The sequence below is a fragment of the Holosporales bacterium genome (assembly GCA_031263535.1).
Lineage (GTDB): Bacteria > Pseudomonadota > Alphaproteobacteria > UBA3830 > JAIRWN01 > JAIRWN01.
Window position 1 is genome coordinate 1 of the sequence record JAISFO010000024.1, and the last position, 57671, is coordinate 57671.

General features: G+C 44.2%; 57 protein-coding genes, 4 tRNA genes and 3 pseudogenes. 22 read left to right on the top strand and 42 right to left on the bottom strand.

Translation table 11 applies throughout. The annotated features are described in order from the left end of the window. The first annotated feature begins 67 nt into the window (after positions 1-67). Both LBL30_02540 and LBL30_02545 read left to right on the top strand, forming a co-directional pair. Positions 68-751: an ERF family protein gene (locus LBL30_02540; GenBank protein ID MDR1031980.1), complete on the top strand. Its 684-nt coding sequence runs from the start codon at positions 68-70 to the stop codon at positions 749-751. Between the two features lie 573 nt (positions 752-1324). Further along, positions 1325-1579 (top strand): hypothetical protein, encoded by a 255-nt coding sequence (locus LBL30_02545; GenBank protein ID MDR1031981.1) that lies wholly within the window; start codon positions 1325-1327, stop codon positions 1577-1579. A 1393-nt stretch (positions 1580-2972) separates the two neighbouring features. On the opposite strand, the gene LBL30_02550 is transcribed toward LBL30_02545, so the two are convergent. From LBL30_02550 to mlaD, 11 genes and pseudogenes are all read right to left on the bottom strand, one after another. Continuing rightward, positions 2973-4136, bottom strand: a complete 1164-nt coding sequence (locus LBL30_02550) for a hypothetical protein (GenBank protein ID MDR1031982.1) — start codon at positions 4134-4136, stop codon at positions 2973-2975. Next, on the bottom strand, positions 4090-5970 hold the full coding sequence (locus LBL30_02555; GenBank protein MDR1031983.1) for a DUF927 domain-containing protein: 1881 nt from the start codon (positions 5968-5970) through the stop codon (positions 4090-4092). The genes LBL30_02550 and LBL30_02555 overlap by 47 nt, the downstream gene beginning before the upstream one ends. Continuing rightward, positions 5957-6238 (bottom strand): hypothetical protein, encoded by a 282-nt coding sequence (locus LBL30_02560; protein ID MDR1031984.1) that lies wholly within the window; start codon positions 6236-6238, stop codon positions 5957-5959. Before LBL30_02560 ends, LBL30_02555 begins: the two co-directional genes overlap by 14 nt. A 252-nt stretch (positions 6239-6490) precedes the next feature. Further along, positions 6491-7291, bottom strand: a complete 801-nt coding sequence (locus LBL30_02565) for a hypothetical protein (protein MDR1031985.1) — start codon at positions 7289-7291, stop codon at positions 6491-6493. 100 nt (positions 7292-7391) lie between these two features. Continuing rightward, positions 7392-7467 (bottom strand) — tRNA-Phe (locus tag LBL30_02570). Positions 7468-7589: 122 nt separating this feature from the next. Next, complete coding sequence (locus LBL30_02575) at positions 7590-7901, bottom strand: 2Fe-2S iron-sulfur cluster binding domain-containing protein (GenBank protein ID MDR1031986.1); 312 nt, start codon at positions 7899-7901, stop codon at positions 7590-7592. 11 nt (positions 7902-7912) lie between these two features. Continuing rightward, positions 7913-8242 (bottom strand): iron-sulfur cluster assembly accessory protein, encoded by a 330-nt coding sequence (locus tag LBL30_02580; protein MDR1031987.1) that lies wholly within the window; start codon positions 8240-8242, stop codon positions 7913-7915. Between the two features lie 57 nt (positions 8243-8299). Next, positions 8300-8674: pseudogene (locus tag LBL30_02585) on the bottom strand (iron-sulfur cluster assembly scaffold protein). Positions 8675-8689: 15 nt separating this feature from the next. Beyond that, positions 8690-9976 (bottom strand): UDP-N-acetylglucosamine 1-carboxyvinyltransferase, encoded by a 1287-nt coding sequence (murA, locus tag LBL30_02590; protein ID MDR1031988.1) that lies wholly within the window; start codon positions 9974-9976, stop codon positions 8690-8692. Positions 9977-10093: 117 nt separating this feature from the next. Next, a complete protein-coding gene (locus tag LBL30_02595; protein ID MDR1031989.1) occupies positions 10094-10567 on the bottom strand; it encodes a DUF2155 domain-containing protein in 474 nt (157 codons plus the stop codon). Further along, a complete protein-coding gene (mlaD, locus tag LBL30_02600) occupies positions 10539-11006 on the bottom strand; it encodes an outer membrane lipid asymmetry maintenance protein MlaD (GenBank protein MDR1031990.1) in 468 nt (155 codons plus the stop codon). The genes LBL30_02595 and mlaD overlap by 29 nt, the downstream gene beginning before the upstream one ends. Positions 11007-11156: 150 nt before the next feature. Here mlaD and LBL30_02605 point away from each other — a divergent pair, with 150 nt between their 5' ends. From LBL30_02605 to LBL30_02650, 10 genes are all read left to right on the top strand, one after another. Next, complete coding sequence (locus LBL30_02605) at positions 11157-11471, top strand: AtpZ/AtpI family protein (GenBank protein ID MDR1031991.1); 315 nt, start codon at positions 11157-11159, stop codon at positions 11469-11471. A gap of 41 nt (positions 11472-11512) precedes the next feature. Next, positions 11513-12232 (top strand): F0F1 ATP synthase subunit A, encoded by a 720-nt coding sequence (locus LBL30_02610; protein ID MDR1031992.1) that lies wholly within the window; start codon positions 11513-11515, stop codon positions 12230-12232. A gap of 32 nt (positions 12233-12264) precedes the next feature. Beyond that, the gene (locus tag LBL30_02615; protein ID MDR1031993.1) at positions 12265-12489 is read left to right on the top strand and encodes a F0F1 ATP synthase subunit C; all 225 of its coding nucleotides are present in this window, start codon (positions 12265-12267) and stop codon (positions 12487-12489) included. Positions 12490-12516: 27 nt separating this feature from the next. Beyond that, positions 12517-12978 carry a hypothetical protein gene (locus LBL30_02620; GenBank protein MDR1031994.1) on the top strand — a complete coding sequence of 154 codons (462 nt, stop codon included), beginning with the start codon at positions 12517-12519 and terminating at the stop codon, positions 12976-12978. Between the two features lie 3 nt (positions 12979-12981). Then, complete coding sequence (locus LBL30_02625) at positions 12982-13476, top strand: ATP synthase F0 subunit B (protein ID MDR1031995.1); 495 nt, start codon at positions 12982-12984, stop codon at positions 13474-13476. Next, on the top strand, positions 13463-14209 hold the full coding sequence (locus tag LBL30_02630; protein ID MDR1031996.1) for a hypothetical protein: 747 nt from the start codon (positions 13463-13465) through the stop codon (positions 14207-14209). Before LBL30_02625 ends, LBL30_02630 begins: the two co-directional genes overlap by 14 nt. Next, on the top strand, positions 14209-15108 hold the full coding sequence (lipA, locus tag LBL30_02635) for a lipoyl synthase (protein MDR1031997.1): 900 nt from the start codon (positions 14209-14211) through the stop codon (positions 15106-15108). Before LBL30_02630 ends, lipA begins: the two co-directional genes overlap by 1 nt. A 91-nt stretch (positions 15109-15199) precedes the next feature. Continuing rightward, positions 15200-15275 (top strand) — tRNA-Glu (locus tag LBL30_02640). A 432-nt stretch (positions 15276-15707) separates the two neighbouring features. Beyond that, the gene (locus tag LBL30_02645) at positions 15708-16589 is read left to right on the top strand and encodes a leucine-rich repeat domain-containing protein (protein MDR1031998.1); all 882 of its coding nucleotides are present in this window, start codon (positions 15708-15710) and stop codon (positions 16587-16589) included. A 290-nt stretch (positions 16590-16879) separates the two neighbouring features. Next, positions 16880-17659, top strand: a complete 780-nt coding sequence (locus LBL30_02650; GenBank protein MDR1031999.1) for a response regulator transcription factor — start codon at positions 16880-16882, stop codon at positions 17657-17659. Positions 17660-17715: 56 nt separating this feature from the next. Here the strand turns inward: LBL30_02650 and LBL30_02655 are convergent, their stop codons facing one another. Further along, positions 17716-17982 (bottom strand): TIGR02300 family protein, encoded by a 267-nt coding sequence (locus tag LBL30_02655; protein ID MDR1032000.1) that lies wholly within the window; start codon positions 17980-17982, stop codon positions 17716-17718. A 141-nt stretch (positions 17983-18123) separates the two neighbouring features. Between LBL30_02655 and murB the strand changes: the two genes are divergently transcribed. From murB to LBL30_02670, 3 genes and pseudogenes are all read left to right on the top strand, one after another. Continuing rightward, positions 18124-19029: a UDP-N-acetylmuramate dehydrogenase gene (gene murB / locus LBL30_02660; protein ID MDR1032001.1), complete on the top strand. Its 906-nt coding sequence runs from the start codon at positions 18124-18126 to the stop codon at positions 19027-19029. Positions 19030-19213: 184 nt separating this feature from the next. Further along, on the top strand, positions 19214-21298 hold the full coding sequence (pnp, locus tag LBL30_02665) for a polyribonucleotide nucleotidyltransferase (GenBank protein MDR1032002.1): 2085 nt from the start codon (positions 19214-19216) through the stop codon (positions 21296-21298). Between the two features lie 8 nt (positions 21299-21306). After that, positions 21307-22480: pseudogene (locus LBL30_02670) on the top strand (glycoside hydrolase family 5 protein). Between the two features lie 193 nt (positions 22481-22673). Here the strand turns inward: LBL30_02670 and LBL30_02675 are convergent. The 17 genes and pseudogenes from LBL30_02675 to LBL30_02755 form a co-directional block, all read right to left on the bottom strand. Beyond that, complete coding sequence (locus tag LBL30_02675) at positions 22674-23216, bottom strand: hypothetical protein (GenBank protein MDR1032003.1); 543 nt, start codon at positions 23214-23216, stop codon at positions 22674-22676. A gap of 29 nt (positions 23217-23245) precedes the next feature. After that, positions 23246-23320, bottom strand: a tRNA-Gly gene (locus LBL30_02680). A gap of 182 nt (positions 23321-23502) precedes the next feature. Continuing rightward, positions 23503-23760 carry a type II toxin-antitoxin system RelE/ParE family toxin gene (locus LBL30_02685; GenBank protein MDR1032004.1) on the bottom strand — a complete coding sequence of 86 codons (258 nt, stop codon included), beginning with the start codon at positions 23758-23760 and terminating at the stop codon, positions 23503-23505. Next, entirely contained in the window at positions 23744-23989 is a 246-nt protein-coding gene (locus LBL30_02690) for a hypothetical protein (GenBank protein MDR1032005.1), read from the bottom strand. Before LBL30_02690 ends, LBL30_02685 begins: the two co-directional genes overlap by 17 nt. A 213-nt stretch (positions 23990-24202) precedes the next feature. After that, positions 24203-25063, bottom strand: coding sequence for a ParB/RepB/Spo0J family partition protein (locus LBL30_02695; GenBank protein MDR1032006.1), 861 nt, complete (start codon positions 25061-25063; stop codon positions 24203-24205). Beyond that, complete coding sequence (locus LBL30_02700; GenBank protein ID MDR1032007.1) at positions 25032-25841, bottom strand: ParA family protein; 810 nt, start codon at positions 25839-25841, stop codon at positions 25032-25034. The genes LBL30_02695 and LBL30_02700 overlap by 32 nt, the downstream gene beginning before the upstream one ends. Further along, positions 25825-26430: a 16S rRNA (guanine(527)-N(7))-methyltransferase RsmG gene (gene rsmG / locus LBL30_02705; protein ID MDR1032008.1), complete on the bottom strand. Its 606-nt coding sequence runs from the start codon at positions 26428-26430 to the stop codon at positions 25825-25827. The genes LBL30_02700 and rsmG overlap by 17 nt, the downstream gene beginning before the upstream one ends. 103 nt (positions 26431-26533) lie before the next feature. Beyond that, positions 26534-27823: a porin gene (locus LBL30_02710; GenBank protein MDR1032009.1), complete on the bottom strand. Its 1290-nt coding sequence runs from the start codon at positions 27821-27823 to the stop codon at positions 26534-26536. A gap of 103 nt (positions 27824-27926) precedes the next feature. After that, positions 27927-29276: a hypothetical protein gene (locus LBL30_02715; GenBank protein MDR1032010.1), complete on the bottom strand. Its 1350-nt coding sequence runs from the start codon at positions 29274-29276 to the stop codon at positions 27927-27929. 217 nt (positions 29277-29493) lie between these two features. Further along, positions 29494-31281, bottom strand: a pseudogene (gene ftsH, locus LBL30_02720) (ATP-dependent zinc metalloprotease FtsH). A gap of 24 nt (positions 31282-31305) precedes the next feature. Next, entirely contained in the window at positions 31306-32664 is a 1359-nt protein-coding gene (ftsZ, locus tag LBL30_02725; protein MDR1032011.1) for a cell division protein FtsZ, read from the bottom strand. Positions 32665-32852: 188 nt separating this feature from the next. Continuing rightward, positions 32853-33854: a DNA-processing protein DprA gene (gene dprA, locus LBL30_02730; protein ID MDR1032012.1), complete on the bottom strand. Its 1002-nt coding sequence runs from the start codon at positions 33852-33854 to the stop codon at positions 32853-32855. 143 nt (positions 33855-33997) lie between these two features. Then, positions 33998-34630, bottom strand: a complete 633-nt coding sequence (gene plsY, locus LBL30_02735; GenBank protein MDR1032013.1) for a glycerol-3-phosphate 1-O-acyltransferase PlsY — start codon at positions 34628-34630, stop codon at positions 33998-34000. Next, positions 34630-35352: a 23S rRNA (guanosine(2251)-2'-O)-methyltransferase RlmB gene (gene rlmB, locus LBL30_02740; protein MDR1032014.1), complete on the bottom strand. Its 723-nt coding sequence runs from the start codon at positions 35350-35352 to the stop codon at positions 34630-34632. Before rlmB ends, plsY begins: the two co-directional genes overlap by 1 nt. After that, positions 35342-36385, bottom strand: coding sequence for a hypothetical protein (locus LBL30_02745; GenBank protein ID MDR1032015.1), 1044 nt, complete (start codon positions 36383-36385; stop codon positions 35342-35344). Before LBL30_02745 ends, rlmB begins: the two co-directional genes overlap by 11 nt. Positions 36386-36470: 85 nt before the next feature. Continuing rightward, positions 36471-37319, bottom strand: a complete 849-nt coding sequence (locus LBL30_02750; protein MDR1032016.1) for a bifunctional 5,10-methylenetetrahydrofolate dehydrogenase/5,10-methenyltetrahydrofolate cyclohydrolase — start codon at positions 37317-37319, stop codon at positions 36471-36473. Positions 37320-37331: 12 nt separating this feature from the next. Further along, positions 37332-37562: an exodeoxyribonuclease VII small subunit gene (locus tag LBL30_02755; protein MDR1032017.1), complete on the bottom strand. Its 231-nt coding sequence runs from the start codon at positions 37560-37562 to the stop codon at positions 37332-37334. A 58-nt stretch (positions 37563-37620) separates the two neighbouring features. Here LBL30_02755 and LBL30_02760 point away from each other — a divergent pair, with 58 nt between their 5' ends. Continuing rightward, complete coding sequence (locus LBL30_02760; GenBank protein ID MDR1032018.1) at positions 37621-38361, top strand: hypothetical protein; 741 nt, start codon at positions 37621-37623, stop codon at positions 38359-38361. A 119-nt stretch (positions 38362-38480) separates the two neighbouring features. Here the strand turns inward: LBL30_02760 and LBL30_02765 are convergent, their stop codons facing one another. Genes LBL30_02765 through dapA form a run of 3 tightly spaced genes read right to left on the bottom strand, consistent with a single transcriptional unit; the run spans position 38481 to position 41351 of the window. After that, a complete protein-coding gene (locus LBL30_02765) occupies positions 38481-39971 on the bottom strand; it encodes a YifB family Mg chelatase-like AAA ATPase (protein ID MDR1032019.1) in 1491 nt (496 codons plus the stop codon). 40 nt (positions 39972-40011) lie between these two features. Then, positions 40012-40476 (bottom strand): SsrA-binding protein SmpB, encoded by a 465-nt coding sequence (gene smpB / locus LBL30_02770; protein ID MDR1032020.1) that lies wholly within the window; start codon positions 40474-40476, stop codon positions 40012-40014. Further along, the gene (gene dapA / locus LBL30_02775) at positions 40461-41351 is read right to left on the bottom strand and encodes a 4-hydroxy-tetrahydrodipicolinate synthase (GenBank protein MDR1032021.1); all 891 of its coding nucleotides are present in this window, start codon (positions 41349-41351) and stop codon (positions 40461-40463) included. Before dapA ends, smpB begins: the two co-directional genes overlap by 16 nt. 36 nt (positions 41352-41387) lie before the next feature. Here dapA and LBL30_02780 point away from each other — a divergent pair, with 36 nt between their 5' ends. Beyond that, positions 41388-42401 (top strand): threonylcarbamoyl-AMP synthase, encoded by a 1014-nt coding sequence (locus LBL30_02780; protein ID MDR1032022.1) that lies wholly within the window; start codon positions 41388-41390, stop codon positions 42399-42401. A 42-nt stretch (positions 42402-42443) separates the two neighbouring features. Here LBL30_02780 and LBL30_02785 read toward each other — a convergent pair whose 3' ends face one another. The 3 genes from LBL30_02785 to LBL30_02795 form a co-directional block, all read right to left on the bottom strand. After that, a complete protein-coding gene (locus LBL30_02785; protein MDR1032023.1) occupies positions 42444-43250 on the bottom strand; it encodes an inositol monophosphatase in 807 nt (268 codons plus the stop codon). Between the two features lie 15 nt (positions 43251-43265). Continuing rightward, positions 43266-43829, bottom strand: a complete 564-nt coding sequence (gene efp / locus LBL30_02790) for an elongation factor P (protein MDR1032024.1) — start codon at positions 43827-43829, stop codon at positions 43266-43268. Positions 43830-43854: 25 nt separating this feature from the next. Then, a tRNA-Arg gene (locus tag LBL30_02795) sits at positions 43855-43931 on the bottom strand. A 132-nt stretch (positions 43932-44063) separates the two neighbouring features. Between LBL30_02795 and LBL30_02800 the strand changes: the two genes are divergently transcribed. The 5 genes from LBL30_02800 to LBL30_02820 are packed head-to-tail and all read left to right on the top strand — an operon-like array spanning position 44064 to position 48912. Next, the gene (locus LBL30_02800) at positions 44064-44915 is read left to right on the top strand and encodes a glycosyltransferase family 2 protein (protein ID MDR1032025.1); all 852 of its coding nucleotides are present in this window, start codon (positions 44064-44066) and stop codon (positions 44913-44915) included. A gap of 45 nt (positions 44916-44960) precedes the next feature. Further along, positions 44961-45725, top strand: a complete 765-nt coding sequence (locus LBL30_02805; protein MDR1032026.1) for a class I SAM-dependent methyltransferase — start codon at positions 44961-44963, stop codon at positions 45723-45725. A 51-nt stretch (positions 45726-45776) separates the two neighbouring features. Continuing rightward, a complete protein-coding gene (locus LBL30_02810; protein ID MDR1032027.1) occupies positions 45777-47057 on the top strand; it encodes a nucleotide sugar dehydrogenase in 1281 nt (426 codons plus the stop codon). Between the two features lie 5 nt (positions 47058-47062). After that, a complete protein-coding gene (locus LBL30_02815; GenBank protein MDR1032028.1) occupies positions 47063-48067 on the top strand; it encodes an NAD-dependent epimerase/dehydratase family protein in 1005 nt (334 codons plus the stop codon). Between the two features lie 2 nt (positions 48068-48069). Next, positions 48070-48912: a class I SAM-dependent methyltransferase gene (locus tag LBL30_02820; GenBank protein ID MDR1032029.1), complete on the top strand. Its 843-nt coding sequence runs from the start codon at positions 48070-48072 to the stop codon at positions 48910-48912. Between the two features lie 7 nt (positions 48913-48919). Here the strand turns inward: LBL30_02820 and prfA are convergent, their stop codons facing one another. From prfA to LBL30_02855, 7 genes are all read right to left on the bottom strand, one after another. Continuing rightward, positions 48920-49990 (bottom strand): peptide chain release factor 1, encoded by a 1071-nt coding sequence (gene prfA, locus LBL30_02825; GenBank protein ID MDR1032030.1) that lies wholly within the window; start codon positions 49988-49990, stop codon positions 48920-48922. Beyond that, positions 49990-51255: a histidine--tRNA ligase gene (gene hisS / locus LBL30_02830; GenBank protein MDR1032031.1), complete on the bottom strand. Its 1266-nt coding sequence runs from the start codon at positions 51253-51255 to the stop codon at positions 49990-49992. Before hisS ends, prfA begins: the two co-directional genes overlap by 1 nt. Then, positions 51256-52215, bottom strand: a complete 960-nt coding sequence (gene lpxK, locus LBL30_02835; GenBank protein ID MDR1032032.1) for a tetraacyldisaccharide 4'-kinase — start codon at positions 52213-52215, stop codon at positions 51256-51258. 75 nt (positions 52216-52290) lie between these two features. Next, a complete protein-coding gene (locus LBL30_02840; GenBank protein ID MDR1032033.1) occupies positions 52291-53580 on the bottom strand; it encodes a PQQ-binding-like beta-propeller repeat protein in 1290 nt (429 codons plus the stop codon). 10 nt (positions 53581-53590) lie between these two features. Further along, entirely contained in the window at positions 53591-55258 is a 1668-nt protein-coding gene (gene yidC, locus LBL30_02845) for a membrane protein insertase YidC (GenBank protein ID MDR1032034.1), read from the bottom strand. A 9-nt stretch (positions 55259-55267) separates the two neighbouring features. Next, positions 55268-56956 carry an energy-dependent translational throttle protein EttA gene (gene ettA, locus LBL30_02850; protein ID MDR1032035.1) on the bottom strand — a complete coding sequence of 563 codons (1689 nt, stop codon included), beginning with the start codon at positions 56954-56956 and terminating at the stop codon, positions 55268-55270. A 76-nt stretch (positions 56957-57032) separates the two neighbouring features. Then, entirely contained in the window at positions 57033-57530 is a 498-nt protein-coding gene (locus tag LBL30_02855; GenBank protein MDR1032036.1) for a glycine zipper 2TM domain-containing protein, read from the bottom strand. Positions 57531-57671 lie beyond the last annotated feature (141 nt).

The following is a 57671-nucleotide window of genomic DNA, read 5'->3' on the forward strand; positions in this document are numbered from 1 at the left end:
TCTTGTTGAACTAGAAGGTGTTCTTACCGGATGGTGGGCTGGCAGAGAGTTTGGCAGTAAGTGATGGATGTTTGGGGGGGGGGGAGAGATGAATATTCGAGAGAAGATACAGCAGGCTAGGCTTGAGATACAGGGGCTTAATCTAAAGAAGAGTGGTCGTAATGCATTTGCTGGCTTTGAGTACTATGAGCTCAAGGATTTTCTGCCTGAGGTGAACAAAGTGTTTCATGCATTGAAGCTCTACGACAGCTTCTCAATAACTGACTGTGAAGCTTGCTTGAAGGTCTTTGATCTGGAATCTGAGAACGAGGTGGAGGCGTTTTCCATCAACATCAACGAGGTAAGAGCTCATTTGTTTAACTTATCAGCTAAGGGGAATGCTTTGCAGAACATTGGCTGTATGAACACGTATCTCAAGCGGTATCTGTATCTGAATATGCTGAACTTGGTGGAAGGCGACGAGGTAGATACTGCTGCTGAGAGAGTCTCAGTATCGAGAGACCGCAATACCAAGCAGATTCGCCTGGAGAAGCCAGTAAAGACAGGAGACAAGGTATTTGCAAACAACCCCAAGGTAGAGAGCTATATTAGCAAGGCTGAATCCATTCACAGCCCTGATGAAATGAATAGTTTCATTGATAGCCTGAAGGATGAGAAGCTGGCTTCGACGGAGAAGCGCGCTATCTGGAATCCGATCGCAGAAACAGCCAAGCTGCAAGGATGGCAGTTGGTTAATGGGGCTTATGTATGAAGGAGGGGGGGGGGGGCAAATTGCCCCCTCCTTATTGGTAACAGAATGTTACTGATTTAAATTGGCAAATTGAACTGTATACAAATTGTGTATGGTTGAAATTAACCGCAGCAGTACGAAACATCATATAATTATGCTGGCTAGCTTGCTAGTAGTACGGAAAAGTCGTATAGCTGACCTATTATCTTTTAGTCGGCATTATATAATGCTCTTATTTCTGAAGAGTAGGTTAAACAACGTTTCTAGCCATACTTAAAGCTATTTTTCTACCTTAAGAAAGACTAAAGCTAGCCAATATTAAATCGTTTTCTTATAACCAACAGTTACAAGCTGATTTAATAAAATTAATAATTGCTTGCGCGTGATCAAAGAGATATTGGAACAATTTGAGGAAGCCAAGAAGATTTTAGCGGAAATGGGTGCTACTAAAATCAGGATTGCATCTAGAAAGCAAGTGTTGCCTGCGGTGAGTGTGTTTTTACAGAAATCTCGTGAGAAGGTTAGAGTAAAGGCTGCGATAAGGGTAATCTGATGGAAAGCAAGGGTTAGACAACGACGGAAGTGGAAGAGGCTGTGAAGCGAATGGATATGGAAGAGCTGGATAGGCAGATAGCTGAGCGCAATAAAGTGTATCGGGAAATTGTGATGACGGTAGACGAGATATATTGCTCTGCGGAAATGAAGCTCGCGATTGCGGATATTGTGTTTGAAAAGCATATTAAGAGGGCTGCGGAATTCAATCAGTATCCGAGCAAATTGAGTTTGGAGGTTGGTTGTTTTAAGAAGGCCGAGCAACAACTTTTGAAGATGCTGAAGAGAGACGTATAACGCAACTGATTGAGTTAGAACTGTATATTTTTTTTAGGTCCTTTTAGGGCAAGCAGTGAGATTGTTAGTCATGTTGCTAAAGCATTATAGATTTGCAATCTTATTGCTATGGAGCAGCAGCTCAAAGGTGGGGAAAAATCTTCTTAGAGGACTTAAAAGAGGTTAGGTGGGGAATTGTTATATGCACCAGCATAATAGTAGGTCTATATCCTTTATTTTCTTTCTTATGATCGGAAACTTCGTCTAGCCACAAAATACTTAAATTATTGTATCTGTAGAGCTAGGCTCTTCAATTATCTTACAGCCTCTTCTTCATATAAGGTTTATTGCTGCTAGGCTGGGGAGTATTGATAAAGGCGAAGAATTGGATTAACTTGCTAATGTATGTATGTCGTTAGTAGGATTACACTCCCAAAAAAGAGAAAATAACGGGAAAAGCCGACCATTTGACGGTACATTGGCCGCCAGCAAAGCCAATTCCAGAAAGGGTGTGGTAGCAATATGGCCGGGATGGCCGGAAATAAAAAGCAAGTAGAAAAAAATGAGAATAATAACACTCTAAAAGAGACTAATAGACAATAAATATAGAAATAATATATATAATATATAGTATATGTATAATATGTATATACTATATTTTATTATTATTTTATCTTTTCTTTTTTTCGATTGTATTTTTTCTTTATTGATTCTCAAAAAACCGGCCATTCCGGCCATTTTCTTCGGAAATTCATAGTGCAGAGCCATTTTTTGGTGGCCGTTCGCATTTTTCTGACCGACCAGACCGGCCAGCCTCAACTAAAATAAACTGTTTGGCTCTGCAGCGTCATTTTTAACGATTAACTTTAAAACCACTCACTTATCTTACAATCTAACTTTAAAAATTAGCTAAACCTCTTTAATAATCGAACATAATCGACCATATAGTTAGACCAATTGTCTTCGATGATTAAAACCATGAAAGCAGTAACTATCACTCCACGCCCATTTAAATGCGATTGTGATATAGTTTGGTTATAGAGCGCCATTAATCAACAATCACTTGTGCATCTCTGTCAGACAAGCCCTACAAGACGAATCTGTCTTCACCCCACCAGCACTCTAAGTTTGAGTTCTAGCCACCTCATTTTAAACTAGCGTGACATAAAACAGGTGAAACTATTAGTTATTAATAAGTTTAAGGAGCATTTCTCTTGCTTTCTCAACACCGTGGATTAGGTAGTAGTCATTAGCATCATTTGGCGGTTTATGAGTTGGATCATTTTTTAACTTACGAAATTTCTCCGTATCTTCTGGGGTGAACGATATGATTTTTTTAATCATGTTTCGGCATTTAATTGAGCCTTTAAGACCTGCATTATCGGTATCATTAATGATGACAAATCTCGTACTTTTATCGATGTATTTTCCTTCTTGAATATAGCTTTAGTAAGTTTTGGTACACTTTATTGAGGTTTGTACTTGAGAAGCAGCATAGAGTTTTATAGCTAATTAGTTTGTTGATAGTCAGGGCGGTAGCTGGTCCTTCACATAATACTATATTCTCCGTTTTACCTTCTAAGGGAAAGAACAAGCCTTCTACTTTTATTAGTGGTAAGAACCATTTATCTTTACCATCCTTATTTTTATAAGGTGTGATGTATTGGATGGATTTCAATTCATAGTTTAGGTTTGAAGCAGAGATGATAAAACTTCCTTTTGGTATGCAAATAGATTTTTTGTCAGGCGATAGGTAGTGGATGTATTCGTGTTTAGATGTCTGACCAATAGGTTGGTTTTTAAAATCAGCCAGGTCTAATCCCTTCCCAGCCAGGTATTTATTCGGTTCGTTTATTGGTGAGTACATGGCTAAGTTCAGTATTTCTTTAGCTCGTCTGAGGATGTCTTCTTTTGCCTTTAACAGTATCTCCTGCGCCTGAGTTTCTTGTTGGCGTTGGTCTGGTTCAGAGCAGGCTTGCCTAGTGTAATTTTTATTACGCGCAATCTGTTTTATTGTTGACTGATTGTTGGAATTGTTTGGATCAGGCTCAGATACGAGTGTCTCTAACATTAATGGATTCTCATCAACTGACACAGTTGGTACAGTCTCCACTGGGGAGTCGGTTGGTATTGAATTGTCTCTCACTGGTGAAGTAGGGCGTTTAACTGAACAGTTTCTTTTAAGCTCGATATCGATACTAAAGTCCCTGGCTAACACTTCACAGGCTCCGTGGAAGTTACAGTTTTTTAGCTTTCGTATGAATGTGATTATGTCATAACCTTCTTCATCGCAGGCAAAGCATCTGAAATAGCCATTGGTAATTCTCATTGATGGATTTTGGTCATCATGAAATTGGCAATTAGTCATGTAATATGAACCATGCCTAATGATTTTTGATGTGATGTATTTCTCTGCTACTTCTTTGGCTGTGATTCTATCTTTCAGCCTGCGTGCTATTTCGCGTAGCTGATTTTTTGAGTAGGGCTGTTTGTTAGTCTTGCCCATGGCTTGTGTAATTATCTGGTAAGCTCTAATCTTTTGATTTTTTAAAATTCGCGGTGTAGTAGCTTCCCTCAACTCCGTTCAAAGTAACCCTATCTGTGAATCTTAAGTCTGGTCCTCTCTTAGCGACTTTTAACGTTCCTTCGGCGGCTAAGTCTCTTAGCGTCTTCTTATAACTCTGTCCAGGTAAGAACTCCTTTTCGAGGTAGTCGCGAATAATGTGGTAAGTGTCGACTGTATCACCGATCTTAGCTTCCCCCCTAAAAGCTATCGTCCTGCGATTACTCAGTGTGAACGTTCTATCAGTTAGCTGGACTATTAGGTGGGCATTTGTGCTTAACGCGGCGTGGAGTTTTTCACTTGTGGTCGCTTCGGGAAACTCATCTTGTTCTTTTCTACATTTCACTATGTTGTCGAATAGTTTAAATATATTCTTACTTACGGACTCGCAGTTCAGTTTTACAACGCCCTCCTCAATTAATATTTCTGCACAGGCATTAGTTTCAATGAATGGAATTGCTTGGCGACGTAAGGTTGAACACTCATCATTTAGGTTAAAAATCTTATAAAATTTTTCACTTACTTGTTCACATTTATCCCTAAACACTTGTTCTAATTTATCGCCATACTTTTCGAGAAGAATTGTTATGGCGTGTTTACTAATACTCCCATGATATTTGCTGATATTATTTTCTATCCGCTTGATAAAATCTTCGTGAGACTTGAAGCCATGTAAGTTTGGGAAGATCAGGTCTTCGCCTCCCCGGTTAACGTGGAGGTCAATAAACCGCGCATTTTGCCTCTCCATTGGAGATAATTTGATTTCGGCTAGTTTTTCTTCAAGAGTCTTTTCACTTGAGCTAAGGATATTGGCAGTCCAGCTTACTTGCTCATCAAGAGTGCCATCTCGCTTGCACCTAACTTTTCCTTTACCAGTGAATAGTGAGTAGGCTAAGTTTTTAAATTCTTTTGCGTCGATTAGTGCGTTTTCATCTAGGATTAAGATGGAGTTATTGTGATGAGCAATCATTTGTTGGAGAGCTAAGCCAGTAGAATTCCAAAACTGGCGAAAATCTTCTGGATTTCCCCACGCTGAGGCTGCTATTTCTAGTGACGTTGTTTTTCCTGTACCAGACGGGCCCACTAGACTAATCGTATATGATTGGTTTTTGAGCTGGTCTTTTTTGAACAAGCCGCTCATTGAGTAGAAAGTTACAAACTCAGGAATAGGATTACCTTCAATGTATTTTATTACATGGTCACTGTATTCATCTGCCGTTCCGCTAAGCGCATAGCCATAAGTTTCAGTAGTATCTTCTAACCTATATATAGTATTAGCATCTGGTGATAATGAACCTTTTGGTAAAGATGAGATTGAATATGCGGGTGTAATGAAGACCTGATTATCGCCATCTTTATGCCAGCCAGTACTAAGTAGGGTTTTTATTAATCCTGGTGGGGTAGCATCGATTAAGTATTCTTGTATTAATCTAAAATCAGCTGTTGGAGAGACGCCATGAGAGGCTAAGTATTCTGCTACGTCAGTTTTAGTTTTCTTTTTAACTAGAAGTGAACACTGAACATTGAGATATTTAAAGTTGCCTAATATATCAATAAATTCTATTTGAAGTAATCTTAAGCCTTTTTTGTCGATGACATTATGAGTACACTTTAGATAAGTTGGACAAGCTGTTTCTTTACCAACTAATAAAGCGCCGCTATTATCATAGAAATACTTATCATTATAAGTATTGCCCCACTTGGTGAGATAAGCTTTTCCAGGACCGAATAGCTTTTCTTTTATGTCCTCAAAAGTGTTATCAGTATAATCAATGTTATCCAGCTCAAGTTGATTCCTTATGACTTGATTTATATGCGAAGGATACTTACCTTCATCAACCTCTGTCATTGGCCGCCTCTCTAGCTGATGCATTTGGTGTGATAGTTACAGGCTCGTTGCTGTATTTAAGATGCCTACTCTCTAGCCACCCAGGTACATTTGCAGTTGGATAACTCACTGACCTATGTCCCGTCCTGACCTTGCCAGGCACTCCAAAACCTTGAGTATCTAAATTTCTTAGCGTATGTGGACTCATGCCAAGAATGTTGGCTAAGTCCTTGCGAGATATCAGCTGCGACTTCACACCACTTAATAGCTTTTCAAAATCAAAATTCATCAATAAAACCTCCATAAATTTAAAAACTGCACTGTGCAGCTTTGACCGGAAGGATTAATAACAAAAGTGATTTGCAACGAAAGCTAATTATCGACTGTCAAGTGACTGTCACTTCACCAAAGCAAGGTTGAGAATAAGGCTATAAATCATTGATTTATAAGGAATCTTTCTCAGAAATCAATTGACCCTCAATTGAGAATATAAATCGCTAAACCCCTTGTGTACTAAGGGTTTTCGGTGACCGTCGATTTTCTAATCGAAAGTCATCCTTAAATAAGTCATAGCTTCCTTTAAACGAGTACGTGTAATAACTATCTCTTCTCGTTTGTAGAAGATATTGTCGAATGAAATTTGGTATTTTAAAATTTTGTCCTTTTTATTTGGTGAAGAAATCTTCCTTATAGAGTCACCAAAAATCTTTCTCAAACTATTATCGTTAAGCCCAGACAAGTTGGCGGACTTTACTAGCTCTAACTTATTAGTACTTAGATAAATCATTAATCTAATATGTGGGAATTCTGGGTTATCCAATTTAGTGACATCGCTAATGTTTATTGAAATTGAATTGGCTTGTTCTCTCCACCGACTTGGCGCAAGTTCGTAGAAGTCTGGGTATTTTTCTTTAACTTCGTTTATCAAATCTGCAATCTTTACAAAACCTGAACTGGCAACGTTAATTATGGTATCTGTGCCGTCTAGCATTCTTCTGACAAGTTTAATACCTTCTATCAAGTTATTACGCAGCCTATGAATTGTTTTCAGATCAACGGCAGACTGCTCCTTAAGAGATATTTCTTTCTGGATTTTCTCAAAGCGCATATTATTAAAATACATAGAAGTCGCGTTTGATTGGTTATCATCCTCATAACAACTAAATACTTCTACCTGTAATTCACCAAATATGTTTGGCTGTATTCCACAAAATCTGTAAGGCAAGTTGTCATTAATCGTAACGTGGTACGGATATTTATTCACATCATCATAAGGATATAACCGAGCCAAATAGTGAAGGTCTTCCTTAAGTCCGATATCTTTAATTCCTACTAAGCACATCCATAGTCCATGCATCCAAAATATGGGGGAGATGTGGGGTAAATCATCAATTTCTAAACAATTTTAAAAAACAAAACCATCGATAAACTAAGGCCTGCATTGGTGCCCAGGGACGGAATTGAACCGCCGACACGAGGATTTTCAGTCCTCTGCTCTACCAACTGAGCTACCTGGGCTTAAGCGTGAGTCGACTCTAAATTATTTGCAGTAAGTTGTCCAGGCTTTACGGCTTGGCGGCGACTGGATCGCCCGGCCCATATCGTTGCAACTAGCTTAGAATAGCCTTGGCACCAAAGCTTTACTGTTGCGGCAGATGAACCACTATTCCATCCAGCTCGTTCGTCACCCTTACCTGGCACCCCATGCGAGATGTGGGTTTGGCATTCCAGACCATGTCTAAAAGATTTTCTTCGGTCTCTTCTGGCTTAGGAAGTTTGTCTGACCACTTTTCGTCTATTACTATATGGCAGCGCCCACACGCCAAATTGCCTCCACATGGTCCGCTGAGGTCAACGTTGTTGTCCTCCGCAGCCTGTAAAACTGTAGTACCGGCGGAAACTTCCACAGTAGTAACGCTTCCATCTGGCTTAATGAAATTTATCTTTGGCATTTTATGTTTAATTATGCACAGAATGACATTCCACAGCCGCAACAGCCGCTTTGATTAGGATTATCAAACTTAAACCCAGCCCTGACGCCGCTGTCTACATAATCTACAATCGATCCAGCGATTAATGGCAAAGCATCGGCGGGAATCGAAACCTTCAATTCTCCACAGGAAAATAACATGCCGTCCGGAATATCTTGACATACCTCGATATCATAGGTAAGCCCTTTGCAACCGCCGTGCCTTACCCCAACAACCACGCATTTGCCTTTCTGGGTTTTTAGCATACTCATCATGCGATCTTTAGCCGCTTCAGTCAGTGTCAATGGCGTCTCTGCAGTCATTTCTTGCCTGTTATTATTTACCTTTTCACTATAGCACTGTTTTACTGTCTGTCCATGCTTTTGCCGATAGTCGTCAACCGCCGCACTCAACGCTTCTTCGGCCAACACTGAGCAATGCAGCTTAATCTTCGGTAAAGACAAGACCTCTGCGATGTCTGAGTTCTTTACGTCACCAATATCTTCAAGCCTTTTGCCTTTGATCAGCTGGGTCAGCAGCGAACTTGATGCAATCGCAGAACCGCACCCAAAGGTTTTAAATTTGGCGTCTTCAATCACTTCGTTTTTGACCAAAATCTGCAAACGCAAAACGTCTCCACATGCCGCTGTTCCACTTGTACCCGTCCCCACATCTGGATCGGTTTTGTCAAGCTCACCGACGTTTTGTGGATTGTTATAGTGTTCAAGCAAGATTGTGCTGTAATTTTTCCTCATAAAGGTACCATTTTATTAGAAATTAATTTCCTCTATATCGGCGCCGCAGGCCTGCAGTTTTCCTACCGCATTCTCGTACCCTCGCACAAGGTGATAAGTTCGGCCTATAACGGTGACGCCACCAGCTGCCAGCCCGGCCAATACTAACCCGAAGGAGGCCCTTAAGTCAGTTGCCATGACAGGCGCTCCTTGCAGTTTCTTAACGCCTTTTATTCCCGCTTTGGCGCCTTTTAAAGTGATATCTGCCCCCATTCGGCACAGCTCTGGAACATGCAGGAACCGATTCTCCCAGATATTTTCGGTTATTACAGACGCTCCTTCGGTGATGCACATAAGCGCCATAATCTGGGCCTGAAGGTCGGTAGGAAATCCAGGAAACGGCTCTGTCGATACGTTAATTGGGCAAAGCTTGTCGGCGTTTACCATTAGGCCTTGCTTCGTGCCTTCAACGCTTATACCGGCTTGTTCGAACACATCGGCGGCGCCTGACATAAGGGCGCCAAGCCCCTCACCAACCAGCTCAATTTCCCCGCGAGTAATAGCCGCTGCGATAGCATAGGTTCCTGCTTCTATGCGGTCATATATGATTTTGTGCTTCGCCCCATGAAGTGTATCAACGCCTTCAATTGTAATCTTTTTTGTTCCATGCCCACGTATCTTGGCTCCCATGCTGTTTAAGCACTTGGCCAAGTCGACGACCTCCGGTTCACAAGCCGCATTGATTACAGTTGTGGTACCTTTTGCCAGCACTGCGGCCATCATAATGTTTTCCGTGCCGGTGACGGTTGGAACATTAAAATTTACCGTTCCTCCCTTAAGACCATTAGGGGCTTTGGCCGCAATATATCCATCTTGCAAATCGATCTCGGCCCCTAGTGTCTGCAATCCCTGTATATGCAGGTTAATTGGTCGCACACCAATGGCACACCCGCCAGGCAAAGATACTTTTGCTTGTTTAGCTCTGGCAAGCAGAGGCCCCAAAACAAGTACCGAAGCCCTCATTTTCTTGACAAGATCATACGGAGCAGTGGTAGAGCAAATGTCTTTGGCAGTAAGCTTCATGCTGCTGCCGCTGCAATCGACATTAACCCCCAGTATACCAAGCAAATTTGACATCGTTCTGACATCGGCAAGTGCAGGTACGTTGTCCAGCGTGACTGGTTCGTCGGTAAGCAAGCTTGCAACCATAAGCGGCAAGGCCGCATTTTTTGCCCCTGATATGTTTATTTTGCCTTTGAGGGGTATGCCGCCTTTGTTAATTCTGATTTTTAGCAAATTTAGCTCTTCGCTTGAGTCAAACAAACAGACTCTGTAAACAGAGTATTCCCTAGTTGGCGATGTTGCAAGAAAAACAGCTAAAGCCAGTATTGGCAGCTATTTAACATGCTTAGATTGAGCGCTCTTGCTTACCATAAGCTTCTAAAAGCACTCGGCGACTTTGATATTGTAAATGGGATGTTCAAAAACGTTAATCGAAGGCGAGGATGCGTACATCCAACCGCTAAACACCGGCTCTTCGCTTGATGGATTGATTTCAGCAGTTTCATCCGCAGCCTTTATGGGCTTTTTATCAAAAATTTCTAAATAAACTACGGATTCTGGGGGAAATTCAGGCGTGTTCTTAAAAGCCTTTTTAAGCACTAGCTTTAAGCGACCGAAAGATACCGGCTCGCTGGTATTAACCTCAACTTTATGAGTATGCCCGCTGGTTCTATCTAGAATTAACAGTTTAGCATTATTTACTTGAGCGTATTTAACGCTGTCAAAGTATCGCGTGTTTTCGGCCGTGACTAACTGTCCAATGAACAGTACAAACAGCGCTAGACAGCGGAATGTTTGTATCGCACCACCAAGCAAAACGGTTTTAGCTTCCTGCTTTTTTCTCTGAGCCATTTGTGGACAGCAAAAACTTTCCTATAAGCGATTCTAGGCTTAGGCTGCTTTGCGTTCTGGTAATTTCTTCCCCAGGTTTAAGAAACTCCTCATCAGATCCAGGATCTAGGTTCAGGTACTTACCGCCCAAAAGCCCCTCTGAGTCAATTTTAGCAACTGTATCCTTCGGCAACTTAACATTGTTCCTTATTAAAATGGAGATTTTGGCCAAATAACTTTCGGAATCTAAGTTCATATCAACGACGCTGCCGATCTTTATGCCGCCAAGGCGCACTTCGCTGCCTTCGTCGATTCCGCTGATATTGTCGAACTTGGCGTACAAAATATACCCATCTTCTTGATTCAGCTTAGAATAATTAAATGCATACGCTGCAAATAGGGCAGTTATAACGATTACTGCAAAACCTATAAGACTTTCAAAAACTCTGTTGTTTTCCATAATTAAACTGTCAGGCTCGCCTGCTTTATGTAACATGATACACTGATAAAGTTAAATATATCACTAAACAAACAACAGAGGCTTACATTTTGATGTCTATATGCATATAAAGCATTGTAAACTAAGCAAACATAGGCGGCAGAAGCCGATTTGCGCGCCTTTAAGGAGGTAAAAAATCGTTTGAGAAAGTCGAAAGAAGATCTAAGCGAACGCTTAAACAAATTAGAACGGTCCATAAAGTCCGCCGAGGGTAATGATGATCATTTGCTTTTGAAGCATAAAAAACAAATAAAATCGACGTTGATGCACTGTGGGATTGAGCTGTTTTCCTGTGTGCTGGCCGGGCTTTTGTTTGGCCTTTTAGTGGACAAGTATTTTGAAACCAAACCTTTATTTATTATCGTTGGATTTATGCTGGGCGTAGCCACTGCGTTTTACAACATCATAAAATTGGTGCGTAAGTGATTTTGTGATAATATGACCGCGTAAGGTTTTGCACAAGTTAGATGAACCCTTTACATCAGTTTGAGATAAAGCCGATTCTGGATATATCTGCCGGCGGCATCAGCTTTGCGTTTACCAACTCGTCTTTAGCAGTTCTGCTGAGCTGTTCTGCTTTCGTTATCTTGATGCTTCTGTGTACCAGTAAAAGGCAATTAATTCCTTCGCGGGCTCAAGCCTTTGCGGAGTTTGCTTACCAGGCGATATCATCCATGGTCGACGAAAATATTGGTCAAAACGGACGTCATTTCTTTCCGTTCGTCTTTTCGTTGTTCTTTTTCATTTTGGCCGGCAATATGTTTGGCTTAATCCCTTATTGCTTTACTTTCACAAGCCACATTATTGCGACGTTTACCCTTGCTATGATCGCATTCTTGCTGGTGACGATTTACGGCTTTATCAGGCATGGCCTGCATTTCTTGAGCTATTTTGTGCCGAAAGGAGTACCGCTGGTCTGCGGCTTACTTCTAATGCCTATTGAGCTGTTTTCCTACCTTTCGCGACCGATCAGTCTTTCGATTCGGTTGTTTGCCAACATGATGGCTGGGCATACGATGCTTAAGGTTTTTGCTGGGTTTTCGGCACTTATGGGGGTATGGGGTATTGCACCTTTGGTGGTTAATGTGGTTCTTACTGGATTTGAGTTGTTGGTTGCGGTATTACAAGCATATGTGTTTACCGTTCTGACTTGTCTGTATTTGCATGACGCGGTTTATTTACACTGATTTAAGGTAGGTTTTTAAGAGGAAAATAGAAAATGGAAACTGAAGCGGCAAGGATGATAAGCGCGGCTGTTGCGCTTTTTGCGTTGTTTGGCGTTGGGCTTAGCATGGGCAATATATTTTCGACATGGCTGTCGTCGATTGCCAAGAATCCATCGGCCAAGGATGATTTGTTCCCGGTGGGGGTCTTAGGGTTCGCGCTGACTGAAGCAATCGCCCTGTTTGCCTTACTTATATCGTTCTTGATTTTGTTCAAATAGCTTGTGCTGTTAAGGAATTAAGGCAGAATGCCGCAGCTTGATTTTACCACTTTTCCGTCTCAGATATTCTGGATTATGGTTGGGTTTGGCTTGTTCTATATATTGACGTCTCGCATGATTTTGCCAAAAATTGGCTCAGCGCTTGAGGGGCGGCAAAAATACATCGCTGATTTTTTGAACAAAGCAACCCAACTTAAGGATCAGGCCAGCGAGGTTAAACGAAGCTCAAAAAATCTGCTTGAGGAAGTTGAAGTGCAAGAAAAAGCGGAAATAGAGCAAGCCATGTTAGCGGCGCGAGGTCAACTTGACGCTTATAAAAAGCGCATAGAGGGCGAGTATGCGGAAAAATATGCCAAGCTCGTGAAAAATCTGTCTAAAGACGCCGAGGCTGTGTTAGCTGCGCTATCAAGCGAAGCGTTGGTAATTGCGAATGATTTCACGAATCGTTACAAATCAGCGCCTTCAAGTAGCGCTTTTTTTAAGGAGTAAGCGTTGTTTTTCGATACAGGCATTTGGGTACTGATTTCGTTTTTGGTATTTGTGGGGGCTTTTGGCAGAAAGCTGTGGTCTGCTATGGCCGGTCAGCTGGATACTTATATCGATAAGGCCAAGGCCCAGATCGCTGAAGCCGAAAATCTTAAGCTAGAAGCAACAGAATTGCTTCGCGCTGCCGAAGATCATCAAAAAGCAATAGATGAGGAAGTTAACAAAATAAAAGAAGCCGCGCAGAAAGAGATTGCTACCATAGAAGCCACTAGCAAAAAGTCCTTGGCAGACTTATCTGCAAGGTATGAAGAAAAGTTAAACAGCCGAATTAATGACGAAATCGCTCGCCAAAAGCAGAAACTTATGGAGAATGCTTTTGATTCGATCGCGAACGAAATCGTGAAAAAAGTTCGTCAGAATCCTGATGATTTTGATTTTTCTCTGTCGAACAATGATTGGTCAGTAATTGTAAAAGAGGTTAATGCTCATGAAGTACAATAAAATCGCATATATATGTGTTGCAGCGGCTTTTGGTTTATCGGTAGGGCCTCAGGTTCTTACCTATGCGGATTGCGACGGAAAGGATGCACATTGCTGCAAGAAGTCGAAATGTGAATGTAAAGGGCCAAAGCATAAGTGGGGTAAAAATTTTCACAAAAGAAGCTTTAGGGCAGTTGTAAAAGGCGGCAACTGCGCAGTTTATGCTTTAGAGGCCTTAAAGTTTAAGCCCTACGATGAGCTGAGCTTATGGGATAAGGATTATCTTAACAAAAATTCCAAAGTCGCAGATTTGCTAAGGAAGTTTATCGATGGTCAACATGCTAACTCTGTCAAGCAGCTCTTTCTTGAGACAAATAAGAAGGACGAGGTGATAAAGGTTTTGGAAAAGGCTGGCTTTAAGTCTGTCGAGTGTGGCAAAGACGACCGCCATCACCATAAAAATCGTCATCATGAATGCTGCAGGCAGTGTTACATTCATGACGACGGCGGCGCGGTCAAGATTATAACCTTTAAACACGACAAGGGCTCTAAGATCATCATGAAAAAGCTGGTGCTTTTCAGCAGCGACAACGTGTCTTGGGATAACGTGGCCTTTATTTTGTCGGACGGGGGCGCGCCTATGCCAAAGTCGTTTAATGACGGCATGCGCGACTTAGGCGATGATGACGAGGACTCTAACTTTGGCTGGAGAGAGATGATTTTTCAGGAGTCCGTAACCAAGCTTGAAGACTGATGTCTGGTTACTGCAAACCAGATTGGTTAAAAGTCAAGTCGGTCAATTCTCTGAAATGCAGTCAAACCAGCGATGTTATTCGAGAGCTGGGCCTTTGTACGGTTTGTGAGGAGGCAGCTTGCCCCAATATTGGCGAATGCTGGCGCAAAAAGCACGCTGCTTTCATGATCATGGGCGACAGTTGCACACGCAACTGCCTGTTTTGCAATGTAAAGCGCTCTACTACGCCGCCGCCCTTAGATGAGAGCGAGCCTAAGCGTATTGCGGAGGCTGTTTGTGAATTGCGTCTTAAGCATGTGGTAATCACTTCTGTAACTCGCGACGACCTTAAGGATGGTGGCGCTGCGCACTTTGCCAGAACAATTAGTGAGATCAAAAAGGCTTCGCCGTCAACCACAATAGAAGTTTTAACGCCAGACTTTATTGGTAAAGGCGATTCGTATAAAGCTATTGTCGATGCCGGACCGGATGTGTTTAATCATAATATTGAGACGGTTCCGCGTTTGTATCCGGCAGTAAGGCCACAAGGTCGGTATTTTGCCGCATTAAAGCTTCTTGCTTCTGTCCGCGACCACAACAGCCAAATGTTTACCAAATCTGGTATCATGGTTGGCTTGGGCGAAACGAACGGTGAGCTTTTTCAAGTTATGGACGATCTTCGCTGTGCTGGGGTCAATTTTCTTACCATAGGCCAGTATCTGCGCCCTTCTTTAAAAAACCTGCCAGTTGACCGGTTTGTTACGCCAGAAGAATTCAAAAAGTACGAAGAAGTCGCTTATAAAAAAGGATTTTTGATGGTTGCAAGCTCAGCTTTAACCAGGTCGTCCTATAACGCTGGCGCTGATTTTGCAAAGCTACGGCTGATGGCCGAGACTGAATTTAAAAATATAATCAAATAACTGGCTAAATAAACGTCAACGTTTCCTCGGCATAACGGTCGGCAAAGCCTTTACAGCGGTTGTTTTTTAGAATAGTGTACTTTGCTGGAAGGTCCCCATCGTCTAGCGGTCTAGGACGTCGCCCTTTCAAGGCGGCAACACGGGTTCGATTCCCGTTGGGGACGCCAGTTCGTGATTTACAAGGGAATGTTTGCAATAGGTTCAACCAGCCCTAAGCCAAGTTTAGATAAGAAGATTGTCAATCGACATCTTTAGGCATTAATTAAGGTTTTTTCTAAGGAAGGTTACGAGAAAGGAGTGTTCAAATTCCGCAAAAAATCTTCAATTGATTGAAAATATGTAAATGCCATTTCTGAAACTATTGAATTCCAATACTTATCCCCCTACCCTGCTTTTTACACTGGGTTTTTTTGTGCTTGGTTAGAGCCATGCAGATCAGGCAATTTAACTTTATTATGAATCTCATTGAGCTCTATTATCAAGCCAGTTTTCAGACCAATTATTAATAATAATCTTAAAATAAGCAAAAAAAATAGATTGACAAAAGTATAATATTGTGTCATATATACATTCGTTAAGATTTTTAATAAGGAGAGATTATGAAAAAGATTATAATAACATCAGTGGCAGCGTTGCTTATTCCTGAAGTCTCAAATTGTACGCGAGCTACAGATCTTAAGCGCATTACCGTAGATGGAGTTAATTACCAAGAGTATAGAGATGGAATTGCTAGTGCTGCTGGCGAACATCCATCTGATTCATTTCTTCCCAGAAATCAAGTTAGTATGGATGGAAATGCCTTTATAGTCTCAGATATACTAGGCTTAAGTAAATCAGCAAGAAATTCCAGTGGTTGGGATGATCGCTTGCTATTCGTATGTATTCCGCGCAGCGCAAAAACGATTGATATTTCGTGTTTTGATGGTTGTGCCATACTAAGCTACGTAGCGTTTGAAGCTAGCGCGAGATTAACTGTGGTTGGAGGCTCTGCTTTTAGTTTTTGTTCTGCTCTGAAATCTATATGCATCCCACCTAAAGTAACAGTATTGGAAAAGGAGTGTTTTTCCGTATGTAGGGCCCTAGGCAGCGTAGTCTTTGAGCCAAATTCTAAACTAATGACAATCGGAAAATCTGCTTTTTTTCAATGTTATTTCCTATCATTTATACGTACTCCATCCAGAGTAAGGACATTTGGCGAGCAATGTTTTGATTATTGCAAAAGTCTAAGCCGCGTAGAATTTAAACCCGACTCGCAATTGGCAACGATCGAAAAAGGCGCCTTTAATAGATGTTCAGCTCTAAAGTCTATATGCATTCCGTTTGGTGTACAGGGGTTTGATGAAAAGTGTTTTGAAGAATGCCCCAATCTGCGTCGCGTAATATTTGAGCCAGGCTCTCGATTAAGATGGATAAAAGGAGGTGTTATTCCTGAAGGCGTTGAGATTTTGAATTGTCCTTTATCTATACCAGGAAGGCAATAAACGCAGGTAGTTTGGCATTGGTTTCTATAACGGCAGCTAGTCGCGCTTCTCCAATGTTTTTATTAGAGTTGTAAAATTTAAACCAATGCGCAATTGTATGGCCAATTTCAAAGCTATATGATACTTCTAACGCGATGTTTTTATCCAATAATTGCTAACAAATAGTGAATGAAATTGGCTTTTGGTAATTTTATATGAATCGCCTTATTTAAAATAAAAAATATTTTTAACAAAATTTTAATCAATTTTGCTAACGATAGTGGTACTTATTATCGGTCAAGGTTATTAGCATGCGTATACTTTTAGTAGAAGACGACCTTCAAGCAGCAAGCGGGATTGCCGCAGTTCTAAGGAGCGAAGGGTGTATAGTTGACACCACTGATCTTGGCCAAGACGGCCTGGAGATAGGTAAATTATATGATTATGACCTGATCGTATTGGATCTTTTATTACCCGATATAGATGGGTTTGAGGTGCTAAGAAAGCTGAGGGAAAGCAACGTGCCCACGCCCGTTCTTGTGTTGTCAGGCGTTTCGGATACTCCAGACAGGGTAAAATGCCTTAACGTAGGCGCCGATGATTATTTAATCAAACCTTTCGACCGAGAAGAGCTGGTTTCCCGTGTTCAGGCCATTGTACGCAGGTCAAAAGGGCATTCTGATGCGAACATAACCATTGGACGGCTTAACCTAAATCTCAACAAGCGCATCGTTGAGGTGGACGGCGAACAGCTGCACCTTACTTGCAAGGAATACTCCATCTTAGAGCTTATGTGCATGCGCAAAGGCGCGACCATTACCAAAGAGATGTTTCTAAACCATCTGTACGGCGGAATAGACGAGCCTGAGCTTAAGATCGTGGACGTTTTTGTATGCAAACTAAGAAAAAAATTAACCGAGGCTATGAGTGGGGAAAACTATATAGAAACGGTCTGGGGGCGAGGATATATCCTTAAAGACCCGGTTATCTCCTTAGCTGATCAGAAAAAGAAGTCAAAAGTAGAGATTTGCAGCTCTGCAGAAGATGACGAGACGGCTGTATTCGCCGAAAAGTCGTCTAAAGTTCGCTAAGATCATAGGTTTAGCTTAGTAAGCGAAGAAATATAAATGCGTAAGCTGCCTGTTGACTATTCCTCTAGGATGTCGCTTTCTGCGCCCACGATATCGTCGTCTGTGCTGACTATGTCCAAATCCACTTCAGAGGCCTCAAGATCCTCCTCAGGAACGATTTCTTTTGGTGGTTTTTCTGCTGGCTTTGGTTTTCTGCTGATTGACGGCTTAAGATTTAATTCAGCGTTGCATTTTGGGCACGATACCTTAACTTTGTTAAAGTCATAAAATTTGGCACCACACGATGTACATACACGTTTTCTGCCCAGTTCTGTCTCAGTCACCTAAATCCCCACCTTAGCCAATTTGCGCGAGAATATACAGTCCATATGCGACTATGTCAACATATGGAAATTAGGTAATCGTTAAGCCGAATTGATTTTTGTAATTTTGCTTTATACTATGCGGACTATTTTAAGCTTACTATGACAAAACGCCTGATCGATGAATTACCCAAAGTGCGCGGGCTGATGGAGCCAGCCTACGACCTGCGTCGTATCAATTGGCTTAAGATTGGCGGCAAGGCAGAGGCGTTCTTTTGTCCCATTGACTCTGATGACCTGAGGCATTTTTTGCAAAAAAAGCCCAAGCACATTCCTGTTACTGTAATTGGCGAAGGGTCCAACATCCTGATCCGTGATGGTGGGATTAAAGGGGTAGTTGTTACACTAGGCGATTGGTTTAACAAAATCTACAACGCCGGGGACACTTTCGAAGCTGGCGGCGCAGTAGCTTGCCGAGCGTTGGCCCAAAGTGCGGCCGACGCGGGAATAGAAAGCTTGGAATTTTTGTATACCATTCCAGGATCTGTTGGCGGCGCTTTAAAAATGAACGCCGGATGCTTTGATCATGAAATGAAGGAAGTGTTTTTTGAGGCTGAAAGTATGGAGCCAGACGGCACTATTTGTTGGTTTAAAAAGAATGACCTTCAGTTTGGCTATAGGTACTGCTCTCTGCCTCAGGGGTATATATTCACCAGAATTTGGCTTAAGGGCAGCTTTTCCAACAGCAACCTTGTCCATGATAACATGCGCAAGCTGGCGGAACAACGCCGTCGCTCACAGCCCTCTGGTGTGCTGACTTGCGGCAGTTTGTTTAAAAACCCTCCAGGACATAAAGCCTGGGAGCTTATAGATAAATCAGGTTGCAGGGATATAAAATGTGGAGGGGCCAGCTTATCAGACGTGCATTGCAATTTTTTGGTTAACAACGGCAATGCTAGCTCTAATGATGCTGAAAATCTTATAAGCACGGTACGCGCAAAGGTCCTGGCAGCCACGGGAATTGAGCTGGAAACCGAATTGGTCATTGTGGGTGAGCCTTTAAATTAACCAGACTTCCTTCTTGCCTTAACTTTGACAAAAACAGTCAACTCAGCACCGCCCGCAGATTCTTCTAACAAAAGTAAACAAAATAGTGTAGCATGGCCCTTAGTTTACATTTAAAACCAAGCCAATCATTGGGCAAGTTAGTTTTAAATAAGCTTTAACAGTTCAGTCATAGTAGGAATGCAGTTTGTTTAATATTACAAAAAAGGAAATTTCTTGGGGTGGACGCAAATTAACTCTTGAATCCGGACGGATGGCGCGTCAGGCGGATGGTGCGGTGCTGGTCTCATATGGCGGGACCAATGTTTTGTGTACTGTGGTTGCCCTTAAGGAAGCAAATACCAGCGTTGATTTCTTTCCATTGACGGTGATTTACCAAGAAAAATTCTATGCCGGCGGCAAATTCCCCGGCGGATTTATGAAGCGCGAAGGTAAACCTGCAGAGCGTGAGACTTTGATATCTCGGTTGATAGACCGGCCAATTCGCCCATTGTTTCACGAAAGGTTTAGGAACGAGACTCAGGTAGTCTGTACAGTACTTAGCTATGATGGAGAAAACGAAGGAGATATCGCCGCGCTAATCGGCGCATCGGCGGCATTAACGATATCTGGCATTCCTTTCTTGGGACCTATTGCGGCGGCTAAGGTAGGATACGTTGACGATGATTTTGTCCTGAATCCGACTGCTCAGGATACAGCAAATTCAAAACTTGAACTTACTGTCGCGGGCACGTCAGAAGGCGTTCTTATGGTCGAATCCGAAGCGCAAGAGCTTTCAGAGGACGTCATGCTTGCGGCTGTTGAGTTTGGCCACAAGTCATTTCAGCCGGTTATTGACCTAATAGTTTCATTTGCCGAAGCATGTGCCAAGAATCCTTGGGAAATTCCCGATACTGCATACGCCGATAATGTCAAAAAAGCGCTTGATGACATACAGAAGGATCTTGCAGATGCTTACTGTGAGAAAGATAAGCTTTCTCGCCGAGACAAAGTTGCGGCAGTCAAAAGCAAATTGCTTGAGTCTATCGGCGATGACGCATCCTGCTTAAGTGATGCCAGTCAGGCGTTTGCCACGCTAGAGAAGGATATTGTGCGTACTCGTATGCTTGACACTGGTTTGCGGCTGGACGGAAGGGATACCAACACCATCAGGGCAATAGATGTACAGGTCGGTGTACTGCCTTCGGTTCACGGTAGCGCCCTGTTTACCAGAGGCAATACTCAGGCTTTGGTCATTACAACCCTGGGGGTCGGTGAGGATGAACAAATTATTGACGATCTGGTTGGCGACTATAAGGAAAGGTTTTTATTACATTACAATTTCCCTCCGTTTTCGGTAGGAGAGGTTGGAAGGATGGGTGCCCCTGGGCGGCGGGAAATCGGCCACGGAAAGCTGGCCTGGCGGGCAATACATCCGGTTATGCCAGCCAAAGAGCGATTCCCTTATACCGTTCGGGTGGTATCTGAAATCACCGAATCGGACGGATCGTCATCTATGGCGACGGTATGCGGCTCGTCTTTGTCGCTTATGGACGCAGGCGTGCCGATTCCAAAATCTGTTGCCGGTATTGCCATGGGGCTTATAAAGGAAGGCGATCGCTTCTGCATCCTAAGCGATATTATGGGCGACGAGGACCACCTTGGCGATATGGACTTTAAAGTGGCTGGCACTGCGGACGGTATTACTGCGCTGCAGATGGACATAAAAATCACAAGTATAACAACCGACATAATGTGTAAGGCTCTTGCTCAGGCCAAAGAAGGGCGCAGCCATATCCTGGGCGAAATGTCAAAAGCCATCAGTACTTCAAGGCAAGAGGTTAACGGTAACGCTCCACGCATAGAGGTTATAAAGATTAATCCTTCTAAAATAGGCGAACTGATTGGTCCGGGTGGTAAGATGATTCGCGAGATTGTCGAGACGACAGGCGCCAAAATAGATATTGAAGAGGACGGCACGGTAAAGGTCTCATCCACCAGCAAGGAATCCATAAGCGCGGCGTTGTCCAGGGTAAAGCTTATAGGTTGCGACCTGCAGGTTGGTGAACTTTATACCGGCAAAGTCGTTAAGATTATGGACTTTGGCGTCTTTGTAAACATCGGCAGCCGCGACGGTATGGTTCATGTCAGCGAACTGGCTGATAAAAGGGTTGAAAACCCATCCGAGGTTGTAAGCCTTGGCGAAGTCGTAACGGTCAGATTTATGGGAAATGACGCCAAAGGGCGCATGAAGCTGAGTATGAAATCAGCGCTGCCTCCAGACCAGCAGTAAACCTAACAATGGCTCGTTCAAAGATCGCTTCATTAGCGATTCTTGCATTTTTTGTAATCTCGTCCGTCTATGCAGGAAGCGGTTGCGATAAGCAAACCTTTTGGAATAAGTCAGTTCGAAAAGGCGCTAATATTTTTAATGTGCAAGTGCTTTTAGAAGACATCAAAGCGGCGAAAAAGTACGGAATAGGCTTTGTCAGATTGGCTTTGGACAAGTTTCCAACCAAAAAACGGGATTTTTTGATTGGCGACGCCGACGACTATAAGGGGCTGGATAAGAACGATTTAGCAACTCTTAGAAGAGTTCTAAAAATGTTTGAACAAGAAGGCATACCAGTTGTTATCACTATGCTGTCGCTGCCAGGTTCTAGGTGGAAACAGCTGAATAGCAATAAAGACGATCTAAGGATATGGCGGGATTTTAACTATCAAAAACAGGCGGCTAGATTCTGGAAAGATTTGGCTGTGGAATTACGAGATTGTCCGATAGTCGTTGGATATAACATTTTAAATGAGCCTCATCTAGAAAGGCTGTTTAACGCCAAAAGCTGCCACGTTGAGAAAGTTAACCAACCCGAAGTGCAAACTGTTGTTTAGGTTTTATCGATTGGTGGTAAATGCAATACGAAGCGCAGATAGGCACACCGCGATTATACTGGACAGTTCAGCTTACGGCGATCCCAATACTTTTATATATCTAAAACCCTTAAACGATGACCGTGTACTGTACTCTTTTCACATGTACGAGCCGTATGAGTATACTAATCATAGGCTAAATGACGCAAAACATTCTTACCCTGGCGTGATAGGGGTCAAATCTTGGAATAAAAAGGCTTTGCGTGAATACATGAAAAGCGTAGCTGTCTTTCAAAAAACAAACAAAATTCCGTCAATAAGGATTTTGGTCGGTGAGTTTGGTTGTTACAGGAAACAAAAGGGGATTGTTCAATATTTTTGTGATCTTATACAAATTTTCGAAGAAAACGGCTGGCATTGGGCTTTCTACAGCTTTCGAGAAGACTTATGGGACGGAATGGATTATGAACTTGGGGATAAAAGGTTGCCATGGGTGTATTGGAAAACGCTAGATAAAAGAAAAGTTTTAAATCAACTTCGTAAGGCAACCTCTCCACAGTTTGCTGTGTTGAAAAATGCGATGAAACCTTCGGGTTTAAGTCATTAAGCTAAAATCGCTGTACAGCTAACGCAAGGTTGAAATAAAATCGGCTCTGCAACATGTGGGTTAACTAATACAAACACAGATTGCATATGGAAACACTCAAACAATATATCTACAGCATTAAAAGATACAGTTGGCACTGGCTTAAAATATGAAGGGATTAAATCCCTCTTCGTCAATTTAAGCATAATATTTCTTACTGCGGCGCTGTAGATGGGTCCACTGATTCATCCAACGCCTCTATCAGCCTATGCTCTTCCAAATATTGTCTTGCATCCAACAACGGGATCCTTCGCTTATCTTTGTCGCAGAGAGATATGTGGGAGAATATTGTTACAACATGATCGTAATGTTCGTCTATATACTTAACTAATAAAGGCATATTGCGTTTGGCGTTCCTAGAAGGCTTCGGCAAGGCTATTCCGTATTTTTTTCCCAAATAATAACGGATCGACTCCACTATAGCCTTGAGTTCTTTAAGGCGCACAGTGGATCCAAAATGTTTTATTATAGCCTGCTGGGCCCGACTACTTTGATAATCAAAGTCACCTAACTCCCTCCGCACGCCCTCTGCTTCTATTCCTTGTCCATAGGAGGGTACCTGGAAAGAGGTAAAAAGAACATCTGCATCGGGATGTCCTTGTGGCGGCACCGATGCGAAGGCTGTTTGATTAACGATACTAACGGATAAAAGCAGAAACAGCCTTAAACAATTTTGATTAAATAAGCAATGAATCATATTAAACCTCCTTAAACATTATCAATTACTGGAGCGGGCGAAGGGATTTGAACCCTCGACCCCAACCTTGGCAAGGTTGTGCTCTACCCCTGAGCTACACCCGCAACCCGCCAAAATACTACACAACAAAGCCGCATTAGTCCAGAGGGCTATGCGAAAGAAAGATCCGTCCACCTTCGAAGAACCTTCAGGCGCTCAGCATTTTTCACGCTAATGAAAATAACGCTTTGTGAGAATGCATTTCGTAAGCGGTTCAGTTTTCTTTGATCTTTAAAATCGTATGCGCTCATTTATAAATATTACCTCTGACATCGATTTTTACGATCAGTACGGTAACTTTTTTCTCTTCTATGTGGTAGATAACCCTGTAATTACCGACACGCATTCTAAAAAATCCTTTCAAATTGCAAACGAGGGGTTTGAACCTGCGTGGATCTGCACTTAATCTTTCATCAATGGCCTTGACGATTGTCTGTCTTATGTTTTTGGGAATCTTGGCTAGCTGATCAAAAACTTCCTCAAGGTACTCAATCTTGTAATTCATCGAGCCGCCGTTGCATCTCTTCCGAGCTTATCCTGGGCTTTTGATCTATGTCCCCCATTTGTTCAATCAGGCCAATATAGTAAGCATCTTCATCGTATTCGATCTGTCTTTTGATCAGGTTTACACAAATCTTGGAAATCGACCGCTTCGTGTGATTCGCGATTTGTTTGATTATATTAAGTGTACTGTGATCAAGGGCTATGTTTATCCGCGGTTCGACTGTCGACATATTCATTTCCAGTTGTCATCACTTATTAAGTTTATCACTAGTGATGATTTTTGTCAAGTAATTTCTTAAACTTCTTTGCACCATTTTTCGTAGTCTTCGATGAAATCTCGCAGTTGCTCTACGAATTGTTCAGCATGATACCGTCGTATACAGCATGATGCACCTGAGCCGCCAATTACCGCTCTATCATTCGCGAATATCATTTGGTTAACTCTAATTGATTAGCTTTTTACTCACTTTCTCAATAACTTCGTCCAAAGCAGTAAGTGAGTCGAACTTAATTTGGATATAACCATTTCCTTTTGACGACAAAATGTTGATCTTGGTTTCCAGATTAAACATATCCCCAAGCCTAGATTGCAGCTCTTGAAGCTCTGGATCTGGCAATTTCTTGCTGATGGTTTGGGCTGGCTTTTCACCACCTTTAACCAACTGTTCTGTTTGCCTGACATTAAGGTCATGCTTGATGACTTTTTTTGCTATATTTTCTGCATTTGGAGCGGCAACAATGGCACGGGCGTGACCAAAACTAAGCTTGCCTTCAATTAAGTAATTCCTAACCGCTAGCGGTAAGGTTAGCAATCTTAATATATTTGCTATATGCGACCGGCTTTTGCCGCTAAATTTGGATATCTGCTCTTGCGTATACCCAAACTCAGTCATCAGTTGATTATAGCCTTCGGCCTCTTCTATCGGATTAAGGTCTTCGCGCTGAATATTTTCAAGCAGAGCGGATTCTAGCGACTCTGAATCAGATAAATTGTGAAGCACAATCGGCACTTCTGTTAAGCCGGCCTTTTGGGCGGCCCTCCATCGGCGTTCTCCTGCAATAATTTGGTACGAATCAGATGATTCAGATTTCCTAACCAAAATGGGCTGCAAGATGCCTTTTTCTTTAATTGAGGCCGATAAAGCCTGTAAGGCGCTGTCTTCAAAATGTTTGCGCGGCTGGAACCTGCTTGGCGACAGCGAAGTGATACTTACCTTTGCGACTTGGCTTTCATCTTCCAAAGCTTCAGTATTACTGGTGTCCCTGAAAAGCTCAGCCAGCCCTTTGCCGAGAGTCTTTTGCATTGTAACCTCCTTCCAATTTCCTTAACAATTCCTTCGCAAACTCAATATAGGCCTGAGCGCCTTTACAATTATGGTCATATAATAACACCGGTTTGCCGTACGACGGCGCCTCGCTTAATTTAATATTTCTGGGAATGACGGTAGAAAAAAGATAGGTAGGAAAAAATTTTCGGACTTCCTCAATCACGCTTATATTAAGCGAGCTCCTTTTATCAAACATAGTGATCAAAATGCCCAAGATATTTAGATTAGCATTAAGCGACGATCGTACCCTTTTTATAGTACTTACCAACTGAGCCAACCCCTCAAGCGCATAAAACTCACTCTGCAAAGGAATTAAAGCATAATCCGCCGCAACTAAAGCGTTTAGCGTAAGCAATCCAAGGCTTGGTGGACAGTCTATGAGAATATAATCATATTGATCGCATTGGCTTGACAATGCTTGTTGTAAATGCCTTTCACGACCGTTGATCGATGAAAGCTCTATCTCGGCCGCTGATAAATCCTCAATAGATGGAATTACATACATACCAGGCACCAAGGTACTTTTAACGCAGTCGTTGATATCAGCCTGATGCAAAATGCAGTCATAGCTGCTTTTTGTTAAAGTAGATTTTGATATACCGATACCGGTAGTAGCATTTCCTTGAGGATCGAGATCAACTATTAAAACCTGTTTATCTATGGCCGCTAAGGCTGTCGCTAGATTAACGACAGTTGTTGTTTTTCCAACGCCGCCTTTTTGATTTACTACCGCTATTTTAATTGGCTTGTCCATCAGCCTTAATCCTGAGTATTACACCACTTTTGTCGGTTTGACTTTCGATAACTTCACAGCAAAATTTATAAATTGACATTGCCTCTTCAAGCTCTTGTTTATATGAACTTCCTTTAAAAAACAAGCATTGTCCCAATGGATTTAGCAAAGGCATTGATAATTGCAGTAATTTTTTTAAAGGAGAAAAGGCTCTGGCGGTTATATTTGAAAATTTTTCAGCAATATTCAGATCCTCAACCCTAGTGTTATATACTTTTACATTTGCAAGTTTTAATTCTGACTTAACTTCTTCCAGAAATATGCATTTTTTCTGATCTGAATCTACTAAAGTCACAGATTGCTGAGTTGCTATCGCCAAAACCATGCCCGGAAAGCCGCCCCCTGATCCTATGTCTAAAATCGAGCCTGGCTGAAGATAATCTACTAACTGCAAACTATCTAAAATATGCCTGTGCCAAACTTGATCAATGTCTTTGTGACTTATCAAGTTTACTGCCTTTTGCCATCTCAAAAGAATGGATTGGTATTGCTGCAGTTTTAAAAATGTTTCACGTGGAACATTTTCTGATATAAATGATTTGTAAAGCATCGTTTGAAAGTAATAAATCTAACCCTTTTTCATGCTTTTCTAACGCACGAGAAGGGAGAATAAAAGTTTAATTTAATCAAATGCCGTCAAGCATCTAGATAGATTAGAAAGATAAGCGAATGCCGAATACTAAAAATGCTCCGTCAGAACTTAATTTTTCCTCTTTAATTCCGCCTAGATCAGTTATGCCGCTATACCTAATCGCAACCTCACAGGTCGTTGTGGATATATAGTTAAGCTCACCGTAAAAAGCCAGACCATTAACATAGTGGTAGTCAACAGTACAAGAAAAAGCATTACATGCTGCTTTATTTGATTTACCAAAATTTTGGATCGTATGCATGCATGCGGCTGCAAATTTCCATTTATCAAAAACATATGAAACCCCAAGTGTATAAGCCTTGCCAGCATCAGCGCCTGGTAAGGTGCCAGTACTTTCATCTATATGGGTATTAAGTAGAGATTTACCCAAGTTAAGGAACCCAATACCATAAGTTAAACTTTCGTATCCAACCGTTGCTCCGATTTGATAAGCATTAAGCTTGTTTACTTTATTAGCTCTTGATCCGTTTGAAATAGAGTCTTGTCCGTGCCAACCTACTAACGAAACCGCTGTATTCCAAATGTCATTAGCATAATTGTATTGAATTCCACCGGCAATCATATTTTTTGCAGTAGTATACAAATTACCCCCAATTACCCCATCAGTAAAATCGTTACTACCGTCAGATTTACTTGTAGAGCCTGTCATCCGGTTATGAGGGGTATAAGAGACGGCGACAGTAAAGCCGGCTATTTCAGGCATCGAGTACAATATGCTTGTGCTACCCTGTATATCATATGGCATATACTGTGATGTAATTGCGCCTGTGCAACCTGTATATACGCTGCCAAGATATCCGGCAAAACCTTCTTGTCCACCCAATGTAGCTGAAGCGCCGTCGATAGCCAGTTCGCCAGCCCCAGAACTTGATACTGTCCCAATTTTGATTGTTCCGTAACTGTTACTTAGGTTTATGTAGGCACTCATGAGAGCAAAAGATGCGCGATCCGCGCTTATTGATATGGTTCCGCCATACTGCAAGCCGTCTCTAGTAGTACCTACCGCATCAATGCCAATATTTCCAGTTGAAAGAAAGTATATGCTTTGCTGTTGAGTGGTGTTTTTATAAACCCCTCCCTTGCCCAAAAAGCTCATGCCCTGCAGTTGTCCGCTAAGCTTAGTGGTTATGACTTCATCGCGGTGACTGTCATCAGTATCGTCTTGCTCACCTTGATTATCCTGAGGCTGTTGGGCAGAGGAATCAGTCTGTGGATCGTCTGCAAAAGCGTAGTCAAATAACAGCGTTACCGCTATCAAAGCCAACAGTCTACTTAGCTTAAAGCCACTCATAACACTACACTATATAGTACTTTTTAATAACGCTATATAAAATACAAATTAAATGCAATTAAATTTTGCATAAAATTTCATAAATAACATCAGAAGAAAATGTTCAAGTAACTATCAAGCAATCAGACAAAGCGGCCATTGTATCTTGCAGAAACACGGTATCTTGACCTTCCACCATCACCCTGATTAACGGTTCGGTGCCAGATGGCCTGACCAGCATTCGACACCCAACAGATGCGGCTTTATCTATTATCTTAGCCAATTCAGACTTCACATGCTGATTCTTCAAAATAGACGACTCAACAGGGAAATTTTTAAGAAGTTGAGGGTACGGCTTAAACAGATGAAAAGCCCTACTGGCCGCGGTTTTATTGTCGATCATAATGGAAAGCATGTGTAAAGCTGATAAAATACCGTCACCTGTAGATATTTTATCACCGATAATGATATGCCCGGATTGCTCACCGCCAAGTATCGAACCTTTATCCAACATCATCCTGGCTACGGAGCTGTCGCCTACGTCGCTGCGGTATACGGTAACGCCATTTTGGGACAAAAAGACCTCAAGCCCCATATTAGACATTAATGTGACGACCACGCTGTTTCCTTTTAGGATGCCCTTTTTAAGCATATCGATGGCCAAGGTTGCGACGACAGCATCGCCATCTATCACCTTGCCTGCCTCATCACACATAATCAGGCGATCTCCATCGCCATCGAAGGCAATTCCCACGTCTGATTTTGCGCTGAGCGTCAAATTAACAATAGACTCAGGGCAAGTTGCGCCAACTTTTAAGTTTATGTTTTTGCCGTCCGGTTTGCAGCCAGTGATCGTTACTTTCGCGCCCAATTCTTCAAAAAGCCGAGGAGCAATTTCGGAATTAGCGCCGTTTGCACAATCAATGGCGACAGATACTCTATCCAAAGAAAAACCGCTATGAAACCCTCTTAATAAAGCGTTTTTATAGGCTTGATAATAGGTTTCAACAGTTAGCTTTGAATCTGAGCAAACCTTATCTTGAGCAAAGTTACCGCCTAAGGGGCCTGAATGTTTCGATCCTATTTTGCGGCTAATCAAAGTGGTTTGTTCTTGGGAAAGTTTTTTGCCGTCTCTGTTAAATATTTTAATGCCATTATCTTGATACAGATTATGTGAGGCGGTAATCGATATGCCGCAGTCAAAGCCCATATCTTTGGTTATAAAAGAAACCGCCGGCGTTGGCAGCACGCCGCCTGAGGTTATTTCGATTTGAAATGACGAGAAGCCGGCGATTAATCCTTGCTCAAGCGCGCTGCAAGAGACTCTGGTATCCTTACCGATGAACACTCGCTTGATATCCCCCAAGGCTCCAGAGGATACAATTGCGCCTGCTACTTGCGCGCAACCGTCAAAAGACACAGGCCAATCGCCTGCTTTACCTCTTATTCCATCAGTTCCAAAAACATTTGGCATTGGAACAAGGACCTGTTTGTTACTGCTTGCTAGAACGGGATTTTGCAGAGCGCGGCCTATTGTCAGTTTTACGTTTAGATGACGACGCGCTGGTTTTGCTTTGCTTTACCGGTGTTTTTTGGCGAGTTTTTTTAGAGGTTGGAAAATCAAGGCGTTTACCGCTGTCCTTAACTTTGCTTTCTTCGTAAGCCGCTGGTATTGCACGATTTATGGTTTCTCCTCGCAGCAGCGCTTTAATCTCATCGCCGCTTAACGTTTCATAATCAATCAGCCCCTTAGCGATAACGTGCAATTGTTCCATATTACTGCTCAGCAGGTCATAGGTCTTTTTATAAAGTTTATCAACAAGTTCACGTACTTCGCGGTCGATTGCCTGCGCCGTTGCCTCCGACATCTGCCGAGGATTCATCATAGAGTGCCCTAAAAACACGTCTTGCGACGATTCAGCGTAAGATAAGAAGCCTAGTTTCCCCATCCCCCACTCGATAATCATCTTTTTTACTATGTCGGTGGCCTGCTTTATGTCAGAAGAAGCGCCGGTTGTAACTTTGCCGTAACCAAACACCAATTCCTCAGCAATTCTGCCGCCCATCGCAACACACAAATCTGCCTCTAGCTTATCCCTTGAAACAGAGATTCGGTCGCTCTCTGGCAACCGCATAACCATGCCAAGCGCTCTGCCTCTTGGGATTATCGTTGCTTTGTGTATGGGGTCAGAATCCTTCATGTTAAGGGCCACGATGGCATGCCCTGCCTCGTGATAGGCAGTTAGACGTTTTTCTTCATCCGACATCACCATAGACCGGCGCTCTATTCCCATAAGGACCTTGTCTTTTGCGGACTCAAATTCCGACATGCTGACTTGTCTTTTGCCTCTGCGGGCGGCAAGCAAAGCCGCTTCGTTCACCAAATTGGCTAGATCCGCACCAGAAAATCCAGGCGTACCTCTGGCAATTACCATTAAGTCTACATCGCTTGATAGGGGAACTTTTTTGGAATGTACCTTGAGGATACGATCTCGGCCGTTAAGGTCTGGGTTAGGAACAACAACCTGACGATCAAACCTCCCCGGCCTAAGCAAAGCCGGATCAAGCACATCTGGCCGATTGGTTGCGGCAATTATAATGACGCCAGCATTATCCTCAAAACCGTCCATCTCAACCAACAGCTGGTTAAGCGTTTGCTCTCTTTCATCATTGCCGCCACCCAAGCCAAAGCCTCTGTGCCGACCAACCGCATCAATCTCGTCGACAAAGATTATACACGGAGCATTACGCTTGCCCTGTTCGAACATGTCTCGTACGCGACTTGCGCCAACACCGACAAACATTTCTACAAACTCAGAGCCAGAGATGCTGAAAAACGGAACCCCCGCCTCACCAGCAATTGCGCGCGCCAAAAGCGTCTTTCCAGTGCCGGGCGGGCCAACCAACAAAACCCCTCGCGGAATCTTTCCGCCAAGTCGCTGGAATTTTTTAGGATCTTTAAGAAAATCAATAACCTCACCCAGCTCGTTCTTGGCTTCATCTATACCGGCTACATCGTCGAACCTTATTTTTACGACCTTCTCACCCAGCATCTTTGCTTTGGATTTGCCAAAACCAAGGGCTCTGTTGCCTCCGGATTGCATCTGGCGCCAAATAAAAAACCAACCGCCCATTAAAAGCAGCATAGGAAGCCAGCTTAAAAGAAGGTGAAGAAATGAAAATTGCTCGTCGTCCCTGGGAATCACATTTATCTGAACCCCTCGAGAGGCGAGTTTTTTGATCAGCTCCGGATCATATGGAGCATAGGTTTTGGCTATCAACCGTTGACTGTTAACCATAATTATGTTCTGGCCTTTTATATCAACGCGAAGGATTTTGCCTTGATCGACTTCCTGAAGAAAATCACTGTATGGGATGCTGGTTAAGCTGTTGCTTTTGTCCTGAAATAAACTAAACAGAGCGATAATCGATATAACGATCACCGTCCATAAAAGCGCATTTCTTCCAAGTTTATTCACTACCAAATCCTGAAAAGCGTAACACTACTTACGTCGTAAAAAGGCGGGAATATCAAGCTCGTCAACCTCAAGGGCTTGGTTACTTTCAGACTTCGGGCTAGGTGCAGCAACATTTGTATCGTTTTTAGGAACATTTTTGCTACGTTTAGACCTCCATTTATCAAAGAACGACAGCAGGCCTTTTTCTTCACTATGCTTCTCGGGAACATTTTCTAAGTCGGTTTGCTCTGGCTTTTTCAATTCCTTATCAGCGGCGTTTTCACTTTCTGCATCCTTATCATCAGAATCAACCGCCGGAGCCGCATTATCAATACTGTTGCCAAAAAGGCTTGTAGGAATCTCAAGAGCTGCCCTTTGAGTATCGGAAACGTCAATACCAGTCGCGACGACCGAAACCCTCATATTGCCAAACATAGATTCATCAAACGCAGATCCAAATATTATGTTTGCTTCAGAGTCGACCTCTTCTCTGATGCGGTTGGCCGCTTCATCAACCTCGTACAAGGTCATGTCATAGCCGCCCGTAATATTGATAAGCACACCCCTTGCGCCCTTCATAGAAACATCATCAAGCAACGGGTTAGAAATGGCTGCCTCAGCAGCATCCAAAGCCCTCCGCTCGCCAGATGCGTCGCCGGTTCCCATCATGGCTTTGCCCATCTCGCTCATGACGGTGCGAATATCGGCGAAGTCCAGGTTGATAAGCCCAGGCATAACCATCAAATCTGTAACGCCCCTTACACCAGAATACAGAACGTCATCCGCCATTCTGAACGCATCGGCGAAGGTTGTTTTTTCGTTGGCTACGCGAAACAGGTTTTGATTCGGTATTACAATAAGCGTATCGACAAATTGCTGAAGTTCATCGATCCCCTTTTCCGCCGTACGCATGCGGTGTATGCCCTCAAAGTGAAAAGGCTTGGTAACTACACCGATTGTCAGAATTCCTTGATCGCGGGCCATCTTTGCAACCACTGGAGCCGCGCCAGTGCCAGTTCCACCGCCCATGCCCGCCGTGATAAAGGCCATATTGCTGCCCTTAAGGCATTCCATGACCTCGCCTTCGGCTTCTTCTGCTGAGGCTTTACCTACTTCTGGCCGCGAGCCTGCCCCTAGGCCCTGGGTGATACTTGGCCCCAGTTGGATTTTGGTGCTGGCAAGCGAATTGGCAAGCGCCTGAGAGTCGGTATTGGCCACAACAAAATCAACCCCTTCAAGCTTAGACCTGATCATGTTGTTTACGGCATTACCTCCGGCTCCCCCGATTCCAAATACAGTTATCTTGGGGCGAAGGCTGGTAATATCCTGATTAAACAACGCCCTCTGCTCTGGTTGCTTTACGGATTTTTTGTGCTCTTTTTCTTCTAATTCTGCTGTTGGCATAAGTACGATTAAAATACGATTATTTATTCTATCACTTACTGGGCATAAGCGCAATACCGCATGGGCTATAGGATTTTATCGCCGCATCATAAACCACCAGCTAACTTATGTGACGAGACTAGTAGATACCCTACTACGCTTTAACAGAAAGACCGCTTATATTATGCTAGGTGAAGCTTCCAGCTTGATCACATTACAAGACTGACCTGCTGTCCGTTTTCGATTTTGATTTTGTTGTCTAGCTCAAGCTCTGTTAACGTGGCCAGCAGCTCGTTGGCCGGGACGCAACATTCGCAAACCAAATCCTCAATAGCTATAGAATTAGCCCCAAGAACCCTTAGTATTTTGGACTTGCTGTCAGCACAACTTAAGTCTGTTGCCTGTACGATCGTTTCGTTTGTTGTTGGGCGGCCCCAAGTGCTGGTTGGCTCTTCAAACTCTAAGATATCATTTGGCAATGGAGGTCTTATTAGGTTGGGGTAATTGTTCAGTATGTCAGCTGCTGACTCAACCAAAATTGCCCCATTTTTAAGTAATCGATTGGTTCCAACGCACCTTGGGTCTAATGGGAAACCCGGCACTGCATAGACGTCACGATTGTATTCAAGAGCATACCTGGCGGTGGTGAGAGAACCAGATCTGTCTGCTGCTTCTACGACCAGCGTTCCACGCGCCAGGCCGGCGATTATTCTGTTTCTGCGTGGAAATAGGGTCGCTTGCGGAGCTGTTTCAAGCGGCATTTCCGACACTATTAGTCCATGCTCTTGTAGCTGAATATAGAGGTCTTTGTTTTCAGGCGGGTACGGAGGCATATCAAGACCACAAGCTAACACGGCTATAGAGCTGCCTTTAGATGCAAGGCCGCCTTTATGCGCTTGGGCATCGATACCACGGGCTAGCCCAGATACAACCGTCACTTCGGCTTCAGATAAGTCTTTCGATAAGTTGTAAGCAAAACGTGCGCTGTTATACGAACAAGCTCGCGACCCAACAATCGCAAATAGGTTTAAGGAAGGAAGCTGTTCGATTACCTGACGGTTACCCATGACACTTATTACAGGAGGGGGATCTGTAATCATAGCCAGCGTGTTGGGGTACAAAGATTCACCCAAAAAGACAAGCTGCCCGCCAAGTTTTTTCAATCTGGCGAAGCTCGGCCACAGCGTCATCAAGCGAGCATATACCCTCACTGTACTTGGATTTATGATTGGGCAGATATTTTATTGCAGAATCAGCTGATCCATATTTACCGATGAGCTTAACAAATGCCAATGGGCCTACGTTAAAACTTCTGGCCAGGCTAGCCGAGCCGTTCTTTCCTGTTCAGAGAACATCATTTGGTTATTCGCTTTTCTGTGCCACTACATATCCTGATGATGTTGTCCTTGTGCTTGTAGAAGATTAGTACCGAAACGATTAAGCATGGATAAAGCAACCCTTGGCAGCAGCTGCAACCAGATAACGCCAATATTACTGGGGCAACTGCTACGCTTGATATGCTCGCAACTGACGATATTTTGAATATCAGGAAAACACCGACCCAAATGGCCAAGCAAATCGCGCTAAGCCATGGGCATGCGGCAGCTGTAACGCCAAGCGCTGTAGCTACGCCCTTGCCGCCGTGAAAGCCAAGCCAAAACGGGAAGATGTGCCCAAGCACTGGCGCAACAAACCCTATTCCCTTAAATACAATTATTAAGGAAGGGTCGGCCTGTTGTGAGGCAAGCGTCGCTATAAGCACATAGGCCAAAACCCCTTTTGCCAGATCGGCCGCAAGAGTTAGAGCGCCGACCAGCTTCCCCTGAGTTCTGAGGGCATTGGTCGCACCGGTACTGCCAGACCCGCTTTGCCTTATATCGCCTTTACCCAGCCATTTTGAAAAGATAACTCCCGAAGGGATTGAGCCAATCAAGTAACCCGCCAAAGCAGCAATTAGCAGCGCTAGTTGTGTCGAAATTTCCGTCATTACTTTTGCTTACCCCCAAATTTAGCCAGCTCATACATAGCAATAGTCGCAGCCTGAGCCGCATTCAACACCGAAAAATGCCGAGCGGTGTTCGGAATATAGGCTTTGAAGTCGCTCTTTTCAAGGATGAGCCTGCGAATACCGTCACCCTCCCCGCCAATGATAAGCGCTACTCTGCCGCCCATGTCAATGGAGTCAAGCGGTCGGTCACCGTGTTCTGTAAGTGCTATGCACCAGTAGCCATCCTTTTTAAGACGCTCAATCGTACGCGCGAGGTTGGTCTCACGGATTAAAGGAATCAGCTCTGCTGCGCCGGAAGCGGCTTTGCTGATGACGCTGCTTTCTTGAGGAGTACCTTTATTTTGGACAATAACTCCACCAATCCCAAACACAGCTGCAGACCGCAGAATCGCCCCAAGATTATGTGGATCAGTGATAAGATCGAGTATGATAATGTTTTTGCCTTCTTCAATCATGCCGTCAAGGTCTTTTGGGCGCCGACATTCGACCAAAGCGGCGATTTTTTGATGCACTTGACCGTGAAATTCCTTGTCAAACCAGCCTTCCGGCGCCGGCTCAACCTTAATACCTCGTCCCTTTGCTAAATCAACTAAACTGTCCGATTGGCTTTGGGCCACCACTTTAATAACCTTGCGATTAGGGTTCTCAAGGCAAGCTTTGACCGCGTGTTTGCCGTATACCCACTGAGGCTTACTTTGCATTTACAGTATTTTTCATATGCAGCACTATGTAAGCGTATACTGCCTGTACCGTAAGCACAATCAAGGCAGACAGCGCCATAGAGGTTTTTGACTTTGAAATGCACACCAGCCCGCCCTGAAAGATTACAAACCCAAAATGCAGCAGCGAGATTTTTACATGCGACCAACCGTTTTTATACAGAATATGAAACAAGAATTCATTATGAGGCAGTACTATACTTTTACCAGAAGCTAGCCTTCTGGCCAGCGTGAATACTACGTCAAATGTGAAATTACCCACAATGATGATTGCCGTTAGGCATGGGATAAAATTATCGGCAGGCGTGACGTACGCATACGTGGCGTCCATATTTATCTCGTGCAAAGCGAACAGAAATCCTAAAGAATGACTACCGACATCACCCATAAATATCTTGGCTTTGGGGAAATTAAACATCAGAAAGCCCAAGGTAGAGAGTGCAAGTACCGCCAAGCTGTACCGCATTAAGCTGTCACCATTATCTTGGGCTACGACTGCCAAAAAGGCACATGCAAGGATGCAGCACCCGCCGACCAGTCCATCCACACCGTCCATGAAGTTAAATATGTTTATAAATGACACAACCCAAAGTACCGTAAACAGGGCTTTAAAAGCGCCTAGCTGAATATATCCCACGTACGGCAGCCACAATTTGCTTAACCCCAACCCAGATTGAGCGATTGCCGCTGCGCAAATTACCTGAATAATAAGCCTGTATGTATATGAAATCGGACGAATATCATCATAGAGGCTTGTGGCAACGATTACCGCTATTGCACCAGCTATTGTACATAATTGGCCGTTCGAATATATGCCGAATATTTCTGGTTTGCAGTAGTACAGTACAGCGATGCCTAAGCTGTAGACAGTAACTATAGCGACTCCACCTGCGCGTGGCGTTGGGCAAGTGTGAAGCGACCTAGTGGTCGGGCGGTCCGTAATGCCAAACGATACCATGATTTTGGTAATCGTCGCCGAAACAATGAATATAACCAGCCCGTACAGAAGCCACATACAATAACCAACACTACCCATTCAGGGCACAATGATAGCACGCCAAGCCTCACAGAAAACAACCGCTAGTCCATATCGCCTGAATCTATCTTTGCCGTTGTTGTTTTGTTGCCGCTTCTATCACATTATGCATTAAGTAGGCGATGGTCATGGGGCCAACGCCCCCAGGCACCGGGGAAATTGCCCCGGCTATGTCGTGAATTGACAGAAAATCTACATCCCCCACTATTTTGTTGTTTTGATCGCGGTTTATCCCTACATCAATGACTGTCGCCCCTTCTTTGATCCAGCTCGCCTGCACAAATTGAAGCTTACCTATCGCGCTGATAACAATATCTCCAGTCCTGCAGATACCAGGCAAGTCTTGAGAGTACGAATGCGCATTAGTTACCGTGCAATTTTCCTGCAACAGCATCTGAGCCAAAGGCTTTCCAACGATTTGCGAGCGCCCCAGCATAACCGCGTGCATACCTGATATATCTTGGCCAACTGATTTTATCATGTGTACGATTCCTGTTGGCGTACATGGGTGCATTCCGCCACCGTCATTAACAAAAAGCTTGCCTTGATTAATCAGCGTCAGGCCGTCAACGTCTTTCTCTGGAGAGATTTTGTTGGTAACATCTCTGGGGTCAATGTGGTTCGGCAAAGGCAGCTGCAGCAAAATGCCGTTAATGTTTTTATCAACATTTAGCTTATCTATTAAGTCGGCTACTTCATCGGGTTTGGTCGCCTTGGGAAGGCAAAAGCTTTTTACCGCTATGCCAAGCTTTTTGGCGGCGAGTTCTTTGTTACGGATATAGACAATACTGGCCGGATCATCACCAACCCTGATAATGGCAAGGGTAGCCTGCCGACCCAAATCTTGCAGCTTCTGGCGCACATTACTCAGCACGCCTTCCGCCAGAGCTTTACCGTCAATAATTTTAGCCATAGCCCGCCGGATTCAAGATTCCTCTAATGGAACTAAGTCGACCTTTTCCCCGTCTTGTACGACTTTATCTATACGCAGTTTTGCATCGTCCAGCACTTGTTGGCAGTGTTTGCGCAAAACAGCGCCTTTTTCGTACAGCTCAATGGCCTGCTCTAAGGGCGTATTACCTTCCTCTAGCTTCCTGACAATCAATTCAAGCTCTTTAAGTGCTTCTTCGAATTTTAAGTTTTTGATTTCGTCCACAGCATTTCCAGCCTAATATCCTGCTGAGCCTAGCATAACAGGCAGCGTTGAACAAGAAATGCCGAACACATTATCCATACCACTTGCGCAGGAAATCGTTTTAACGAGGATAAACACAGAGCTGATTGACACAATGGCCGCCAGCGGATTTGAGGCCAGGTTTGTCGGCGGCTGTGTACGCGACGCTTTACTCGGCATAAGATCAGAAGATGTGGATATAGCCTCAACCGCAACGCCTGACCAAACGATAAAGGCGCTTAAGGTTCTTGATGGAATCAAGCTAAACCCATTTGCGGTGCGCTATGGCGTTATTCATATCAAATACAAAGGCCAAACCTTTCAGATTTCCACTTTGCGTGAAGACGTCAAAACCTATGGGCGAAAAGCGGATGTAATGTTTACAACCTCATGGAACCAAGACGCCAAGCGGCGCGATTTTACCGTAAACTCGATATATATGGCCAGGTCTGGGGAACTGTTCGATCCATACGATGGAGTGGTTGACCTTAGGCAAAGACTCGTGAAGTTTATCGGCGACCCGTCTGTGAGGATACAAGAAGACTATATCAGGATACTACGTTATTTCAGGTTTTGGGGCAAGCTTTCTGCACAAAGGTCAGAGCCTGCCGTCACAGAAGCAATCATCAAGCACAGTGAAGGCCTTAAAACTCTTCCAACCGCCCTTTTAGCATCAGAAATCAAAAAGATTAAAAAACTCAGCAACTGCATACGGGTCTTATCGCTTATGCGTGAATTGATCCCAGATCTACTTGACGCTTTGCTTAATCTAGAATCTTAAGACGTTGCACAGCCCAATGCCCCTAATTACTTAAATGAATCAATATAGGGCTTAAAAAGCTGTACTAACTAAACCTGATGGACATCGTAATTGCGGTCATGAGATAACCCAATCTCCTCTTAAGCACAATTGCTAAGTAGGGATTGGGTTCCTAATTTAAGCCGATATGATAGGGCTTCGGAAACATGTTGACGAGACACAGATTGGCTTTGTTCCAAGTCTGCTATAGTCCTGGAAACGCGAATAACACGATAATATCCCCTCGCCGACAATCTTAGTTTCTCAGCCGCATTTACCAACATACTTCGGGCATCAGGGTTAAGCGAACAAGTTTCCTCTAGAGCAGCGTTTTTAACCGAAGCATTGGTCAGGGCGCCGCCATAGCGTTGATGCTGCTTCTGTCTGGCTGCAGTAACGCGAGTGAGAATATTTTTACTGGTTTCCTCTGATGAGTTTTGCCTGTTAAGCTCGTCAATCAAAACCGCAGGAACATCCAGTTGAATGTCAATTCTGTCCAGAAGAGGGCCGGATAACTTCATCATATACTCTCGCCCGCAGTTAGGGACGCGAGTGCATTGCTTAGCTTTATCCCCAAGATATCCGCATTTACAGGGATTCATGGCGGCAATCAATTGAAAATTGGCCGGATATGTCACGTGACTGTTCGCCCTTGCAATCGTTATTTTGCCGATTTCCAATGGTTGGCGCATAGCCTCAAGGACTCCGCGTGAGAACTCTGGAAATTCGTCCATAAACAGTACGCCATTATGCGCCAACGAAATCTCGCCAGGATGGGCTTTTAGGCCGCCACCGACCAGGGCTGGAAGTGAGGCCGAGTGATGCGGCTCTCTGAACGGTCGGGTTGTAACCAAGCCTTGATCATCAAGTATGCCAGCTACGCTGTAGATCATTGAAACCTCAAGGGCTTCTTGCGGTGATAATTGAGGTAGTACACCCGGCAACCTAGCGGCCAGCATGGACTTTCCGGCCCCTGGCGGGCCTTGCATAAGAAGGTTGTGCCCACCTGCGGCCGCAACTTCCAAAGCCCTTTTGGCCACAATCTGTCCCTTCACATCGCTGAAGCAGAGGTCGTTTTCCGTTGTAAACATGGTGTTTACTTCCGGTTTTGGCAGCATTTGCAAACCTTTTAAGTGATTTATCAAGGAAAGCACATTATCTGCGGCAACGATACAAAGGTCGCCTGCCCAGGCCGCCTCTGCACCGCAGCTTTTGGGGCATATCAGCCCAAGATCCAAGGTGTTGGCGTGTATAGCGCTTGGCAAAACGCCATTTACCCTGTTTATTCGCCCGTCGAGCGACAATTCGCCCATAACTACATAGTCGTCCAAGCAGTCCGAGGGAATAGCACTCATCACGGCCAAAAGCCCCATAAGCATTGGCAGATCATAATGAGTGCCTTCTTTTTGAAGATCGGCTGGAGCCAAGTTAATGGTGATGCGTTTGGCGGGGATAGCCAGCCCCATAGAGTAAATAGCCGCCCTTATGCGTTCGCGTGCTTCGGCCACGGTTTTATCGGCAAGGCCGACTATGTTGAACGCAGAAAGCCCGCTTTGAAGTTGAATCTGCACCTCTACGCTTTGGGCTTCGATTCCCTAAAAAGCGACTGTTTTAACCCGAACTACCACTTAATCAGCCTCGTTTATTATAATTTGACATTATGCGCTCTTTATCTCGCTGCCAGTCGCGTTTCTTAAGCGTTTCACGTTTATCTACGTTACTTTTTCCCTTAGCCAGCGCGAGCTCTAACTTAGCCAGATTTCTTTCATTAAAGTATATCGACAAGGGAATCAGCGTATACCCACTGCGCTTAACCTTGCCCAGTACCTTATTGATCTGCTTGCGCTGTAGTAGCAATTTTCTCGGCCGCTTAGGTTCGTGGTTAAACAGCGAATGTGGATACTCCTGAATTGTTGAGTTAATCAAGTAAATATCGCCGTCCTGTTCTTCAGCGGCATAGGATTCCTGGATGCTGGCTTTACCAGCGCGTAAGGATTTAACCTCGCTTCCATGCAGTACAAGCCCCGCCTCAAAGGTCTCTTCAATGATATAGTTAAATTTCGCACGGCGGTTTTGCGCGACTATCTTCTTTTGCATAGAAGCCCTGCTTCACACATGGCCGCCTTTACTTCAGCCTTGGATTCCTGACCAAGTTGGCTAAGCGAACCCCTAACCTCATCATTCATTCTTTCCATAAGGCTTAAAGCGTATTTGACCGGAACTGGATTTGGCTCAATAAACAGGGCTTGATTGAGGCGGGCAAGCTTGTTTCTGATAACTGCGGCGCTTGCCAAATCGCCCGCGAAAAACCGCGTATACATGTCCGTACACTCTTTTGGGGCAATATTGGCCGTTACTGAGACGGCTCCGCAGGCCCCCATTGCGAAAGCGGCTAATGCTATGTCATCATTACCGCAAAGCACCTGAAAACGCTCGGCCGGATAGGTTTTGGCAAGCTCTGTTATACGGCAGAGGTTGTTGGTTGCCTCCTTTAAAGCCTTTATGCGCGGGAGACTGTCAACCATTCGCTTGACAGTATCAGTAGCAATATCCACGCCTGTCCTGTGCGGCACATTGTATACCACTATCGGTAAGCGCGTAGCATCATGAATCGCTTTAAAATGCTGATAAATGCCCTCTTGCGACGGCTTGACGTAGTATGGGCAGGTTACCAATATCGCATCAGGACTATATTTTTCGACTTCATGGGCTTGAAGAATACACGCGCGCGTGTCTGGCGATCCGATATTGATAACTACAGGTACTCGCCCTTTGACCCGAGTAATTGACTCTTTAATCTCAAGCTGACGTTCTTCTGGGCTTAGCAGAATTGATTCGCCGGTAGAGCCGCACACTACTATGCCTGCGATCTTGTTTTCTGTCAGAAAATCGATGTGCCGACCAAACGCCTCAAGATCGAGTTTACCGCTTTTCCAAGGAGTAACAATCGCCGCGAAATAACCCTTAAACACTCTACAGTTTCCATTAACGCCCGGGCAACGTTAACATTGTGGCTTTTTTTTAACAATAAAGTTATTGATGCATTAGGCGTTCTTTGCAATGAGTTTTCAGTGATTTTGGGTTTTGATCAACATGCGATAGAGACAGCCGTACATAGCTTAATGTATGGAGACGTTGTCGTATTCCCGACAGAGACTGTTTACGGCCTTGGTGGAGACGCCACCAATGACCTTGCAGTAGCAAAAATATACCAAATTAAAAACCGCCCCACTTTCAATCCGCTTATAGCCCACTTTTTCTGCATAAAACAGGTGCAGGAATATGTTGAAGTCACTCCTGCTGCTTACAGGCTTGCACAAGCTTTTTGGCCTGGCCCTATGACCATGATTTTAAAGCGTAAGGAAGGCTGTTCCATCTCGTTGTTAGCTTCGGCTGGGCTTGAGTATATCGGCGTACGCATTCCAAATCACCCAGTTGCCCTTGCCTTGCTAGAATCATTTGGCCGTCCAATTGTTGCCCCAAGCGCCAACATGTCGACAAAAATCAGCCCAACTTCGGCGAAAGACGCCATGTCCGCTCTGAACAATCAGGATTTGCTTATCGTTGACGGAGGTAAGTGTAAGGTAGGCATAGAGTCCACTATTATCGACCTGTCATATGGCAAAGCGACAATTCTGCGTCCTGGGGCCATAACCCGTGAAGATATATCCAAATTCGTGGAAATAAGCGATAACGTGCCTACTGAAATAAAATCCCCAGGTCAGATGAAGTGCCATTACTGCCCAAACTCAAGCGTGAGGCTTAATGTAGCCGACTTGCAGCCTGGTGAGGCTTTGTTGGGTTTTGAGAATACCAAAGACATTTTGCCCAACCCCGGCAAACATATATGTCTTAACCTAAGTGAGTCAGGTGATTTGGGCGAGGCTGCGGCCAATTTGTTTTCCATGCTTAGAGAACTGGATCAACTTGGTCCATCCGCAATCGCAATCATGCCGATTCCTAATGAAGGGATAGGGATCGCTATAAACGACCGCTTAACCAGAGCTGCGAGTCAAAAATAGAGGCGCGTAGCCCGAAATGCCGATCACCCAAAGTAGGCCTGATTACTTCCGCGAGAATAATGATGTAATTTTCTCAAGCAAATCCATATTCGCCGCAACCAAGGTGTCAGGAGAGGTTTTCAGCTTTCCGCCGTACAAATCAGTAACGTTTCCGCCCGCTTCTTTTATCAGCAAAGCTCCTGCTGCAATGTCCCAATAATTTATGGGGGTTACGGCAGCACACACATCAAACCTTCCACAGGCGACGTAGGCAAGGTTTAAGGCTATTGAGCCGGTTCTGCGCACCGCCGCAACCTGATTTTTGATAATGTCGTACTCAGATTTGCATTTTTCTTCTTTCTCATACGAAACAAGATAGCTAACGGCGCAAACGGCATCTCCTGGCGATCTCCTTGAGCCTATACGTATTCTGCGGTCATTCAGGAACGCCCCAATGCCTTTTTCTGCCCAGAACAATTCGTTCTTAATAGGGTCAAAAACAGCGCCACAAATAACCTCTTGGTCCTTTTCCAAAGCTACAGAGATGCACCAAAACGGAAATCCGTGCATAAAGTTCATCGTTCCGTCAATGGGGTCAATAATCCATCTACAGGAGGCATTTTCTCCTTTTATGGTTTCAGACTCTTCGGTTAAAAAGCCGTAATCTGGACGGCCGGCCTGAAGCTCTGATATCAGGATCTTTTCCGAGGCAAGATCGGCGTTCGTCACAAAATCATAAGGGCCTTTGCGCGATACCTGAAGGTTCTCTACCTCGTTGAAATCACGAATTAGCCGCCGAGAGGCCTTAAAGACAGCCCGCGTCACTACGGTCATATTGGGGGAAAGCGGCGGAAGATTTGCGCTTCTCATACTCGTATGTTTCGCCTATTTAGCTCTTTCAACATACGAATTATCGGCTGTATTTACTACAACTTTAATCCCCGCCTCTATATGAGGAGGGACCATAATCCTTACGCCATTGTCCAGCACAGCTGGCTTATAGGAAGACGCCGCCGTCTGCCCTTTTACAACTGGTTCTGTTTCTGCTATCTCCATGACGACGGTATCGGGCAGAACTACGCCAATAACTTCTTTTTCATAAAACGATATCGACACCGTCATATTTTCCTTCAGGTACACAGCGCCGTCGCCAACTTGATCCGCGCTTAGGGATATCTGCTCAAAGTTAGTGTTATTCATGAAGACGAAGCCGTCACCTTCTTTGTACAGAAACTGAAACTCTTCTTCTTCTAAATGGACTCTTTCTACGGACTCACCGGCACGGAACCGTTCGTTCAGCTTGCTGCCGGATCTTATATCCTTAAGCTCCACCTGCATATAAGCTCCGCCTTTTCCAGGCTTTACATGCTGTGTTTTCACCACCGACCACAGCTTTCCCTTATGCTCCAGAAGCATACCTATTTTGATGGCATTACCGTCGATTTTCATAACTCAATTCCTTGACAAAATTTAATGGCGCGCTCTGTAGGATTCGAACCTACGACAACCGGCTTAGAAGGCCGGTGCTCTATCCAGCTGAGCTAAGAGCGCCCGACACCCAAACGCTAATATTAAAACGGTGAAATAGCAAGGGTGGTCTGTAGTAAACGCACCAATAATAAATTGACATTGAGATGTTATGGGGCTAGCTTAACGCAAGTTTCTTAAGCAATAAAAGTTATTGTGAATGGTTTACAGGAAACGCCTCTTGTTAGTGTAATTATTCCGACTTACAACAGGCATGAATTAGTTTTTGAGACTATAGAATCAATTGTCGGCCAGACCTATCGAAACACAGAATTGATTGTTGTTTCGGATGGTTATGATGACGTGCTTAAAACAGCTATACAAGATAAAAATTTTGAAAAGAAAATTCGTTTTTTTGAGATAAATCACACAGGAAACCCAGCGCGAGCCAGAAATGTCGGTATATATGTGGCCAACGGTGATTTTATCGCTTTCTGCGACGATGATGATATTTGGCGCGCAGACAAGCTGGAGCTGCAGATGGCAGAGTTTATTAAGAGCGACGCCTGCCTATGCTACTCCAATATGTCAAGATTTAATGAGAAAGGACAGTATCAAGCCCAATCTGCCGAAAACACCTTTCATGCAATAACGTTTAAGGAGTTGCTCTACAGAAACACAGTTCCAGTATCATCGATCTTAATAAAAAAACAGTATGTAAAGGATTTGGGTGGGTTTGAAGAAAGTTTATCGTTAGGTGGGTCGGAAGATTTTGAATTTTTGCTTAGATGGGGATTTTACTGTCCTTTTGTTCATATCAATGAAAATTTGGTTATGTACAGATCCGGTGAGAACAGAATGACGCCGATAGATGGTAAATTAAAAGCTACGGATACTCTAAAATATCTCTATAATATCTTCATGTCGTACTATTTTGTATATTGTAAAACCAATGTGAGGCTTGGCGTTTTTATTAAGCCATATTTTGTAAATTTATATAGGGCCATAAAAATGCTGGCATATAATAAATTTCGCAAAAAGAATAAAAATAGCCCACACCCAGTTTAATACGTGTACATTCCTCTTCAACAAACCACTTGGCATGATATCGATTTGAGGCAGTTAGCCGATGATATTGATCATAGCATCAAAAGCTGGCCGGATAGCAAACTTTTTGATGCTTTTTATAAAAAGCTATTTGAAAACGGTCGATTTGATCTGCGAGAGTCTTTTGTAACGGACAAGTATGTCTTAGCGGGTAAGTTTGCTGAGCTGCTGAAAATATATTCGAATCGCAGTGCATCAATTTTAAGTATTGGCGTTGGAACAGGAGTGGTTGAGGCGTCTTTGATTAAAGATGGTTGGAAAGTTGATCTGCAAGAAGTTCAGGAAACCTCTATAAAATATTTCAAGCACAACTACCCGGATCTTCTGAAGCAAACTAAAATCTACTCGTCGCTGGATCTGAACGACATCCCCACAGAATCTTATGATGTTGTCATTTGTTCGATCGTTACGTATGCCTGTGAATTAGAGATTGTCAGGAAAATTTTATCTGCAGTTGGAAGGATACTTAAACGGGGAGGGGCGTTCATATGGTGTGATGTGCCGTTAACTTGGCAAGAGATTTATCAGTACGCTAAGTTTTGGCTGTACAACCATCTATACAATGTTCCATACGAGCGCAACGGCATATTCTGGGGAGAAAAGCGGTCAATCAGCGTGTGGCATAAATTGGCGAAAGAGGCGGGGTTTAGTCTGCTGGATCAGGTATACCTGCATGCACAGACGAGGGATTTTATCAGGCCGCCACATTATTTCGGTACGGCTTTTAGCAAAGACATAGCCGAACAAATAGCAGTCTACAAGAAATTGTGATTACCTAAGAAAAGCGCTAATGTAAGAGACTTAATTGACCTGGAGATAGGTTTGAGGAAAGTTTCTGTCGTTGGTTTGGGGTATGTAGGGCTGCCTGTAGCCGTTGCTTTTGGCAAAAAGCACAGCGTTGTAGGGTTTGATATTAATGCCTTGAGAATCGATCAGCTGAACAAAGGAATTGATGTTACCGGCGAGGTTGAGGCTGACGATTTAAAAAAAACGCGCATAGAGTTAACTTCGGATCCAAAAAGTCTTAAAAAAGCCGATTTCCATATAGTATGTGTGCCAACCCCAGTTGATTCATTCAATAAGCCGGATTTTGGGCCACTGATTTCGGCGTCAAAAACAGTTGGGGGGCAGCTGAAGAAGGGGGATATCGTAGTATACGAATCAACAGTGTATCCGGGTGCGACTGAAGAAGAATGTGTTCCAGTGCTGGAGCAGTGTTCCGGACTTCAGTTCGGTCAGGATTTTGCCGTAGGCTACAGCCCGGAACGGATAAATCCAGGCGACAGACAACATAAGTTTACAACAATTCGCAAGGTGGTATCTGGATCTGACGCTGGCACTACCAGCATAATCAAAGAGGTTTATTCGTCTGTAGTAGAAGCGGGCGTATTTTGTGCCAAAAGCATAAAAGTAGCCGAGGCAGCTAAGGTAATCGAAAATACTCAACGTGACATCAATATTGCGCTTATGAACGAGCTTTCGCTTATATTCAGTCGTCTGGGAATTGACACTCAAGACGTCCTGGACGCAGCCGAAACTAAATGGAATTTTTTGCCATTCAAACCCGGTTTAGTTGGTGGCCATTGTATTGGAGTTGATCCTTATTATCTTACCCATAAGGCTAAAGCAGTTGGATATAATCCCGAAGTTATCCTAAGCGGAAGACGTATAAACGACAGCATGGGTGAATACATCGCGCAAAGCATGCTGAAAACTTTAGTCAAAAACAAGATGCTGAGGAACGATCTGAAGATCGCTGTTCTTGGGATGACGTTCAAAGAAAACGTCCCAGACCTTAGAAACAGTAAGGTATACGATATAGTCAAGTCTCTGCAAGAGCTGGGGCTGGACGTGGTCGTAACCGACCCGTATGCTGATAAAACAGAAATGATGGATATATATGGTCTTACTAACGCCGATATAAACACAATAAGTGACGTTGATGTGGTTATTTTTGCGGTGGCTCACCAAAGTTTTACCGATCAAGGCTGGAAACTTATTAACCGCCTTGTAAAACCGTCTCAGCGCTGTCTGGTTATGGATATAAAGTCCGTACTTGACAGAGATCAAAGGCCTGAGAATGTTCTTCTTTGGAGGCTTTAGCCAAAATGCAGCTTATCGTTACGGGAGCAGCTGGTTTTATTGGTTTTTTCATTGCTAAACGGCTTTTGGGGGCCGGCCATTCAGTCGTCGGCATAGACAATTTCAACAACTACTATGACGTATCGTTGAAAGAAGCCCGCAGTCGGCAGTTAAGCGACCATAATCAATTTATTGAGCTGAGGATTGATCTTAAAGATAAAGATGAGGTTCTGGCAGCCTTTTCAAAGTATCAGCCGGAAATTGTGATTAATTTAGCGGCCCAAGCCGGAGTCAGGTACGGCTTTAAGGATCCGTATACATACATAGACTCTAACATTTATGGGTTTTTAAATATTTTGGAGGGGTGCCGTCATTATCCGGTAAAGCATCTGGTTTATGCATCAACCAGCTCAGTTTATGGCGCCAACGTCAAAATGCCGTTTTCTGAGCACGACCCGGCTGATCATCCACTGAGTATATACTCGGCGAGTAAACGTGCGAACGAGCTTATGGCTCACTCTTACTCTCACCTTTTTGATATACCATGTACAGGGCTGAGGTTTTTCAACGTCTACGGCCCTTGGGGAAGGCCAGACCTTGCTTTGTTTTCTTTTACTAAAAACATGCTGGAAGACAAACCAATCGAGGTATTTAATCACGGCAATATGGTGCGGGATTTCACTTATATAGACGACATAGTTACCGGTGTGTTGAAAGTTGCTTTTGAACGTTTTCCAGCCAAGAATCCGCAAATCTCTGTTGACCCGGCGACCAGCCATGTTGCATCATATCGCCTGTATAATATAGGCAATAACAAGCCAGAAAACCTCATGCGCTATATAGAATGCATAGAATCAGAGCTTGGTACCAAGGCGAAGAAAATAATGCTGCCAATTCAACCTGGTGAAGTACAAAAAACCTGGGCAGATGTAACGGACCTGTCTGCGGATACCGACTATGCGCCGAATACATCAATAGAATATGGAATTAAAGAATTCATTAAATGGTACAGACAGTATTATGAGGTGTGACTATGTCTAAAAACCTAAAAGAACTGGATTCTCATTTTGCCTTTGGTGAAAATTGGCAAAAGTACGCAAACTTAATTGACGAAGATAGAATACAAACAGCCGAAAACTCGATCTCGAGCCTTTTAGAAAATTTGCCGGGGGGGGCGAATAAACTTGCTGGAAAAACTTTTTTAGATATTGGCTGTGGTTCTGGATTATTCTCTTTGGCCGCAGCACGCTTAGGTGCGAAAAGTATAACTGCGATAGATATCGATCCAATCTCTGTTGAGACAACAAAAGCAGTTTTTAAACGCTTTTTGCCGAATGTTAACTTGGATGTCAGGCAGCTTAGTGTTTTCGACTTAAAACCGGATGTTTTAGGCAAATTTGATGTGGTTTATTCTTGGGGAGTATTGCATCACACTGGCGATCTGTACTCCGCAATACGTAAAGCGGCAGAGATGATGAATGATAACGGCGCTTTAGTCTTGGCTTTATATCGAAGTACAAAATGCGACAAAGCTTGGAAGATCATAAAACGCACTTATTCATCTATGCCGAGTATCTTGCAAAAAATGGCTCAATTTATATATGTAATCGGATTTTCTATAGACCTCACCATTAATGGCACCAATCCAATTTCTTATGTCAAAAATTACAAAAAACAATCACGCGGCATGAGTTTTGCGTACGACGCGCATGATTGGCTTGGTGGATATCCTTATGAAACGATTTCTTTACAAGAAATGAAAAGGTTGGCCGATGAGCTTAATTTAGTTATCCAGCACAAACGCCATATCGATGATCAGGTTCCCATAGGCTTCTTTGGCTCTGGATGCGGTGAGTTTGCACTAACTAGACGCTGAAAAATTATCACTGCGCCGTTGCAAGGAGCCTCTCTTGCTCGTTGATTATAAGAGAGTCAACCAGCTCATCGAATGCTTTACCGCCAAGCATGATTTCCTCGATTTTATAAAGCGTTATGTTGGCGCGATGGTCGGTAACCCGTCCTTGAGGGAAATTATAGGTGCGGATTCGTTCAGACCGATCTGCATTACCAATTTGGCTTCGCCTTTCCGAAGCGCGGGTAGAATCTATATTCTGCCTTTCCAGGTCATAGACTCTTGATCTAAGTATTTTCATCGCCTTCGCACGGTTCATATGCTGTGATCGCTCATCTTGTTGCACCACGACTATGCCGGTGGGGATATGAGTTATCCTGACCGCGCTCTCTGTCGTATTCACGTGCTGGCCGCCAGCGCCAGACGCCCGCATAACGTCTATCTTAAGGTCTTTGTCGTCAATGCTGACGTCAACTTCTTCCGCCTCAGGCAGTACGGCAACCGTAGCGGTTGATGTGTGAATGCGACCGCTGGACTCAGTCGTTGGTACGCGCTGAACTCGATGTACGCCTGATTCAAATTTAAGACGAGCAAAAACTCCTTTCCCAGATATATTAATGACGGCCTCACGCAGGCTTCCCAAATCGTTTTCGCTGACGGAAATTGGCTCAAACTTCCAATTACGATAATCGGCATATTTTTGGTACATCAGATACAGGTTGCCAGCAAACAGACCTGCTTCATCACCACCAGTGCCGGCACGGACCTCAACGATTGCGTTCTTCTCGTCAAGTTCATTTTTCGGCAGTAACAGAATTTTTACTTCATGCTCTTTCTGCGCAACTTTCTGCTGCATTTCACAGATTTCATCGTCAATCAAAGCACGCATCTCAGCGTCATCGTCACCAGCCATAGACTTAAGACTGCTTAGCTCTTGCCTGTAAGAGCGCAGGTGACTAATGGCCTCGACCTTTTCCTCCATAGCGGCAAATTCGCGAGATAGTTTTATAAAATCCTCACCACCAAAAGAGTTGGACGCCATTTTGGTTTTTAAATCCTCAAAATGGTCTACGATAGCCTGCAGTTTTTCGTCCGTGAGCATCAGGCTTTAAGCAGATCTGTGATTTTTTGTGGAGAGATACTTTGCTGAGCCCCTGTAGCAAGGTTTTTGACGGTGACTGTATTGTTTGCAATCTCTTCACTACCCAGCAAGGCAACGTAAGCTGCCCCCAATTTATCAGCTTTACCCAACATCTTGCCAACAGCGTTTCCGCGCATAACCTCAGCGCAAACGCCAAATTTCCTCCACATATCTGCCAGCTTGAATGCGGGTTCAGCTGCTTCATCGCCTATGGGTATGATGGCTACAGCAAGTTGTGCTTCCGGTTTAATATTTGTAAGCATCGATAAACGTTCCAATCCAGCGGCCCAACCAAATGCCGGCATCTGCGGCCCTCCCATCATTGTGACCATGCCGTCATATCTTCCTCCGGCCAGAACGGTTCCCTGAGCGCCTAAATCAGTAGTAGTAAACTCAAATACCGTATGGACATAATAATCCAGCCCCCGCACTAATCGGTCATTGATGACATAGGAAATGCCAAGCGATTTTAAGCCTAACAAAACATTTTCAAAAAACGCACTAGCGCTTTCGGTCAGATAATCCCTCATCTTAGGAGCATCGGGGAACAAAGCCTTATCCTGTTCCTCTTTAGAATCAAGAATCCTTAATGGATTGATTTCAAGTCTTTTCTGGCTTACTGCCGACAATTGATCAGCATGCTTTTGAAAGAAAGCAACTAAAGCCTGGCGATATGCAGCTCTGCTTTCGCTGTCGCCCAGGGTGTTTATTTCCAACTGAACGTGGCCGGCAACGCCAATCGATTGCAAACTGGCATAGGCGGCCGATATGCACTCTACATCCGACCAATAGTCTGCGTATCCGATCGATTCTATACCGATTTGATGCAGTTGGCGAAAACGACCTTTCTGCGGCCTTTCATACCTGAACATAGGGCCAGAATACATCGCCTTAAATGGCAGGTTGTCAAACAGTTTGTGCTCTATGAACGCTCGGACGATTGAGGCCGTGCCTTCAGGTCGCAGAGCCAAAGTATCTCCGCCTCTATCCTCAAATACGTACATCTCTTTACCGACAACGTCGCTGGTCTCACCCAAAGGTTTTGTAAATACTTCGACTTTTTCAAGCATTGGGGTACTGACAGACCGAAAGCCATACCGCGAGCATGTTTTGTATATTTTGTCGACCATAAGGCGAAACAAGGCGTCTTCTTCGAAAAGATGGTCGTTCATCCCGCGAATAGAGGCCAATGGCTGGCTGCGGCAATTGTCCTGAGGGTTTGGCATCTAAAGGCTCTTAAGTCTGCTTTTTATAAAGTCAATCAACGATTTTTGGTCGTCCCATACTACATCCAAATTTGCCGTGGATAAATATTCATGAAAGCGGCCTGGTATTTTGACCAGGTCTTTTCTGGTTGTAATGAGCTGCGCTTTTAGGTCTGCAGACCTTTTTACCAAAACCTCCAGATCTTTTTCTTTGTAGCAATAGTGGTCAGGAAATGCGCGCGTCTCAATTAAATCAACGCCAAGTGTTTTTATTGCACTAAAAAACTTCTCTGGAAATCCAAGGCCGCAAAAAGCCAACGCCCGACCTGTTACTAAGGCTGTTGTGACAGCTTTGGCGGTAAATACAGGGATTTTTGACGGAATTGCTGTTCTAACACTTTGTTTATCTTCACCTAAAATAATCACGGCATCTATGCGCTTAAGAACCTGCTTCATTGGCTCTCGTAAAGGCCCGGCTGGCAGCAATTTTTCGTTGCCAAGACCTTGGGCACCATCAATTATCAGCAAATTTACATGCGCTTTTATGCTGGTTGACTGCAAGCTATCATCGAATATTAAAGCGCTGGCCCCAAGCTGTTTGGCCCTTCGCGCAGCTACCAGTTTATTTTGGTCAACAAAAACATCGCACCCTATTTCTGTCAGCATTAAAGGCTCGTCTCCAACGTCTTTGCAATTATCAGTTTTTTTTACGTGAACGCCTGAAAGCCTGCCTTTATACCCGCGGCTTATAATGAATGGGTAGTAACCAATAGATTCAATAATCTTATAAAGAGATAAGGCGACGGGAGTTTTTCCGGCCCCTCCAGCGGTAATCCCCCCAACCGTTATGCTTGGCAAATCTGGGATTTCAGGGCGCGAAAACCATTCATCACATTTACGCACCAGCAGGTATACAGCCGATAAGGGATAAAGCGCCTTAGATAAAAAAGATTTTTTATACCAAAACTCTGGAGTTTTCACATTCGAACTCCACCGCCCTGACCGTAGTAATTTGCTTAAAAATCAAGGTTATATCGCTTCAATAAAGAGGATTGACTACTCAAAGACCCGCAGCGATACTTCGTTGGTCAGTATATACAGCTTGCCGTTTGCAACTACTGGCGGAACCGATATTCCTGCCCCGCAAAACATGGATGACATCACTTGACCATCGATTGGGGAAATAAACAAAATAACCCCATGCGATCCTGCCAGAATCAACTTGCCGCCAGCTAACAGAGGCCCGTACCAGAAAACAGGCGTCTTTTTTACTGCCTTAGGCAACGACGCTATCCACCTTGGTGCTCCAGTCGTTTTCGAAAGACATACCAAGTCGTTCTCGTTGGTTATTATGAAAAGGCTGTTAAGCGACAGCACCGGCGTTTGGGTAGCCCCACTGATGCTTTGTTCCCAAAGCTGCCTGCCGTTTGCAAGGTTAAGCGAAACAACTTTTCCACTGTTACTTGCAATATAAACTTGATTGCCGTCAATTACGGGCAGCGCCTTTATGTGAGCCAGCGAAGTTATCATCTTATCCGGGGAAAAGTGTGAGACAATCTGGCTCCACACCTGTCCGCCGTTTCCACAGTAAAGCGCAAAAACCTCGCCCGACGCGTAAGGTACAATCACCATATCCCGTGCAGCAGCACATCCGCCGCCACCCATCAAAGCAATGCTTTCCGAAATTCCTGAATGCGACCATACATAGTCGCCCGATGCGGCGGACAGCGCCTCAACCTTACTGTCCATAGACAGTACATACACAAATCCACCGTATACCAGCAACGCTCCACGCGCTGGGGAGTTAAGCTGCTTGCGCCAAATTATTTTACCGGTTTCGGCTTCTATAGCAAAAGCTTCGGCCAGGCTCGTTGCCGCATAAATCACCTGACCATCGAACGCAATGCTTCCCAAGACGTCATCGGGCGTTGTCCTCGCGGGCAGCAAACTTACCGACCATTTGATCCTTCCATTTCTTACGCAGTGTACCTTGGCGCTGTTATCTAAAATAAAAACGTCTTGACCAACAACAATGGGCTCTGCATTAAGTTTACGATTTTGAGAAACCGACCCAGACAGCTTGTATGACCACTTAAGCTTAATAGGGAACGAACATTCAAGATTGCCGACGTTATGCGTTGCGTCTTTACGCGCATGAGTCCAACAGCTGTTTGCCTCAGGAATTGCGACAGATACCCCCTCGGCCGAGGCGACTGGGTCAGGCTTCAGGTCTTCGCTTAAAGTACAAAAGATCTCTCTTTTACCCTTAAGGTGGACTTTTTTGTTACAAGCCGTTGTTGCAACCAGAATGATCAGTGAAAACAGCGCGATTGATATATGCTTCATACTTTTAGTTCTAAGATTTAGATGTTTTGGACAGCTTTCCAATTGCCCACTGCTGAACAATAGACAAAATATTACTCAATGTCCAGTAAAGAATCACTCCGGCAGGAAACTGCGCCATCATGAATGTAAAGACTATCGGCATTATCAAAAACATCTTCGCCTGAGTCGGATCGGCCGGAGCAGGCCCCATTTTCTGCTGTATCAGCATGGTCAGCCCCATCAGAATTGGAAGCACTCCTACGCACAAAAAATCCGGTAGTGTAATCGGAATCAGACCGAACAGCGTAAGCACCGAAGTTGGGTCCGCCTCTGACAGATCGCCAATCCACAAAAATCGACAGTGTCGTATGTCAATAGATATGGAAAACACCTTATACAAAGCAAAAAGTATGGGAAATTGAATCAGCTGAGGCAAACATCCGCCCAAAGGATTAACCTTCTCTTTTTTGTATAGGTTCATCGTCTCTTGGGACAGCCTGGCGCGGTCATTCGCATAAAACTGTTGAATCGATTTAAGCTTAGGCCCAATCTCTCGCATTTTGTTCATGGACCGGTATGATTTATTGGCCAATGGAAAGAACGCAAGCTTGAACAACAGCGTCATGATTATGATAATCAAGCCCATATTGGCTATGTTATCGCTGAGCCAATCCAGTAAAAGGAACAATGGGCGTGTGATAAAGTAAAACCACCCAAAATCAATCGCCAAATCAAAGTGTTTTATGCCAAGCTTCTGCTCGTACCCATCAAGCACATCCAGATCCTTTGCCCCAAGGAATATATGCGAAGTCGATGACACAACCCCTCCAGGGGCCAGGTCAGAAATATCGGTCAAAGTATCAACTTGATAGGTTGGCTTGCCGTATCCAGAAATCTCACGAAACTTGATGGTAGAGGTTGACGTAGGAATAATTGCAGACAGCCAGTATTTATCGGTAATCCCGGCCCATCCTCCATCAAAACCATGATGACTTAAAGCCTCTTTGGCCATCTTATCGTAAGACACTTCATGCAGCTTGCCACCAAAGTACCCGACCCCGCCTTCGTGAATCATGGCAAATCGGCCGGCGCCTTCCGGAAGGCCTACGCGCCTGATAAGAACATATGCGCTTATTTTAAGACTTTGAGAGCCGTTGTTAAGCACATCCTGCTTAACGGTTATCAGGTTCTTGCCATCTATCTCAATAGTGCGCTTGAAGACCAATCCCTGTCCGTTATCCCACGTTAAAATAAGCGGCGACGATGGGGACAGCTTTTTGCTGTTCGTCGACCACACCGTATTTTCATCTGGCAGTTTTATGTGCTTGTCTATACTGGCCCAGCCAGCCTCGGCATAGTAGGACTCTTGCCCGCTTTCTTTAAACAAAACAACCGGCCCGCTGTCCTTGTTTATGCTTTCCTTATATTTCCTAAGCTTAATATCAGCGATTTTTATACCCCTAAGTGATATTTGGCCGGACAGTTCAGACGATTCAAAATCAATTATCTCCGCCGGCAGATTTTGTGCTGCAACCGGTATATTTGCCGAGGATACGGCGGCGTCCTGATGATGAGCAACTGGCTGACTGTCCGCTTGCTTAGTTGCAGGGGTCGGCTGTTCTGGCGTAAAGTACTGCCACCCTACAAGCACCCCGCACATCAAGACCACGGCCAGTATAAAGTTTTTGCTTTCGTTCATTGGTTGTTTCTATACATTTCTTGACAGAGGTTTATACTTTACCCGCTTAGGGCTATCCGCGTCTATACCATAGCGCTTATGATAGTCTGCCGCATATTCGCCGTAATTACCTTCAAACCACTCGACGCGGCTGTTGCCCTCAAAAGCCAAGATATGTGTGGCGATGCGGTCAAGAAACCACCGATCATGGCTGATAACCACGGCGCAGCCGGCAAAGTCAATTAAAGCATCCTCAAGCGCGCGCAAAGTTTCAACGTCCAAATCATTCGTTGGCTCATCCAGCAAAATCAGGTTTGCACCTTGCTTAAGCAACTTGGCCAGATGTACTCGGTTACGCTCACCGCCAGAAAGCTGGTTGATTTTCTTTTGCTGATCAGTACCTTTAAACCCAAAACTGGCGACATAAGCACGACTTGGAGTCCTGCGTTTGCCCAGCTCAAGCTCATCAAGCCCGCCGGATATCTCCTCCCAAATAGTTTTGCCGCTATCAAGGCTGTCTCGGCTTTGGTTAACATAAGCAATCTTTACTGTTTCCCCTACTTTTAAGGTTCCTGTATCAGACGCCTCTTCGCCTACGATTATCCTGAACAATGTGCTTTTCCCGGCTCCATTTGGGCCAATAACCCCAACAATACCCCCTGCCGGCAGGTTGAAACTAAGATCATCAAACAGCAGCTTATCAGCATAGGCTTTCGACAACTTTTCGGCCTTCAGCACACTGTCGCCCAGACGCGGTCCCGGCGGAATATATATTGCGGCCTGCTTGTTTTTGGCATTTCTTTCATCTTGCACCAGAAGCTCGTCATATGCGCGGATTCTGGCCTTACTTTTACTTTGCCGCGCTTTGGGCGATTGTTTAATCCATTCAAGCTCTCGCTCTATGGTCTTTTTGCGCGAATCATCTTGCTTGCCTTCAAGCTCAAGGCGCTTTTGCTTATCCTCAAGCCAAGCGGAATAGTTCCCCTCAAACGGATATGCCTGGCCGCGGTCTAGCTCTAATATCCACTTCACAACATTATCAAGGAAATACCGGTCATGCGTGACCAGAACGACCGTGCCTTTGTATTCCTGCAGATGGCGCTCAAGCCAGGCGATCGACTCTGCGTCTAAATGGTTGGTTGGCTCGTCTAATAAAAGCAAATCTGGCTTCTGCAGCAAAAGCCGACACAGTGCCACTCGGCGACGTTCTCCCCCAGACAAGCTTTCGACGGATTGGTCGCCAGGCGGACACCTTAAAGCGTCCATAGCAATCTCAACTTGGCGATTTAAATCCCAAAGGTCCTGCGCATCAATTATATTTTGAAGCTCTGCCTGGCGGTCAAGTAGCCGCTGCATAGCCACATCATCCATAGGTTCGGCAAATTTCGCCGATAAGGCTTCGTATTCGTCGACAACGCTTTTCTTTTCAGCAAATCCTTGAATGATATTCCCCCGAACCGAAAGGCTGTTATCAAGCGCAGGCTCCTGCGGCAGATAGCCAACGGTCGCGTCTTTGGCAAGCCAGGCCTCGCCCTGATAATCTTTGTCCAAATCGGCCATAATCTTCATAAGCGTGGACTTGCCAGCCCCATTTCCGCCTATTATGCCTATATTGGCCCCTGGCAAAAAGGACAGCCAAGTCTCTTTAAGGACCTGCTTCCCTCCAGGGAACGCCTTACTAAGCCCCTTCATCACATAGATGTATTGGTAGGATGACATTTTATAATTACACTGAGCCTAAGCAAACGCGGCCGCTTTAGGCCTCGCCTGCCAAAGGCTTTAAATAAGTCAAGACTTATTGTATTCCCGATGTATCGGCGGTTATGCGAGACCTGCCGTTAGAGCTTACATGAACAAACACTGTTTGTCCTACGCTAAACGCTGGGCTTACCCCTTGAACCAAAGTTATCGTCTGACCATTATCGAGTTTAACTATGTATTCCAGGCCCTTCTGTTGCTTCAGCTTCTTTTCAGCATATGCCCCGCCGATTCCGCCAAGAGCGGCTCCTGCGGCTGTAGATAGTACACGGCCTTTACCTTGACCTATCATATTACCAAGAACGCCGCCGCCGATGGCGCCAAGTCCTGCGCCTACTATATTGCCGCCAAGCGAATCGCTGCCTTCTATGGTAACCTGGCGAATGCTAAGGATTCTGCCTCGGTAAGTCTGTGAGACTTCCCCCGCCTGACTTGCGGTATACGAATCTGGCGAAAGGTCTTTTGCGCACCCAGATACCATCACGCCAACCAATCCTATCATGATAAAACGTTTAGTCATCAAACCTAATTCCATACTCAAAACTCCATAATAAACTCATCGACTTTAATTTAGCATGTTTTCACGTACGATCAAGCGCCGGAAGTAAGTAGTTTAGCTTGAGGGAGTATGCTTATATCTCTGGAAGGTAGATATACGCTAAAGCGGAAGAGGCTT

What these genes read in the sequence shown, in the direction of transcription:
- rsmG (MDR1032008.1), bottom strand. Translation starts at nt 26,430, where the DNA reads ATGCTTTACAAATCATTTATATCAGAAAATGTTCCACGTGAAACATTT.
- LBL30_02750 (MDR1032016.1), bottom strand. Translation starts at nt 37,319, where the DNA reads ATGGCTAAAATTATTGACGGTAAAGCTCTGGCGGAAGGCGTGCTGAGT.
- LBL30_02575 (MDR1031986.1), bottom strand. Translation starts at nt 7,901, where the DNA reads ATGCCAAAGATAAATTTCATTAAGCCAGATGGAAGCGTTACTACTGTG.
- LBL30_02815 (MDR1032028.1), top strand. Translation starts at nt 47,063, where the DNA reads ATGCAGCTTATCGTTACGGGAGCAGCTGGTTTTATTGGTTTTTTCATT.
- LBL30_02760 (MDR1032018.1), top strand. Translation starts at nt 37,621, where the DNA reads ATGCCGAACACATTATCCATACCACTTGCGCAGGAAATCGTTTTAACG.
- ettA (MDR1032035.1), bottom strand. Translation starts at nt 56,956, where the DNA reads ATGTCATCCTACCAATACATCTATGTGATGAAGGGGCTTAGTAAGGCG.
- LBL30_02710 (MDR1032009.1), bottom strand. Translation starts at nt 27,823, where the DNA reads ATGAGTGGCTTTAAGCTAAGTAGACTGTTGGCTTTGATAGCGGTAACG.
- LBL30_02580 (MDR1031987.1), bottom strand. Translation starts at nt 8,242, where the DNA reads ATGACTGCAGAGACGCCATTGACACTGACTGAAGCGGCTAAAGATCGC.
- LBL30_02560 (MDR1031984.1), bottom strand. Translation starts at nt 6,238, where the DNA reads ATGAATTTTGATTTTGAAAAGCTATTAAGTGGTGTGAAGTCGCAGCTG.
- ftsZ (MDR1032011.1), bottom strand. Translation starts at nt 32,664, where the DNA reads ATGCCAACAGCAGAATTAGAAGAAAAAGAGCACAAAAAATCCGTAAAG.
- LBL30_02745 (MDR1032015.1), bottom strand. Translation starts at nt 36,385, where the DNA reads ATGTGGCTTCTGTACGGGCTGGTTATATTCATTGTTTCGGCGACGATT.
- LBL30_02555 (MDR1031983.1), bottom strand. Translation starts at nt 5,970, where the DNA reads ATGACAGAGGTTGATGAAGGTAAGTATCCTTCGCATATAAATCAAGTC.
- smpB (MDR1032020.1), bottom strand. Translation starts at nt 40,476, where the DNA reads ATGCAAAAGAAGATAGTCGCGCAAAACCGCCGTGCGAAATTTAACTAT.
- LBL30_02650 (MDR1031999.1), top strand. Translation starts at nt 16,880, where the DNA reads ATGCGTATACTTTTAGTAGAAGACGACCTTCAAGCAGCAAGCGGGATT.
- LBL30_02610 (MDR1031992.1), top strand. Translation starts at nt 11,513, where the DNA reads ATGAACCCTTTACATCAGTTTGAGATAAAGCCGATTCTGGATATATCT.
- prfA (MDR1032030.1), bottom strand. Translation starts at nt 49,990, where the DNA reads ATGCTCACGGACGAAAAACTGCAGGCTATCGTAGACCATTTTGAGGAT.
- plsY (MDR1032013.1), bottom strand. Translation starts at nt 34,630, where the DNA reads ATGACGGAAATTTCGACACAACTAGCGCTGCTAATTGCTGCTTTGGCG.
- LBL30_02785 (MDR1032023.1), bottom strand. Translation starts at nt 43,250, where the DNA reads ATGAGAAGCGCAAATCTTCCGCCGCTTTCCCCCAATATGACCGTAGTG.
- LBL30_02855 (MDR1032036.1), bottom strand. Translation starts at nt 57,530, where the DNA reads ATGGAATTAGGTTTGATGACTAAACGTTTTATCATGATAGGATTGGTT.
- rlmB (MDR1032014.1), bottom strand. Translation starts at nt 35,352, where the DNA reads ATGCAAAGTAAGCCTCAGTGGGTATACGGCAAACACGCGGTCAAAGCT.
- LBL30_02645 (MDR1031998.1), top strand. Translation starts at nt 15,708, where the DNA reads ATGAAAAAGATTATAATAACATCAGTGGCAGCGTTGCTTATTCCTGAA.
- yidC (MDR1032034.1), bottom strand. Translation starts at nt 55,258, where the DNA reads ATGAACGAAAGCAAAAACTTTATACTGGCCGTGGTCTTGATGTGCGGG.
- hisS (MDR1032031.1), bottom strand. Translation starts at nt 51,255, where the DNA reads ATGCCAAACCCTCAGGACAATTGCCGCAGCCAGCCATTGGCCTCTATT.
- LBL30_02700 (MDR1032007.1), bottom strand. Translation starts at nt 25,841, where the DNA reads ATGGACAAGCCAATTAAAATAGCGGTAGTAAATCAAAAAGGCGGCGTT.
- LBL30_02685 (MDR1032004.1), bottom strand. Translation starts at nt 23,760, where the DNA reads ATGAATTACAAGATTGAGTACCTTGAGGAAGTTTTTGATCAGCTAGCC.
- LBL30_02820 (MDR1032029.1), top strand. Translation starts at nt 48,070, where the DNA reads ATGTCTAAAAACCTAAAAGAACTGGATTCTCATTTTGCCTTTGGTGAA.
- LBL30_02690 (MDR1032005.1), bottom strand. Translation starts at nt 23,989, where the DNA reads ATGTCGACAGTCGAACCGCGGATAAACATAGCCCTTGATCACAGTACA.
- murB (MDR1032001.1), top strand. Translation starts at nt 18,124, where the DNA reads ATGACAAAACGCCTGATCGATGAATTACCCAAAGTGCGCGGGCTGATG.
- LBL30_02540 (MDR1031980.1), top strand. Translation starts at nt 68, where the DNA reads ATGTTTGGGGGGGGGGGAGAGATGAATATTCGAGAGAAGATACAGCAG.
- lipA (MDR1031997.1), top strand. Translation starts at nt 14,209, where the DNA reads ATGTCTGGTTACTGCAAACCAGATTGGTTAAAAGTCAAGTCGGTCAAT.
- LBL30_02715 (MDR1032010.1), bottom strand. Translation starts at nt 29,276, where the DNA reads ATGCCAAATGTTTTTGGAACTGATGGAATAAGAGGTAAAGCAGGCGAT.
- LBL30_02675 (MDR1032003.1), bottom strand. Translation starts at nt 23,216, where the DNA reads ATGATTCATTGCTTATTTAATCAAAATTGTTTAAGGCTGTTTCTGCTT.
- LBL30_02615 (MDR1031993.1), top strand. Translation starts at nt 12,265, where the DNA reads ATGGAAACTGAAGCGGCAAGGATGATAAGCGCGGCTGTTGCGCTTTTT.
- mlaD (MDR1031990.1), bottom strand. Translation starts at nt 11,006, where the DNA reads ATGGAAAACAACAGAGTTTTTGAAAGTCTTATAGGTTTTGCAGTAATC.
- LBL30_02695 (MDR1032006.1), bottom strand. Translation starts at nt 25,063, where the DNA reads ATGCAAAAGACTCTCGGCAAAGGGCTGGCTGAGCTTTTCAGGGACACC.
- LBL30_02595 (MDR1031989.1), bottom strand. Translation starts at nt 10,567, where the DNA reads ATGGCTCAGAGAAAAAAGCAGGAAGCTAAAACCGTTTTGCTTGGTGGT.
- LBL30_02620 (MDR1031994.1), top strand. Translation starts at nt 12,517, where the DNA reads ATGCCGCAGCTTGATTTTACCACTTTTCCGTCTCAGATATTCTGGATT.
- LBL30_02630 (MDR1031996.1), top strand. Translation starts at nt 13,463, where the DNA reads ATGAAGTACAATAAAATCGCATATATATGTGTTGCAGCGGCTTTTGGT.
- LBL30_02565 (MDR1031985.1), bottom strand. Translation starts at nt 7,291, where the DNA reads ATGTGCTTAGTAGGAATTAAAGATATCGGACTTAAGGAAGACCTTCAC.
- efp (MDR1032024.1), bottom strand. Translation starts at nt 43,829, where the DNA reads ATGAAAATCGACGGTAATGCCATCAAAATAGGTATGCTTCTGGAGCAT.
- LBL30_02840 (MDR1032033.1), bottom strand. Translation starts at nt 53,580, where the DNA reads ATGAAGCATATATCAATCGCGCTGTTTTCACTGATCATTCTGGTTGCA.